General features: G+C 66.2%; 45 protein-coding genes and 2 pseudogenes. 25 read left to right on the forward strand and 22 right to left on the reverse strand.

What is annotated here, in order from left to right:
- Nucleotides 1-1,794, forward strand: a 1,794-nt coding sequence (locus VE759_RS04095) for a PE-PPE domain-containing protein (protein ID WP_324928487.1), incomplete at its 5' end; no start/stop codon positions are given.
- Between the two features lie 49 nt (nt 1,795-1,843).
- On the opposite strand, the gene VE759_RS04100 is transcribed toward VE759_RS04095, so the two are convergent.
- Entirely contained in the window at nt 1,844-2,686 is an 843-nt protein-coding gene (locus VE759_RS04100; protein WP_324928489.1) for a hypothetical protein, read from the reverse strand.
- Between the two features lie 87 nt (nt 2,687-2,773).
- Between VE759_RS04100 and VE759_RS04105 the strand changes: the two genes are divergently transcribed.
- On the forward strand, nt 2,774-3,148 hold the full coding sequence (locus VE759_RS04105) for an amino acid-binding protein (RefSeq protein ID WP_324928491.1): 375 nt from the start codon (nt 2,774-2,776) through the stop codon (nt 3,146-3,148).
- 136 nt (nt 3,149-3,284) lie between these two features.
- Here the strand turns inward: VE759_RS04105 and VE759_RS04110 are convergent, their stop codons facing one another.
- Entirely contained in the window at nt 3,285-3,788 is a 504-nt protein-coding gene (locus VE759_RS04110; RefSeq protein ID WP_324928493.1) for a YkgB family protein, read from the reverse strand.
- Between the two features lie 245 nt (nt 3,789-4,033).
- Between VE759_RS04110 and VE759_RS04115 the strand changes: the two genes are divergently transcribed.
- Nucleotides 4,034-4,528, forward strand: coding sequence for a macro domain-containing protein (locus VE759_RS04115; RefSeq protein WP_324928495.1), 495 nt, complete (start codon nt 4,034-4,036; stop codon nt 4,526-4,528).
- 76 nt (nt 4,529-4,604) lie between these two features.
- Here VE759_RS04115 and VE759_RS04120 read toward each other — a convergent pair whose 3' ends face one another.
- The 3 genes from VE759_RS04120 to VE759_RS04130 form a co-directional block, all read right to left on the reverse strand.
- Nucleotides 4,605-5,339, reverse strand: a complete 735-nt coding sequence (locus VE759_RS04120; RefSeq protein ID WP_324928497.1) for a 2OG-Fe dioxygenase family protein — start codon at nt 5,337-5,339, stop codon at nt 4,605-4,607.
- Between the two features lie 35 nt (nt 5,340-5,374).
- Entirely contained in the window at nt 5,375-8,101 is a 2,727-nt protein-coding gene (locus VE759_RS04125; RefSeq protein WP_324928559.1) for a glycoside hydrolase family 2 protein, read from the reverse strand.
- A 324-nt stretch (nt 8,102-8,425) separates the two neighbouring features.
- On the reverse strand, nt 8,426-9,166 hold the full coding sequence (locus tag VE759_RS04130; protein ID WP_324928499.1) for a glucose 1-dehydrogenase: 741 nt from the start codon (nt 9,164-9,166) through the stop codon (nt 8,426-8,428).
- Nucleotides 9,167-9,326: 160 nt separating this feature from the next.
- On the opposite strand from VE759_RS04130, the gene VE759_RS04135 reads away from it, so the two are divergent.
- A complete protein-coding gene (locus VE759_RS04135; RefSeq protein WP_324928501.1) occupies nt 9,327-10,430 on the forward strand; it encodes a diacylglycerol kinase in 1,104 nt (367 codons plus the stop codon).
- A gap of 13 nt (nt 10,431-10,443) precedes the next feature.
- Here the strand turns inward: VE759_RS04135 and VE759_RS04140 are convergent, their stop codons facing one another.
- From VE759_RS04140 to VE759_RS04160, 5 genes are read right to left on the reverse strand one after another with little or no spacing between them, the layout of a single operon-like run.
- Nucleotides 10,444-10,902 carry a hypothetical protein gene (locus VE759_RS04140; protein ID WP_324928503.1) on the reverse strand — a complete coding sequence of 153 codons (459 nt, stop codon included), beginning with the start codon at nt 10,900-10,902 and terminating at the stop codon, nt 10,444-10,446.
- Complete coding sequence (locus tag VE759_RS04145) at nt 10,899-12,158, reverse strand: DUF58 domain-containing protein (protein ID WP_324928505.1); 1,260 nt, start codon at nt 12,156-12,158, stop codon at nt 10,899-10,901. Before VE759_RS04145 ends, VE759_RS04140 begins: the two co-directional genes overlap by 4 nt.
- A 13-nt stretch (nt 12,159-12,171) precedes the next feature.
- A complete protein-coding gene (locus tag VE759_RS04150) occupies nt 12,172-13,140 on the reverse strand; it encodes a MoxR family ATPase (RefSeq protein WP_324928507.1) in 969 nt (322 codons plus the stop codon).
- A complete protein-coding gene (locus tag VE759_RS04155; protein ID WP_324928509.1) occupies nt 13,137-13,622 on the reverse strand; it encodes a hypothetical protein in 486 nt (161 codons plus the stop codon). The genes VE759_RS04150 and VE759_RS04155 overlap by 4 nt, the downstream gene beginning before the upstream one ends.
- Nucleotides 13,619-14,563, reverse strand: a complete 945-nt coding sequence (locus VE759_RS04160; protein ID WP_324928511.1) for a DUF4129 domain-containing protein — start codon at nt 14,561-14,563, stop codon at nt 13,619-13,621. The genes VE759_RS04155 and VE759_RS04160 overlap by 4 nt, the downstream gene beginning before the upstream one ends.
- Nucleotides 14,564-14,662: 99 nt before the next feature.
- Between VE759_RS04160 and VE759_RS04165 the strand changes: the two genes are divergently transcribed.
- Nucleotides 14,663-15,136, forward strand: coding sequence for a hypothetical protein (locus VE759_RS04165; protein ID WP_414687829.1), 474 nt, complete (start codon nt 14,663-14,665; stop codon nt 15,134-15,136).
- A gap of 7 nt (nt 15,137-15,143) precedes the next feature.
- Here VE759_RS04165 and VE759_RS04170 read toward each other — a convergent pair whose 3' ends face one another.
- Both VE759_RS04170 and VE759_RS04175 read right to left on the reverse strand, forming a co-directional pair.
- Nucleotides 15,144-15,728 (reverse strand): hypothetical protein, encoded by a 585-nt coding sequence (locus VE759_RS04170; RefSeq protein WP_324928513.1) that lies wholly within the window; start codon nt 15,726-15,728, stop codon nt 15,144-15,146.
- A gap of 154 nt (nt 15,729-15,882) precedes the next feature.
- Complete coding sequence (locus tag VE759_RS04175) at nt 15,883-16,119, reverse strand: CsbD family protein (RefSeq protein WP_324928515.1); 237 nt, start codon at nt 16,117-16,119, stop codon at nt 15,883-15,885.
- Nucleotides 16,120-16,474: 355 nt separating this feature from the next.
- Here VE759_RS04175 and VE759_RS04180 point away from each other — a divergent pair, with 355 nt between their 5' ends.
- Both VE759_RS04180 and VE759_RS04185 read left to right on the forward strand, forming a co-directional pair.
- The gene (locus VE759_RS04180) at nt 16,475-17,605 is read left to right on the forward strand and encodes a nitronate monooxygenase family protein (RefSeq protein ID WP_324928517.1); all 1,131 of its coding nucleotides are present in this window, start codon (nt 16,475-16,477) and stop codon (nt 17,603-17,605) included.
- A gap of 23 nt (nt 17,606-17,628) precedes the next feature.
- A complete protein-coding gene (locus VE759_RS04185) occupies nt 17,629-18,183 on the forward strand; it encodes a YceI family protein (protein ID WP_324928519.1) in 555 nt (184 codons plus the stop codon).
- 39 nt (nt 18,184-18,222) lie between these two features.
- On the opposite strand, the pseudogene VE759_RS04190 reads toward VE759_RS04185, so the two are convergent.
- Nucleotides 18,223-18,681: pseudogene (locus VE759_RS04190) on the reverse strand (GreA/GreB family elongation factor); the annotation flags it as partial.
- 189 nt (nt 18,682-18,870) lie between these two features.
- On the opposite strand from VE759_RS04190, the gene VE759_RS04195 reads away from it, so the two are divergent.
- The gene (locus VE759_RS04195) at nt 18,871-20,121 is read left to right on the forward strand and encodes a cytochrome P450 (RefSeq protein WP_324928520.1); all 1,251 of its coding nucleotides are present in this window, start codon (nt 18,871-18,873) and stop codon (nt 20,119-20,121) included.
- Here the strand turns inward: VE759_RS04195 and VE759_RS04200 are convergent.
- Complete coding sequence (locus VE759_RS04200; protein WP_324928522.1) at nt 20,118-20,426, reverse strand: hypothetical protein; 309 nt, start codon at nt 20,424-20,426, stop codon at nt 20,118-20,120. The genes VE759_RS04195 and VE759_RS04200 overlap by 4 nt on opposite strands.
- 112 nt (nt 20,427-20,538) lie before the next feature.
- Here VE759_RS04200 and VE759_RS04205 point away from each other — a divergent pair, with 112 nt between their 5' ends.
- From VE759_RS04205 to VE759_RS04215, 3 genes are all read left to right on the forward strand, one after another.
- The gene (locus VE759_RS04205) at nt 20,539-21,315 is read left to right on the forward strand and encodes a helix-turn-helix transcriptional regulator (RefSeq protein ID WP_324928523.1); all 777 of its coding nucleotides are present in this window, start codon (nt 20,539-20,541) and stop codon (nt 21,313-21,315) included.
- A gap of 126 nt (nt 21,316-21,441) precedes the next feature.
- Nucleotides 21,442-22,164 (forward strand): FadR/GntR family transcriptional regulator, encoded by a 723-nt coding sequence (locus tag VE759_RS04210; protein ID WP_324928525.1) that lies wholly within the window; start codon nt 21,442-21,444, stop codon nt 22,162-22,164.
- Nucleotides 22,161-22,829 carry a sterol desaturase family protein gene (locus tag VE759_RS04215; protein ID WP_324928527.1) on the forward strand — a complete coding sequence of 223 codons (669 nt, stop codon included), beginning with the start codon at nt 22,161-22,163 and terminating at the stop codon, nt 22,827-22,829. Before VE759_RS04210 ends, VE759_RS04215 begins: the two co-directional genes overlap by 4 nt.
- A 110-nt stretch (nt 22,830-22,939) precedes the next feature.
- Here VE759_RS04215 and VE759_RS04220 read toward each other — a convergent pair whose 3' ends face one another.
- A complete protein-coding gene (locus tag VE759_RS04220; protein WP_324928529.1) occupies nt 22,940-23,695 on the reverse strand; it encodes a L,D-transpeptidase in 756 nt (251 codons plus the stop codon).
- 216 nt (nt 23,696-23,911) lie between these two features.
- Here VE759_RS04220 and VE759_RS04225 point away from each other — a divergent pair, with 216 nt between their 5' ends.
- From VE759_RS04225 to VE759_RS04235, 3 genes are all read left to right on the forward strand, one after another.
- On the forward strand, nt 23,912-24,280 hold the full coding sequence (locus VE759_RS04225) for an FmdB family zinc ribbon protein (protein ID WP_324928531.1): 369 nt from the start codon (nt 23,912-23,914) through the stop codon (nt 24,278-24,280).
- Nucleotides 24,281-24,294: 14 nt separating this feature from the next.
- Nucleotides 24,295-25,542 (forward strand): formamidase, encoded by a 1,248-nt coding sequence (fmdA, locus tag VE759_RS04230; RefSeq protein WP_324928532.1) that lies wholly within the window; start codon nt 24,295-24,297, stop codon nt 25,540-25,542.
- A 160-nt stretch (nt 25,543-25,702) separates the two neighbouring features.
- Complete coding sequence (locus tag VE759_RS04235) at nt 25,703-26,419, forward strand: DUF4389 domain-containing protein (protein WP_324928534.1); 717 nt, start codon at nt 25,703-25,705, stop codon at nt 26,417-26,419.
- 24 nt (nt 26,420-26,443) lie between these two features.
- Here VE759_RS04235 and VE759_RS04240 read toward each other — a convergent pair whose 3' ends face one another.
- From VE759_RS04240 to VE759_RS04250, 3 genes are read right to left on the reverse strand one after another with little or no spacing between them, the layout of a single operon-like run.
- Complete coding sequence (locus VE759_RS04240; protein WP_324928535.1) at nt 26,444-27,391, reverse strand: threonine/serine dehydratase; 948 nt, start codon at nt 27,389-27,391, stop codon at nt 26,444-26,446.
- Between the two features lie 18 nt (nt 27,392-27,409).
- Nucleotides 27,410-27,976 (reverse strand): hypothetical protein, encoded by a 567-nt coding sequence (locus tag VE759_RS04245; protein WP_324928536.1) that lies wholly within the window; start codon nt 27,974-27,976, stop codon nt 27,410-27,412.
- 28 nt (nt 27,977-28,004) lie between these two features.
- Nucleotides 28,005-28,430, reverse strand: a complete 426-nt coding sequence (locus VE759_RS04250; protein WP_324928538.1) for an MmcQ/YjbR family DNA-binding protein — start codon at nt 28,428-28,430, stop codon at nt 28,005-28,007.
- Nucleotides 28,431-28,529: 99 nt separating this feature from the next.
- On the opposite strand from VE759_RS04250, the gene VE759_RS22860 reads away from it, so the two are divergent.
- Nucleotides 28,530-28,895 (forward strand): ClpX C4-type zinc finger protein, encoded by a 366-nt coding sequence (locus VE759_RS22860; protein ID WP_414687830.1) that lies wholly within the window; start codon nt 28,530-28,532, stop codon nt 28,893-28,895.
- A 25-nt stretch (nt 28,896-28,920) separates the two neighbouring features.
- Here the strand turns inward: VE759_RS22860 and VE759_RS04260 are convergent, their stop codons facing one another.
- Nucleotides 28,921-29,544: a TetR/AcrR family transcriptional regulator gene (locus VE759_RS04260; RefSeq protein WP_324928539.1), complete on the reverse strand. Its 624-nt coding sequence runs from the start codon at nt 29,542-29,544 to the stop codon at nt 28,921-28,923.
- 38 nt (nt 29,545-29,582) lie between these two features.
- Here VE759_RS04260 and VE759_RS04265 point away from each other — a divergent pair, with 38 nt between their 5' ends.
- Nucleotides 29,583-30,170, forward strand: coding sequence for a DUF2867 domain-containing protein (locus VE759_RS04265; protein WP_324928541.1), 588 nt, complete (start codon nt 29,583-29,585; stop codon nt 30,168-30,170).
- A 159-nt stretch (nt 30,171-30,329) separates the two neighbouring features.
- On the opposite strand, the gene soxR is transcribed toward VE759_RS04265, so the two are convergent.
- Nucleotides 30,330-30,812, reverse strand: coding sequence for a redox-sensitive transcriptional activator SoxR (soxR, locus tag VE759_RS04270; RefSeq protein ID WP_324928542.1), 483 nt, complete (start codon nt 30,810-30,812; stop codon nt 30,330-30,332).
- 65 nt (nt 30,813-30,877) lie between these two features.
- Between soxR and VE759_RS04275 the strand changes: the two genes are divergently transcribed.
- The 3 genes from VE759_RS04275 (at nt 30,878) to VE759_RS04285 (ending at nt 33,244) form a co-directional block, all read left to right on the forward strand.
- Nucleotides 30,878-31,591 (forward strand): SDR family oxidoreductase, encoded by a 714-nt coding sequence (locus VE759_RS04275; RefSeq protein ID WP_324928544.1) that lies wholly within the window; start codon nt 30,878-30,880, stop codon nt 31,589-31,591.
- Nucleotides 31,588-32,640 (forward strand): S-adenosylmethionine:tRNA ribosyltransferase-isomerase, encoded by a 1,053-nt coding sequence (locus VE759_RS04280; RefSeq protein WP_324928545.1) that lies wholly within the window; start codon nt 31,588-31,590, stop codon nt 32,638-32,640. Before VE759_RS04275 ends, VE759_RS04280 begins: the two co-directional genes overlap by 4 nt.
- A 136-nt stretch (nt 32,641-32,776) precedes the next feature.
- Entirely contained in the window at nt 32,777-33,244 is a 468-nt protein-coding gene (locus VE759_RS04285; RefSeq protein ID WP_324928547.1) for an Hsp20/alpha crystallin family protein, read from the forward strand.
- 86 nt (nt 33,245-33,330) lie between these two features.
- On the opposite strand, the gene VE759_RS04290 is transcribed toward VE759_RS04285, so the two are convergent.
- Complete coding sequence (locus VE759_RS04290) at nt 33,331-34,101, reverse strand: class I SAM-dependent methyltransferase (RefSeq protein ID WP_324928548.1); 771 nt, start codon at nt 34,099-34,101, stop codon at nt 33,331-33,333.
- 110 nt (nt 34,102-34,211) lie between these two features.
- Here VE759_RS04290 and VE759_RS04295 point away from each other — a divergent pair, with 110 nt between their 5' ends.
- From VE759_RS04295 to VE759_RS04305, 3 genes are all read left to right on the forward strand, one after another.
- Nucleotides 34,212-35,060 (forward strand): alpha/beta hydrolase, encoded by an 849-nt coding sequence (locus VE759_RS04295; protein ID WP_324928549.1) that lies wholly within the window; start codon nt 34,212-34,214, stop codon nt 35,058-35,060.
- 79 nt (nt 35,061-35,139) lie between these two features.
- The gene (locus VE759_RS04300) at nt 35,140-37,365 is read left to right on the forward strand and encodes an acyltransferase family protein (protein ID WP_324928551.1); all 2,226 of its coding nucleotides are present in this window, start codon (nt 35,140-35,142) and stop codon (nt 37,363-37,365) included.
- Nucleotides 37,366-37,405: 40 nt separating this feature from the next.
- A complete protein-coding gene (locus VE759_RS04305) occupies nt 37,406-37,861 on the forward strand; it encodes an SRPBCC family protein (protein WP_324928553.1) in 456 nt (151 codons plus the stop codon).
- Here VE759_RS04305 and VE759_RS04310 read toward each other — a convergent pair.
- Complete coding sequence (locus VE759_RS04310; protein WP_324928555.1) at nt 37,836-38,513, reverse strand: TetR/AcrR family transcriptional regulator; 678 nt, start codon at nt 38,511-38,513, stop codon at nt 37,836-37,838. The genes VE759_RS04305 and VE759_RS04310 overlap by 26 nt on opposite strands.
- Before the next feature lie 63 nt (nt 38,514-38,576).
- Between VE759_RS04310 and VE759_RS04315 the strand changes: the two genes are divergently transcribed.
- The 3 genes and pseudogenes from VE759_RS04315 to VE759_RS04325 form a co-directional block, all read left to right on the forward strand.
- Nucleotides 38,577-39,428, forward strand: a complete 852-nt coding sequence (locus VE759_RS04315) for an alpha/beta hydrolase (protein WP_324928556.1) — start codon at nt 38,577-38,579, stop codon at nt 39,426-39,428.
- Nucleotides 39,429-39,543: 115 nt separating this feature from the next.
- Nucleotides 39,544-41,073, forward strand: coding sequence for an MFS transporter (locus tag VE759_RS04320; protein ID WP_324928557.1), 1,530 nt, complete (start codon nt 39,544-39,546; stop codon nt 41,071-41,073).
- Between the two features lie 357 nt (nt 41,074-41,430).
- Nucleotides 41,431-41,963 (forward strand): annotated as a pseudogene (locus tag VE759_RS04325) (molecular chaperone); the annotation flags it as partial.

Here is a 41,963-nt window from a genome sequence, read left to right on the forward strand (position 1 = left end):
TTGGGGATGGTTTACGTGCGTCGCGTCGTCCACTCATTGGTCCTCGTGCTGCTCGCACTGCCGGCCACGCTTGTGCTGGCCGTCACGCACACGATGACGCCACTTGTCGCTCTGACCGCCACGGCTCTGATCATGGGTGGCACGACCCACCCCCTGAGCGGTCCGACCGATAGCCCGCAGTTCATCCACGACTACGTGAACGGTGCGAACAATAACTACATCCTGGTGTCCGGATTCTGCGGTGATACCGGATGCACGCCCACCGCCGTTTCCACCCCGGAGCAGTTCTGGCCGCAAACGGGAACCATGACGTTCGACCAGTCGGTGGGGCAAGGCGTCACCAATCTGAATTCAGCGATCGACGCACAACCCGCCGGCACTCCGATCGTCGTCTACGGATATTCGCAGAGCGCTCGAATCGCATCCATCGAGAAGGCGAATCTCGCCGCAACCAACCCCAATTTGCCGGTGAGTTTCGTGCTCGTCGGCAACCCCAACCGACCCAACGGCGGCATCCTGGAACGCTTCAACGGCACCCAGATCCCGATCTTGGGCGTGACTTTCGACGGAGCTACGCCAACCAACACCAATTTCAAAACCGTCGACGTCACACGCCAATACGACGGCTGGGCGGATTTTCCCAATAATCCGCTGAACCCGCTCGCGGACCTCAACGCCGCGATGGGCATCTATTACGTGCACGGCAACTACGGAGACGTCGGTCTGAGCAACGCGCTCTACCAGGGTCAGTATGGGGACACGAAGTATTACATGATCCCGGCTGGCCGCCTGCCGCTGCTGACGCCGTTAGCCCAAGCCGGGGTCCCGGACCCCGCGCTGGCCGTGGTGGACGCGCCACTGCGCGTTCTCGTGGAAACGGGCTACGACCGCACCATCAGCCCCGGCGCGCCGACGCCTGCCATGCTGCTCTACTTCCCCAACCCGGTCCAGACGGGCGTCAACTTCATCATCGCAATCCCGACTGGGCTGGACGATGGCGCACAGGAGGCCATCAATGTCCGCCCCTTCGGAACCACACCGGCCGGTCCTTACGGTGTCGGCGGCCCGCCGGTTAATGCCGGAACATTCGATTCCACCGGATCGCCAACCGTGGCAAGCTCTCCCACCACGGCTGGGCCGAACACCAATGTGTTGGCGGACAAAGCGCCGGCGCCGGGTGCGGCGTCCGCGCCCGAGCCCGCGGTAGGTCCCGAACGGGTGCAATCGGCTGCCCAGGTCGCCAACACACCGCCGATACCGACGGGTACGCCGGCGAAGCCATTGACCGGAAATGCGGCGCAGTTGCCGGCGGCGGCGCAACCGGGCCCATCCGCGCAGCCCCCGGCGGGAGCCCCCACCGCTACGCTGCCGTCGGCGGCCAAACCGGGCGACATCCCGGCATCGGCGCCTAAACCGGTGGAGATGCCGAGCGCGCCACTCAAACCGGCCGATCGCCCGACGGCGCTGCCCAAACCGGCTGAATTCCCAACGCTGGCACCATTCCCGACGATGGCACCCAAGCCAGTCGAGGTTCCGACGCCGCCCAAACCGGCTCAGGTCCCAACACTGCCCAAGCCCGCGGCGGCCCCGACGTTGCCCGAGGCGCCGGCGTTGCCCGAGGCGCCGAAGCTACCCGAAGCGCCCGCGTTACCGGAGGCACCGCAATTGCCGGCACCGCAATTGCCGGCACCGCCGCCATTGCCGGCGTTCCAAAACCCGCTACCGCCCATGCCGGCGCCGCCATTGCCGGCATTGCCGGCCTTGCCGTCATTCCACATTCCGTTCTTCGGCTGATCGATGCGAACACCGTTGAGCGACTGGGCGTCGCGTGCGGTGCGCCGCTCTACTTCAGCCGGGCTTTTGCCGCTTTGACCACTTCGGCGGCGTCGCGGCTGGCCTGCTTGGCGTCCTGGTAGGCATTCTCGGCGGCGCGCAGGATGCGTTCGGCTTCTTGCAGGCGCTTGCGGGCGTCGTCATGACGCAGCCGGGCGGCACCGAGGTCGGCCTGCCGGTCGGCCAGCTGATCATCGGCCTCGGACTTGGCCCGCTCGGCCGCGGCCAACGTAGCCCGCGCCTTTTCGCGTCGCTGACGTGCGGCGGTGAGCTCGCCGTCGCGGGACTCTTGGCTGGCTCGCGTCTGGCGTGTGCCGTTCTGCTTTGCTTCGGCCCTTCCCTGGCGAGGCTGCGTGAATACCTGTGCCGCGTCGCCAAATTCGCCGAAGCCCGACCAGCGTTCTGCCTTGGTAAGCCGGCCCAGCCGCGCCGACACCTCGGAGTCGGCGATCGCCGCCTGCAGTGTGTCGGTGACGTCGTCGCGCAACGGCGCCGACGGGTTCGTCACCCCGGCCTCTTGAAAAGCCGTTCGGGCCAGTTCGTTGATGAGGTGCCGTTGTTCGGTGGTCAGTGCCCGGATGCTGTCGCCGGCCATTGCGGCGTGCGCCGCGCGCAGGCGCTTACCGAGGTCGGTGAGGCGCTGCTTGGCCCGAGGGTGCGTGAGCGCAAGCCGGTTGACGATCCACGCGGCCGTCGTGGGCTTGCGCGCAGCGGAGATTCGCTTGGCGAGGTCAGTCTCGCCGCGGCGCTTAGCCGCCTCGGCGAGATCGGTGCGGAGCGCGGTGAACTCTTCGGGCCTGACCTCATAGAGTTCATCGAGCTCGTCGCGGGCCACGACACCATCATTCCGCATGGCTGCTTCTGCAGATTGGCGGAGGCAAAGCCATTAGGGTCTGTATCAGGCATGATGCATCGTCGGAGTGGCTGAAGGGAGCGCGGCATGGCGACCGATCTGACGCTCTATCTCGATGATCAGCCGGGCGAGCTGGCTCGCGTCGGTGACGTGCTCGGCAAGGCGGGCACGAACATCGCCGGCCTGTGCGCGCTCACCACCGGTGGCGGGCAAGCCGAGGTGCACATTCTCGTCCAGGATGCGACGGCGGCGTTCGAGGCGCTGCAGCGTGCCGGCATCAAGATAGCCGCGGAGCAGGAGGTGATGGTCCTCGAGATAGAGGACCGCCCCGGCGCACTCGGTGAGGTTGCGCGCAAACTGGGCACCGCCAAAGTCAACCTGACCACTGCCTACCTTGCGACAAACACCCGGCTGGTGCTCGCCGCGGACAACCTGGCAGAGGCAAAGTCCGCGCTCGGCTGATCATCCCGTTGCAGCTCAATACCGAAACGACGTGTGCTTTCAGCATTTTCGGAATCCCCACGTGGCGTTGAGAGCCGGGTCGTGTTGGGCGGAGACCACGAACCGGCTCTCGAGGCAGTGTTCGACTACTCGGATTTCAGTTGTGACTCTTCTGCGCCGCGGCGCGAATGGAGTCGGCGAGTGTCCAGAACGACAGACCCAGCAGGGGCACGTCTTTGAGAAGGAACTCGCCGGTGAGCGAGATGGCCGGGAAGCCACCGCCGGCGGGCTCGCTCACCCCAGGAGTGGTGAACAGGAAACTGATGGTGGCCAGGAACAGCACGATCGCGAGCACACTGCCGACAATCGATAGCCGCGGCGACACCGGCTTGATCGCCAGCAACACCGCCGCCGTCACTTCGACGACGCCCAACAGAGCCGAAAACGCGTACACCGGAAAGATGTGGTAAAGCCAGCCCATGAACGGGCTGTTGGCCACCAGTGGCTGTATCTGGTGGGCCTCGAAATTGGCGAACTTCAGTGCGCCGATCCAGCCGATGACGAGAACGAGACCATAGCGGCTCAGAATGCTCGCGATGGTGTCGACTGTGGCGACATTCACGAGGTCGCTGATATTCGAACGGTTTCGGTAGTTGATCATGACTGCTTCTCCTTGGACAGTTATGCCGTTTGAGTGCGGGCGGTGAACCGCCGCTGAGCACCGCAACGTCGCCGTGACCATGACGAGTCCGGCGCTCCATACCGATTCCCGATAGCGGCTATCACTCACGCCGCTGACGGCGGCGCCGACGGCGAAATCGCGGCCAAGGCACTACACCAGGTTTCACTGATACGGCAACGGCAGATCGACTCCACTGGGGGCGGCCGCGGCGAGAGGATGTGTCCATGATCGAGTTAGAGGTACTTCAGGCTGATGTGACCCGGCTCGAGGTGGATGCGATCGCCAACGCGGCCAACACCGAACTCAAGCACGGAGGCGGCGTGGCGGCCGCGATCGCCCGGGCCGGCGGTCCCGCGGTGCAGCGAGAGTCGACCCGGAAGGCCCCGATCGGCCTCGGCGACGCGGTCGAGACGACTGCCGGTGACATGCCGGCGCGCTACGTGATCCATGCCGCGACGATGGAGCTCGGCGGGCCGACCTCGGGCGAGATCATCGAGCGCGCCACCCGGTCGACCCTGCGCAGGGCCGACGAGCTCGGTTGTCGCTCCCTGGCATTGGTGGCGTTCGGCACCGGCGTCGGCGGCTTCTCACTCGAGGATGCGGCCGCGCTCATGGTTGGCGCGGTCCGAAATCACCGGGCTCGCGCGCTCGAACGAGTGATATTCGCCGTGCACGGTGACGCGGCCGAGCGGGCGTTCCGGTCTGCCACGCAGACATGACCGAAAGGTGTGCCGCGACGCACCGACGATGGTCGGCCGGGGCACGCACGCTCACCGGAGTCGTAAACGATCCTCGTCATCGCGACAGCGGAGCAAACGTGATTACCAGCACGTCCCGCCGCGCCGGCTCGGCAGGATCGAGCGGGCGGATCGGCGAGACACCGTGCAACGTGCGACGGTCGTCGCCCAACAGCAGCGTGCCCGGCTCGGACAGCGTCGTCGTCAGCAGCCGTCGACCGTCGAGGTCATACACCGCGCTTTCGCCGCCGGCGGCGTTACGCCGCCCGATCAGCAGCGACGTCACGAGCGTGACACCGTCGCGGTGCAGACCCTCGGGTGTGGGCTGTCCCGCGGCGTCGGCCGACGCGAACACCCGAAACGGCGTCACCTTGGCGCTCCACTCGGGGAGGTCGTCGAGCGCTGTCGCCACGCCGCCCAGCAGCCGCAGCAAGCCGTGCAGCAGCGGATCGGCCGCGAAGGCATCGGTGAGCGGCTCGAAGTGGCGGTCCCGTTGCAGATACAGCGGGTTGGAGTGGGCGGGCTGCACGAACGCGTGGTGCGGCATCGGCTTGGCGACTCCGTCGGCCGGTCGGAACAGCAAGTGCCCGTAGCGGCGCAACCGGCGCGTGCCCAGCTCGGCCGCATAACTGTCCGGTGCCAATTGCTCCCAGTGCGACGCGAAGCGGGTCCACGCGTCGGCGTCGGCGCCGACGCACCCGCACAGGTCGGCCGCGGGCATCAAGTAGGCGCCAGCCGAGGTGAGCTGCCGGCGGGCGGCTTGCACCGGGGGGGCGGCCGTCGTCGTTTCCATGAAATCCGTGTACCCGGAAGTCGGGGAGGCTCAACTCAGCGGGCGGTGAATTCGACGGGCGCCACCACCGGTGCCGTGTTGTATCCGGTGACTCTCACCCAGTTCGGGTCCGTGCCGGTTCTTGGCACCACAGCGTGAAGCTCGACCGTTTCGCCAGGGAATACCGTGACGTAGTTGTCGCTGTATTCGATCGGCAGGATCTCATCGCCGTCACGCGTGGGCATGACTTCGGCGCGCTCGAAGAATGCGATCTGCCGTGTCGGGTTGTGCAGACGGATGGCGACGTAGTCGTCGTCGGTCGACGCCGAAGTTCGTTGCGCACTGACTTCAAGTGGGGTTGGCGCCATGTAGTTGAGCGCAGTCATATCGGCCCAAGTGGCCTGGTCCAGCTCAAACGGAGAGTCACTGCTTGGGTCGCCGACGTCATCGGGCAGCTGCGACTGCCAATAGACGTTGTCGGCAACGGTGTTGCCGGCGCCGTCGAGCAACTGACATCGCACGAAGAAGACCGCGGAGTCGGGGGCGACCTGCGGCAAGGCCATGGCTTGAACGGCTCCGCCGGCAGCCACGGTGAGGTTGCCGGCCGCTTGGTCTAGGCGCACAGTGCCTTGCAGGTCGTAGACACGCACACGCACTCTCAAATCCTGCTGGTTGCCCGGGGTTTGGTTGACCACGGTGATCTTTGCCTGGTCGTGGTCGCCGGTCGCATAAGAGTCGAAAACCACCGACAGCGGCCGCAGGCCTTTCTTGGCCCCGTAATAGGCGCCCCCGGGTCGCAGGTAGTAATCGAAGAGATTTCCGAAGAACGACGGCCAGTGGCCGTTGAGCATCCAGTAGATCGTCATTTTGTGGTTCGCCCATCCGTTGGCGGCGAATGCCTCGAATTGGGCGCGCGTTGACTCGTAGTGCGCGAGCTGCGCCTTGCGCGCGAACTCCTCTGCGCTGTTCGACACTCCGTAGCGAAAGTCCACGGCGCGCCGAATACTGGTCAGCGCGGCGTTTTTCGGGTTCGAGCCGGCATGGAAGTACCAGGCGTCGTTGATTGGCCACAGCTTGTCCGGTGGAATGAACATCTTCAGACTGGCGAACGGCGGGATATGTTCGTTGTCCCCCTGTTCGGCAGACGACCCCCGGGCGGCCCCATAGAGCCCGCTGAACCAGTACGACGGCGGGCGCCAAGTGTAGGGCCCGGCCATCTGGATGCCGTCCCACTCGCGTCCGCCGTCCTGGTCGCTCGCGTACGACGAGACGGTGTCCACGGTGGCATTCGGCCAGTGCAATGCGGTCAGTGTCGCGTGATATGAGTCGAGCACCGACGGCGGCGGTTTTCCGTCACTGCCGTTGGCCCAAATGAACGCCGACGCGTGGGGCCGCAGCATCTCGATCTGCGAACGCAAGCTGTCCTGCGCCACGCGATGATCCTCGCCATTCCATTGCTCCCATTTCTCCCACTGGTTGCAGCACATCCAGCCGAACATCAGCGGGATGCCGAGTTCGTCGGCGCTCTCGACGAAGTCTTCGCCGGGAAACTTTCCTTCCAGTCTCAGCATGTTGAGGCCGAGATCCTTCGCATAGCCCAGGATCGCGGCTTCACGGCCGGGGTCGTGGTCGAACAGCAGGTCGGGGGCGTAGGCCGCGCCGCGCACCAGGAAGTCCTTGCCGTTGACCTTCAAATAGAAGTTCCCGCCACTGCCCAAATCCGGGAACTGTTCGTCCTGATCGCGGTATTGGGACACACTACGGATGCCGAACCGCTGATGAGCGGCGTCGGTGACTTGGTTGTATTGACGGAATTCCAGGCGAAGATCGTAGAGGTTCGGGTCGCCGAGGGTGTAGGGCCACCACAGGTCGGGGTTCGCTACCGTCAATGCCGGGTACTTTTCCGGCGCGAAGCTGACCTCGCGCTCCTCGCCGGGCAACAAAGTCACCAATTGCTCAAGACGGATGCTGGGCTTGCCGGCCCGCGTGATGGTGGCACGGAGAACGCCACGTACCTGTTGGGCGGAGTAGTTGCGAAGCTCTGAGTAGATCGTCAGTCGTGCGCTGTCGGTTCTCGGCAACGGAAGTTCAGAATTCACCGTGGCCGGACCCAGCGCGACGGCGCCCGAAACATTGAGGTAGACCGGTTTCCAGATGCCCGCATTGCGATCGGGGACATACGAGTTGCCGTTGATGGGGTCCTTGCCTGGCCCTTGGTATCCCAGATATTTCCAGTTGATCCAGTCGTACCAACTGTCGGCCAGTTCTACCCCGTCGACATCCTGCAGCGCCCGCTCCGGCGTGACCTTGACCGCCAGGGTATTGGATTCGCCGCGCTTGATCCACTGCGTGACATTGAGCTCGTGGGCACTGTACATCCCGACGACCTCGTTGTTGCCGGCGACGAGGTGACCGTTCAACCAGACTTCGGCGCGGTAGTTGATCCCGGGGAAGTCGAGCACATATGTCGAGTGTCCCCCCGGCGCGTTGAAGGTGGTCCGGTACCACCAATCCCGCTTGTAGAGATCTTGGGGCACCTGACTGAGAAGATTCGTGCCGGAGTAGAGATTTGGATACGTGCCGTCGTCCTCGAGGGTATCCAGCACGGTTGCTGGCATGCGACGGATCACATGCCAGCCAGAGTCCGTGAAGCCCGGGCGGGAAACGGCCGCCCCGTCCGCCGGCACATCCGGCGCGGCCATGAGCTTCCAACCGTCGGCCAACTCGATCTTGCCCGGCGACGGCTCGGGAAGGGCGAAAGCCGCCAGGTCTCCCGCACACAGCACTAGCAGGATCGAGATGAAGACGCGCAGGAAGGTTTTTCGACGCCTCTCAACCGATATGGTTCTACTCCCTTCGATCGATGCGGCGTTGCGTTGCCAGAAGTAGAAGCTTGGGTTAACGCACATCATCTTGACGGTGACGATCGATACGTACAACCCGGGACGCTTGCCTCCCCGCAGTCTTGCAGCGTAACGGGGTTTGGTGCGGGCCGTCAGGTGGATCGATCGGCTAATGCGACCGGTTCGGGTTCGTCACACGGTGAGCTGGTCGGGGACGCGGCGGCGCCGGGCGATCGGATCGCGTCCGATCGCTATCGGCCGGCGCTAAAGAGCCTTGTGTGGGATGCCGTTGACCACGCCGCCGTCGATGACGAATTCGGTGCCGGTCGCGTAGGAGGACTCATCGCTGGCCAGGAAGAGCACGAACGTAGAAACCTCGATGGGATCGGCGGGCCGTCCGAGCGGGATCGGCACCATGTCGTCGGGAATGTTCTGTGTCATCGGCGTGCGAATCATCCCCGGATGAATCGAGTTGACCCGGATGTTGTGCGGTGCCAGCTCGATCGCGGCCGACTTGGACAGACCGCGAACCCCCCACTTCGATGCCACGTAGCCATGCACCCACGGGGTGCCGCGCAGTCCCTCGATCGACGAGACGTTGATGATCGATCCGCCGCCCGCGGCGATCATCGGCTCGACGGCCACCTGGATGCCCAAGAATGTGCCGGTGAGATTGACCGCCAGGATCTGTTGCCACTTGGTCAGATCGAATTTCTGCAGCGGGCCGCCGTTCACGATGCCCGCGTTGTTGACCAGCACGTTGAGTTTGCCGAATTCCCCGACCGCCGTGGAAACCCCGGCCTTCCAGTGCTCGGGCTGCGTGACGTCGAGGTGGACGAAGCGAACCGCATCGCCGAGTTCATCGGCCAGCGCCTTGCCCTCGTCGTCAAGGATGTCGCCGATGACCACCTTGGCGCCCTCTTCACTGAGGAGACGGGCATGAGAAGCACCCATGCCTCTGGCGCCGCCACTGATCAGTGCAACTTTTCCGTCCACGCGTCCCATGACGGGTCAGGCTACCCCAGGCGGCCGCCGAACTAGAACCTGTTCCAATCTGGTTCCGGAATGCGCACACTACCCGGGCATCTGCTTGCTACCGTCCGAAACAATCCAGGCCCGCGCAGATTAGACGTCGTCGTGAACACACCTTGGTGAGGAGACCCACATGGCTATCCGCGTCGCGCACATCGGCACCGGCAATGTCGGTCGGCTGGCGCTGATCGAACTCGTCACCAATCCGGCGTTCGAGCTGGCCGCGGTGTGGGTGTCGTCGGAAGCCAAGGTGGGCAAGGACGCGGGCGAGCTTGCCGGGCTTGATGTTTGCACCGGAGTTGCCGCCACCAACGACCTGGACTCGGTATTGGCGACCGAACCCCAATGCGCGGTCTACTGCGCGATGGGCGACACTCGGATGCCCGAGGCCATCGAGGATGTCCGACGCATTCTGGCGGCGGGCATCAACGTCGTCGGCTCCGCCCCGGTGGTGTTGCAGTATCCGTGGCACATCATGCCCGACCAATACATCGCCGCGCTGGAGGAGGCCGCGCGGCAAGCGAACTCGAGCATGTTCATCACTGGGGTCGATCCCGGGTTCGCCACCGACCTCGTCCCGCTCGCGCTCGCCGGTACATGTCAGCGCATCGAGCAGGTGCGTTGCATGGAGATCGCCGACTACGCCACGTACGACGGTGCCACGGTCATGTTCGACGTCATGGGATTCGGCAAACCGCTCGATGTTGTCCCGATGCTGTTTCAGCCCGGGGTGCTGAGCATCGGCTGGGGCACGTCGATCCGGCAGGTTGCGACCGGCCTCGGAGTGGAACTGGACGAGATCACCGACAGCTGCGTGCGTGAACCGGCGCCCGAGGCGTTCGACATCGCGGCCGGGCATGTTCGGAAGGGCGGTGTCGCCGCGATGCGATTTGAAATCCGAGGCATGGTCAAGGGCCATCCCGCCATCGTCATCGAGCACGTCACGCGATTGCGGGCAGACCTGCGCCCGGACTGGCCGCAGCCCGCGCAACCCGGCGGCTCGTATCGCGTGGAAATAGTCGGCGAGCCGTCCTATCGGGTCGACATCTGCCCCACGAGCCGCAACGGCGACCACAACCACGCCGCCATCGTCGCCGCGGCGGGACGAATTGTGAACGCGATCCCCGCGGTCGTGGCGGCGGCCCCGGGGATCAGGACGACGCTGGACTTGCCACTGGTCACCGGAAAAGGGGTGTACGCCCCGGATTCGCGCGCTGCCGGCCCGGCGCCGGCGTGACATGCGGTTGGCGTCAGCGGGCCGGCCTGCCGCGCCAATCCACGAACGGGCGGATGGCCAACACGAAAATCGCGAACACGACCAGCGGGGCCAATAGCGGCAGCCACGGCACCTGCAGCGGAAACAGCGACGCGACCAGCCCCGCGAAGGTAAACAGCACAGCGGAGATCACCGTCGGCGGAGTCGCAGTAACCACGCCACCGGCCGCGTGCCGCAGCACCAGATGGGCAGCAGCGCACAGTCCGGAAAACGCGGCCAACGTCGGCGAGGGCTCTGAGATCACGATCGCCGTCACCGCCAGCAAGACGGCAAGGGTTGCGCCGGGCCGAAACACCGTGCCGGCCAACACGGCCACCGCGGAAAGCATTGCCACCGCGAAGGCGATCCCGTCGGCCTGGACCAAGGTGGCCGCAGCCATCAGAAACCCGAAGGCCGTAGAAAACGCGCGGGACACCGCGGCCGATGGCGTCATCGCCGTCGCCGCGCCGGACGACGGTGATCGGGCACCAGATGCATCGACTGGTCCAACGTCATATCCCCTCGCCAGGGCACCACGTCAACACCGATCGTGGCCATGTCGCGATACATGAACGACCGCTGCAGGCCCCACATCCGAGCGATGAGCGGGTCCGGTTCGTGGTCGAACGGCGAGCCTTCGAGAACGTCGACCGCGACCACGACATGGCCCCGCTTGCACAGGTCGATCAGAGCGAGTGCGAACTCGGTATCCAGCAATGTGGAAAACGCGACCACGATCGCCCCGGGCGGAACGGCCGCGCGAGGCGCCAACGTCCCCGTCGTTGTTTCGAATCCGCTGCCCGCACCGAGCACGGTATCGAGCACCCGGTAAAACTGCCGTCGCCCGATGTCGGCGCCGAACCACCGGGGCTGGCGCCCGCCGAGTGCGACGATCCCGGCGCGGTCACCGTTGCGCAGAGCGCTTTGAACCACTTGGACGGCGCCACGCACTGTCTTATCGATGGCTTGCGTCGCCGGGCCCGCCGGCTGCGGGTACCTGTCGATCAGCACCACGACATCGGCGGCGCGATCGGTCAATCGCTGCGTCACGTGCAGGCGCCGGCGACGCGCGCTCACCGGCCAGTTGACGGTGCGGAGCTGGTCGCCCGGCACGTACGGGCGGACGTCGGCGTACTCGACACCCGGACCGATGTGTCGCGTGAGATGCGTGCCGAGCCGATCCAGCAATTCGGTTCGCGGAGTCGGTGTCGATTGCGGTGGTGCCATTGGAAACACGAACACCTCGGCGGCGTCGACCGTCGCCGCGCCCGCCAGTAATCCCCCGCGCGCGATCACCTCGACGCAGGCCTGGATCGGGTAACGACCCCACCGCTGGGCCGTCACCGCAACGGTTTGCCGGTTACGGGCACTTTGATCGACCACTTCCAAGTCCATTCCCACCGGCGCCGAGACGCTGAATTCCGCACCCACATCGTCGGATTCGGCCGTCACCCACGCGGTCAGCTGGGTCCGCTCGGTCTCAAAGCATCGCTGCGAAGCGGGCTGGGCGTGCACGTGCACCCTCGGTATGGGCCGTTGCCAGCCGATCGACCACAGCACGCCCAGCAGCGGTGCCGCGAAAGCAATGAGTTGCCACCGAGATCCGATCAAGGCGGCGGCGAGGGCCGCGCCGGCACAGGTTGCGATCGCCCGCGTCAGAGGTGATGCACGCCAGCGTAATTCGGCTTCGGCGCGGCGGGTTTCGATCACGCCGCACGGCCGGTCATTGGGTCCCCCCGCGGGTGCGCGGAACCGGCAAGCGCCGCAACAGTTCCTCCACCACGTCGGAACCCTGAACCCGCCGCACCCACATCTCCGGGCGCAATGTGATCCGGTGCGCCATGGCCGGAACGGCCAGGGTCTTGACGTCCTCGGGTATCACATAGTCGCGGCCGAGCAGCAGCGCACGCGCCCGGGCGAGTTGCACCAGGTCGAGTTCGGCTCGGGGGCTGGCGCCGACCGCGACCTGCGGATGCTGACGGGTGGCGGTCGCCAGCGAGACCACGTAGTGCAGAACGTCATCGTGGACGGTGACCTGCTCGACCGATTCGCGCATCGCCAGCAGGTCGCGCGCGTCGACCACGTTGTTCACCGTCGGCTCCACCGAGCCCCGTTCGAGTCGGCGGCGCAGCATCGAAGTTTCCTCTCGCTGCGAGAGGTAGCGGAGCTCGAGCCTTACCGTGAACCGGTCCAGCTGCGCTTCCGGTAGTGGATAGGTGCCCTCATACTCGATCGGGTTGTCGGTGGCCAGAACGATGAAAGGCTCTGGCAGCCGGTGCGTTTCAGCATCGATACTCACCTGCCCCTCGGCCATCGCCTCGAGCAAGGCCGCCTGAGTCTTTGGCGGTGTCCGGTTGATCTCATCGGCCAGTAGCAGATTCGTGAAGATCGGTCCGGGGCGGAACTCGAAATGACCGGACTGCATGTCGTAGACGGTGCAGCCGAGTAGGTCCGCGGGCAGCAGATCGGGCGTGAACTGAACGCGCGTGAACCGGAGCCCTAACGCGGCGGCGAAGGATCGCGCAATCAGCGTCTTGCCGAGGCCGGGGAGATCCTCGATGAGCACATGCCCGCGGGCCAGCACGACGGTGAGGATCAGCATCAGCGCGTTGCGCTTGCCCACCACCACACGCTGGATCTCGTCGAGCACCGCCTCGGCGTGGGCGGTGGCCGTCGTGGCCGGCATCGTCATACCTGCTCCAACCGCCGCAGAATGTCGTCAAGCGCCGCGCGGCCGGGGCCCGGCTCGCTGTCGCCGGTGCGCGAGACGTTCTCCGGATCCACCCAAGCCCACAGCTGCGGTCCGAATAGCATCCGCCCGCCCGCCTGGAAAGCCCCGGGGTTCTTGGCTTGCTTTTGGCCGGTTGCCATTTCGAACTGTCGGGCAAGCATCGGCCGCAGATGCCGGTCCCAGTCGGCGCGGGTGGATTCCGACCGACGGATTTGCGTCTCGGTGCGAGACACCCAGCGGCGCAAGGACTCGCCGGCATCGTTGATGGCCGCCTCCTTCGGGGCAGGATCGATTTCGCGGGTGAGATAGCCGCGGATGCTGAGCAGCACCAGCGCCAGCGCGGCACCCGAGGTCCAGAGCACAAGCCGGCGGTCGGGCAGCAGCAACGCAATCACTTCTGCGATAAGGACCAGGCAAAATCCCGCGGCGACAAGCTTTCTCATGCAACGCTCCGAAGCTCGGCAAGAACGAGCTCAAGCGCGCGGACAGCCGACTCGCGATGATGCTCGTTCATCACATGAGGACTGAATCGTGCCTCGGCGAACAGATCCACCAGCTGCGTTGCGCTATCGGCATGCAGAGCATGGTGATCAACGGCTCGGGCCAGCACCTCCGTCGGTGTGTCGAAGTCCCGCGGAGCGGCGTCGGGAACATCCTCAAGTGCATGTTCCATCGCGGCGTAACAGGCGATGATCGCTTGCCGCGGTTCGCGGCTGAGATCCCCGATTTCTGCTAGACCGAGCTCGGCTGCTCGGGCGAGCGGGTGCGGCTCCGGGTCGGAGCCGGCGGGTTCGGCGCGATCATCGGCGATTACGGGTGTTCTCGCGAGGCGCCGCTGCCTGCGCGAGGCGATAACCGCTCCGGCGACGACCAGCAAAAGGAAGATCACCGTCGTCGCGGCGAGGTATCCGAAGAGGGTGTCGCCTTCCCCGGGCCGTGCGGGCGGCTCTGGCGGCGCGGTGCCGTCGTGAGGTGTCGGGGTGCTCGCCCCTGTTGCACTTGTCGGCTGATCGATTCCGTGCTGCGGACCGAATCGGGACAGCAGCATCAGAATCAGCAGCCAGACGATCAGCACGCCGAGCCCAATCAGCAACGAGCGCCACGTCGGTCGCGCCCCGCCGGTGCGGAACCATTCGGACCGGCCGGCGACGCCGGCCGCCACCGCACCCCGTGCGCGCAGCCGCACAATGATCGCGATCGCGACAACGGCCACCGAGACACTGAGCAGTGCCACAACGAAGAACGTGGCCGCCGGATTGCTAGTGGCGTGTTCGCGAGGCGAGTGTTCCCGGCCGGGAAGATAGCCGCGAAGAGCCGCCGCGGCGACGACCAAGAGCACGATCGGGGCGGCCACCCGCCCCGTCGATTTGTCGATAACCGCCATCGCACACCACTCGACTGATTGCTTGCTGACCCGTCAGCCGGCAAGCGGGCTTGCCCCATACTGGCACGCTGCCGTCGGCCGTCATGACGTAATGGTGCGATGAGCGTCGTGACACCGCTGCTGCCCGCCTGCGGCGGATTCCTGCTGGCCGTGTTGTGGATGGACCTCATCTTCGACACCGAGGTTCTCGCTCACCGCAATTCCGGTGACGAACTACCCGAATCGGTGCTCAATTCCATCGCAGGCTATTACCACCGCGCGACTACCGCCTCGCGGCCGATGAGCCATCTGGTCGCGCTCGTCATGCTGATCCTATTGGGCGCGTTGGCATTGCGCACCATCAACGGTCGTGACCCCGGCTGGCTCATCGTCGTCTCGGCAGCGCTCGCCGGCGTGCCGATCCTGCTCGCGCTGGTCCGCACGGTTCCCAACGCGGTCCGACTGGGCACCCGCGGAGGCAACGTGGTCGAACAGACGCGGCTCGCCCGCTCAATTTGCCGCGATCACCTGCTGTGCTTCGCCAGCATGTTCGCCTTCGTCGTGCTGACGGTCGCACCGATTGCGGTGGCTTAGCCCCCGGTCAGGGCAGCGCGCTGAGCGGAAACAGACTACCCAGCGCGTTCTGACCCGGCACCGCGCCCGCGCCGGGCAGCGCCACCGCTGGGGCGGTAGCCGCCGCCGGCTTGGTGCCCAGATTCGGCACCGCGACGCCACCCGGCAGCAGCGAAGCCAGGGCGGGCAGCGACAGCTGGTTGGGCAGCGGCACCGGAAGGCCTGGCACCGCCGGCAGATTCAGCTGTGCCGCCGGCGTGGTGGCGCCGGTGGCCGCCGCCGTGGCGCCGGTGGCCGCCGCCTGCGCGGGAGCCGCGGCCGCCCCGGGCTGCGGAACGGTGATCTGCGCGCTGGCCAGCGGCGGGGGTGTCGGCGGGGTCGCCGGAGCGCCGGTCAGCACGGACGCCGCGTTCTGCAGCACCTGCGGAGCGCTCTGTAACGCCTGCGGAGCACTGGCCGGTGAGGTCGCGATCTGCTGCACCAGACCCGGGATAGTCGGGGTGGTCGGCGCCGCCGGCTCGGCCGCCGCGGTGGCGCTCATCGCGAGAAGCGCCGAGCACAGGCCCGCGGCCGCACCCGCGGCGATGGCAATGCGTTTTCCGGTTCGTGACATGGTTCTCCCAATCCCGTTGACGACAGGTCTGGGCCGAACCTACGGCGTTACTAAAGTTACTCAAGTGACGCCTGTGGCGTTTTATTGAACCGATGCCAATGAGAGGCGCTCCGGTTACCGGGGGCATGCGCCGGCGTGCCGACTACTGCTTGGCTTATTGCTCGGCGCGCTCGCGTTCTTCGGCGGCCTTCGCCTTCGCGCGCGCCGTCTGTGCGGCGGCTTCCCGCTTGGCCGCCTCACGTTGAGCCTGGCCCTTGTCCTGCTGGGTGCGGCCCTCCTGGCTGATGTCGCCGCGACCAAGAACCGTTCCGATCAGCTCCTTGGCCTTTCCCAGCACGCCTTCCACGATTCCTTTGACTGCGAGTATCGGACCACTGACATAGTTGGCCACGTTCTCTCCCTCACTTTCTGCTACTTTCCGCTACTTTCTGCTTGGGTCCCGCACCCGGTGTGTTACCCGCAGCGACCGCTCGCCAAAAGTCCCCGCTTTCTCCCGTGGCGAACAGGCGCGAGGGCCCGCATCGCCGGCGCTGATCGGGTGACCCCAACGACGGTGTCGAGATGGGCTGCACGCCAATGGCCTTCGACATCGCCGGGCACTGCTCGGCGGTGCGCTTCGGCGTCTGGTTGTGCTGGTAGGCCGTCGGGGCCCAGGGTTGGCCGGCAACGAGCCCTCGTGGCGAGGACGTCGCGGCGGGGTACTAAACTAGAACATGTTTCAGTTCGGCTACCGCCAAGGAGCAGGCATGCATACCGCCATCTGCGACGAGCTCGGCATCGAGTTTCCGATTTTCGCCTTCACCCACTGCCGCGACGTGGTGGTCGCGGTGAGCAAGGCCGGCGGCTTCGGAGTGCTGGGCGCGGTCGGCTTCACGCCCGAGCAGCTCGAGGTCGAACTGAACTGGATCGACGAGCACATCGGCGAGCATCCGTACGGCGTGGACATCGTGATCCCGAATAAGTACGAGGGCATGGATTCCAACATGTCCGCCGAGGAGCTGACGAAGACGCTGCAGTCGATGGTGCCGAAGGAGCATCTCGACTTCGCCCGCAAGATTCTCGCCGACCACGGTGTGCCGGTCGACGACAGCGATGCGAACGCGCTGCAGCTGCTCGGCTGGACGGAGGCGACCGCCACCCCGCAGGTCGAGGTGGCGCTGAAGCATCCGAAGGTCAAGCTCATCGCGAACGCGCTCGGCACCCCGCCCGCGGAGATGATCAAACACATCCACCAGTCCGGCCTGCGGGTGGCCGCGTTGTGTGGCTCGCCGTCGCAGGCGCGCAAGCACGCCGACGCGGGCGTCGACATCATCATCGCCCAGGGCGGCGAGGGCGGTGGCCACTGCGGCGAGGTCGGCTCGATCGTGCTCTGGCCGCAGGTCGTGAAGGAGGTCGCGCCCCGACCCGTGCTGGCGGCCGGCGGAATCGGAAGCGGCTACCAGATCGCGGCGGCGCTGGCGATGGGTGCACAGGGCGCGTGGACCGGCTCGCAATGGTTGATGGTCGAAGAAGCCGAGAACACTCCCGTCCAGCAGGCGACCTACGCCAAGTCGACAAGCCGCGACACCGTGCGCAGCCGATCGTTCACCGGCAAGCCGTGCCGGATGCTGCGCAACGACTGGACGGACGCCTGGCAGAAGCCCGGCAATCCCGAACCCCTCGGCATGCCTCTGCAGTACATGGTCTCGGGAATGGCGGTCGCGGCCACGCACAAATATCCCGACCAGACCATCGACGTCGCATTCAACCCGATCGGTCAGGTCGTGGGGCAACTAACCAAGGTGGAAAAGACGTCCGCGGTCATCGAGCGGTGGGTGCAGGAGTACCTCGAGGCGACGAACACACTGAACGAGTTGAACGAAGCCGCCACCGTCTGACCCTTCGGAATAGTGTCGGTCGGGTGACTGGCACCGTTTGGACGCTGGACGCCTCCCATGGTGAGCTGCTCATCCGGACCGGGGTCACCGGAAGAGCCGCGACGATGGGTCACCGCTTGACCATTGCGATGAACTCATGGCAGGCGACGGTGCGGTGGATCGGCAACGCACCGACCGCGGTGGAGCTGACGGTGCGGGTGGATTCGCTTGAGGTGCTGCGGGGCGAGGGTGGAGTAACGCCGCTTTCGGGACCCGAGAAGGCGTTGGTGCGAACGAACGCACTGAAGTCGCTCGACGCCGCCCGGTTCCCGCAGATTCGGTTCCGCGCCGACGAGATCGACCAGATCGAGGACGGTTATCGCCTCACCGGCGCGCTGGAGATTCGCGGTAAGGCTCGCGAGCGTGTCGTCGACGTGCGCGTGGAGGATCTTGGCGACTCCTGGCGGCTATCCGGCGAGGCTCAGGTCAGTCAATCCCAGTTCGGCATCAAGCCCTATTCGATGCTCTTTGGCGCGATGAAGGTCGTTGACGACGTGACGGTGTCGCTTACCGCCGAGTGGGCCAAGGACGGCCCGTAAGCCGTCGCCGTTAAACGAAATCTGTTGCGACATAAAAGACTAAGCCGGGAATTTGACGGCGACCAGCTCGACTCGTTGTTGCCCCTGCGGGGTCTCATAGGTGACGGTGTCGCCGGCGGCGTGCCCGGCAAGCGCCCGGCCCAGTGGACTGCCGGCGGTCAACGTGTCGACCTCTTGACCGGGCGGCAGCTCCTCCACGACAGCAATCACCCGCATGGTCGCGACCCGATTGTCAGGAAACTTCAGGGTCACCTCCGTGCCGTCCGGCAGACCTGCGGCTGCGGCGGGGGATGGCTCCGCGCCGAGCAGCAGCCCCTCAAGCTCGGTGATCCGATCGTCGATGGCAGCTACCTGGTCGGCGAGCTGTATCTCGTCGGCGGCGTCACCACGGTCGCCGACGGTGTCCTCGTCACTTTGCAGCGCGGCGCGCAACCGGCCGCGGCGTTGTCGCAGTTCGGCCAACTGCGCGGCGATGCGCTCGCGCCCCTCATCCGAAAGTGGCGTCGCTCCCCCTTTCCGTGCCCTATCCCTGCAACCCGGTCTTCAAATAGTAGGGGCACCCTCGGGGGCGCTGCGAGAGGGCGAGGTTGAAACACGTTTCATTTCCGCTTTTGGGTTCCGCGACAGTCCATCAGTGGTGTAGCAATGCCTCAAGGACTAGAACACGTCGCGTTGAGGAGGCCATCGATGCCAACTCCGAATCTGCCCCCTGGGTTCGATTTCACCGATCCCGACATCTACGCCGAACGGCTGCCGATCGAGGAGCTGGCCGAGATGCGCAAGGTGGCGCCGATCTGGTGGAACGAGCAGCCGATCGGCCGGGGCGGCTTCGACGACGGCGGCTTCTGGGTGATAACCAAGCACAAGGACGTCAAGGAGGTGTCGCTGCGCAGCGAGGTCTTCTCCAGCCTGAAGAAGACCGCACTCCCGCGCTACAAGGACGGCAGCGTGGGCGAGCAGATCGAGCGGGGCAAGTTCGTCCTCCTCAACATGGACGCACCGCACCACTCCGACTTGCGCAAGATCATCTCGCGAGCCTTCACACCGCGGGCGATCGAGCGACTACGCGAGGACCTCAACCAGCGTGCACACAACATTGTCAAGGCCGCCGCGGCCGAGGGCTCCGGCGATTTCGTCGAGCAGGTGTCTTGCGAATTGCCGCTGCAGGCGATCGCCGGGCTGATGGGTGTGCCGCAGGAGGACCGGATGAAGCTGTTCCACTGGTCGAACCAGATGGTGGGCGACATGGATCCGGAATTCGCCAACAACGACGCGATCACCGCTTCGGTGGAACTGATCATGTACGGCATGCGGCTGGCCGCGGAACGGGCCAACGTGCCCGGCGAGGACCTCGTCACCAAGCTGGTCCAGGCTGACGTCGAGGGGCACAAGCTGTCCGACGACGAGCTCGGCTTCTTCGTGATTCTGCTGGCGGTCGCGGGCAACGAGACGACGCGAAACTCGATCACCCAGGGCATGATGGCGTTCACCGATTTCCCCGACCAGTGGGAGCTGTTCAAGAAGGAGCGTCCGGCGACGGCGGCCGATGAGATTGTCCGCTGGGCCACGCCGGTCACGTCCTTCCAGCGCACCGCGCTCGAGGACACCGAGCTGTCCGGGGTAGAGATCAAGAAGGGCCAGCGCGTGGTGATGTTCTATCGCTCGGCAAATTTCGACGAAGAGGTCTTCGACGACCCGTTCACCTTCAATATCCTGCGTGATCCCAACCCGCACGTCGGATTCGGCGGCTCCGGGGCGCATTACTGCATCGGCGCGAACCTGGCCAAGATGACGATCGACTTGCTGTTCAACGCGGTTGCCGACCACATGCCTGACCTCAAGCCGATCGCCAAACCCGAGCGGCTACGGTCGGGCTGGCTCAACGGCATCAAGCACTGGCAGGTGGACTACACCGGCAAGTGCCCGGTCACGCGCTAGGCCGTACGTGTGGTCGGATAGTCGATGATCGAGCGCCAGTAGGCCTCCGGTATCTCGGTGTTGGATCGCAACACCATGGCCAGGCCGGTGGCCATCGCGATGCCCAGCAGGCCCAGCCACAAGCCGGCAAGTCCGATGAGTACCCACAGCACCGCGGTGACCGCCGGCCAGGGCGAGAGCAGGACAAGCACCGGTGCGAAAAAGAATCCGGTTCCGATGTACCACGCCGACCCGACACGGTCGGAGATCAGCACCAACCGCAACCACCGAGGGATCGCGGCGTCGGCGCGCGAATTCTCCCGCATGATCGGTTCCCTCCTCGGTAGCTGACACCGTCCACGTTGCCGTCCACACGTAAGTGGCGCAATTACCTCCGACGTAGTGGAAGCCGCCCGGCGGCTTCGCGAGACTGGTGCGATGACGACCGCGCCGGCGCAGGCCCCGCCCTTCGGCTCATTGATGCGTGAGTGGCGCCGGCGGCGCCGTGTCAGCCAACTCGAGCTGGCGATCGAAGCGGACGTGTCGGCACGGCATGTCAGCTTCATCGAGACTGGACGTTCTGTCCCGAGCCGAACAATGGTCTTGCGCCTGGCCGACGCCCTCGACGTGCCGCTGCGTGAGCGGAACCAGCTGCTGATCGCGGCTGGTCTCGCGCCGGTGTATGCCGAACGCGCGCTGGATGATCCGGACATGGCGGCGGTGCGCGCGGGTGTCGAACGGGTTCTCAACGCATATGACCCGTACCCGTGCATCGCGGTCGATCGCGACTGGAACATCGTGCAATCGAACGCCGGCACGGCGGTGATGCTCGACGGCGTCGGCGTCCACCTGCTCGAGCGACCCAATGCGCTGCGGATCGCACTGCATCCCGACGGCCTGGCCCCGCGCATTCGCAACCTCGCTCAATGGCGGCACCACCTGATCGGTCGGCTACGGCGCGAGGCCGCGGTCAGTGGCTCACGCGAACTGGCGGAACTGCTGGCCGAAATCGAGTCATATCCCGGCGGTTCCGAGGAGACTCGGCATCTGGGCCGGGTTGTCGTTCCGCTTGAGCTGTTTACGCCGCAGGGACGACTTCTGTCGTTCCTGAGCACCGTTACGACGTTCGGCACCGCCCTCGACCTCACCGCGGCAGAGCTGAGCCTCGAGGCCTTTTTGCCCGCAGACGAGGCCACCGCGGCGGCGCTGAGATGACCGACGAAATGTTTGACGTCGGCCAAGACGCGACCTGATTGGCGAATACCGGTCGCGGGTCCTGTGAGTGGTCCGCATTGGTCTGACCACTTGACGTCTGGCCAACTGACCGACACCATGGGAGCGATGGCGCTGCAACCTGTGAACCGCCGCTCGGTGCCCGAAGATGTCTTCGACCAAATCGTGTCCGACGTGCTCAGCGGCGAGATGCAACCCGGCCACACCTTGCCGAGCGAGCGACGCCTCGCGGAGGTGCTAGGGGTATCCCGGCCCGCGGTCCGCGAAGCCCTCAAGCGTGTGTCAGCCGCCGGCCTCGTGGAGGTCCGCCAGGGTGACGCGACCACGGTGCGCGACTTTCGCCGCCATGCCGGCCTTGACCTGCTCCCCCGCTTGCTGTTGCGTGCCGGCGAGCTCGACCTCACCGTCGTCCGAAGCATCCTCGAGGCCCGGTTGCACAACGGTCCGAAGGTCGCCGAGCTGGCCGCCGAACGACATCGGCCGGAGCTGACCGGATTACTGGACGAGGCGGTGCGCCGGCTGCACGCCGAGGATGACCCCATCGAGCGGCAACAGCATGCGCTGACGTTCTGGGATCATGTCGTCGACGGCGCGGATTCCATCGTATTTCGGTTGATGTACAACACACTTCGCGCCGCATACGAGCCGGCGTTGACCGCGTTAGCTACCGTGATGGCCGCTGAGGTCGGTCGGCCGGAGGCTTACCGCACCCTCGCCGATGCGATCTGCGCAGGCGACCCGGCGCGGGCGAGACACGCCGCGCACGACCTACTCGAGCCCGCGACCACGGCGCTGGTCGGCGCGCTGACGAGCATGGAGGAGCCACGTTGACGATCTCTGAAGCACGCACCGGTCGCAAGGGGTTCGGCCTCGTCGACGCCCGGCGCGAATTCTGGAAACACCCTTCGCCGCGGATGATCGGCGCCGTGCTGGTCGCCGCACTGATGGCACGAATCGTGGTGGGCGATTGGCAGCTCACCGATGCACTGGTGCCCGTGGTGATGCTCGCAGCCTTTCCGTATTTCGAGTGGACGATCCACGTGTTCATCCTGCACTGGCGGCCGAAGCGCGTCGGGGGGCTGACCGTTGATCCGCTGCTCGCCCGCAAGCATCGCGAACACCATGGCGATCCGCGCAACGTGCCGCTGATATTCATACCGTGGAAGGCGCTGCTCTGGATACTCCCGCTCGCCGTAGCGATTGCGCTTCTCGCGTTTCCGCGACTCGGTCTCGGCCTGACCTACCTGCTGTTCACTACCATGTTGGGCCTTGGCTACGAGTGGTGTCACTACCTCATCCACAGCGACTACAAGCCGAAAACGGCTGTCTATCGCGCGGTTTGGCGAAACCATCGGCAACATCACTACAAGAACGAGCATTACTGGTTCACCGTCACAAGCTCAGGCACCGCGGATCGGGTGCTGCGGACGTATCCGGATCCGGCAACGGTCCGTACCTCACCGACCGCGAAGAACCTGCACGCCGTACACGCGTGACAACCAGACCGTCTTTCTCAACACGGCGATGTCGGGCCCAACGGCGCGTGGCAAGGTCGACGCTTCATCACACGAGCTCGCAAGCCGGCGGACGCTGAACGGATAAACCGTTATGCCTGCACGGTGATCGGATCGCCGATATGGACGGTGTTGAAGTACCACTGTGCATTGTCGGGGCTCAGGTTGATGCATCCGTGGCTGACATTCGAATTGCCCTGTGACGCCACCGACCAAGGAGCCGAATGCACATAAACGCCACCCGAGGTCACCCGGACTGCGTAGTACACCGTGAGCCGATATCCCTCCGGATCACTCAGCGGGATGCCGATGGTGCGCGAATCCATGATGACGCTCTGCTCCTTCGAGAGGGCGCTGAACGAGCCGACCGGCGTCGGATGCTTGGGCTTACCCATCGACGCCGGCATCTGCCGCACCACCTTGTCGTCGATGCTGACGGTGAAGGTGTGATTGGAGATGGAGGCGACGCCCACTACGGCGGAGCCGGCTTGGAAGTCCGTTTTGATGCCGCCGGCCATCAGCCTCACCGTGCTGTGGGCCGGCCAAAACTTGTCGGGAACCCATTGGACGACATTGTCGCTGAGCCATTCGAACCGCCCCGTCATGTCCTTGGGCGAGGTGACTTTGATCGTCTGTTCTGCGGCCGCGTGGTTGGCGATCGGCTTGGCGAAGGTCACAACAATCGGGGCCCCGACACCCACGACGTCGCCGGGCCGCGGTTGGACCGAGGTGACCGGGAACATCGCGGTCGATGACGTGACCGCGGCCACGCTGGCATTGCCGGGCGCGGTGATGACCATCGCCACGGCCGAGGCCACGACCAGCACAAATCGAACAGCTCTGCGCACGAACCACACCCCTTCGAGATGCTGCGATCAGCTAAGTTACATTCTATTTCGTAAAGGAAGCTGTGGACGTTAAGTCGCCGGTCGCCTTTCGCGTCATCGAAAACTATTCCGGCGTCCCTTTCCCCGGCGTGTCTGACAGTCGCCTGCGTGCTTCTGGGCGTGTAGATGGCTTATCGATGTCCATTGGCTGAACGCCGCGCGGACCGCGTCGCTACTATGGCCGAAAGTCATCTGCGATGCGGCGGTGGCTTTTCAGAGGCTTGTCAGAGGCTTTTCACAGACTGTCGGCGGAGGTGCGCGTTGCCGAGATACGGCTTCTCATGCGGGCGGTGCGGCGGGTTCGACGTTGTCCAACCGATGGTCAAGGCCAGCGCGCATGCGGTCTGCCCCGGCTGCGGTGAAACTGCTCGCCGAGTCTACGGCTCACCCGCGGTGAGATCGCTGGACGATGGGCTGCGTCGAGCGCTGAACGCCAGTGACTGCAGCGCCGATGCGCCTCAACTCGTTTCGTCGGTGCCCGGCGATCCGCGCAGAGCCGCCCGGATCACCACCGATCCCCGGCACGCCCGGTTGCCCCGACCCTGATCCCGGAGGTTGTCGTGCCCGACGTTGTTTTCTCAGTCGATCAGTCCCGCTCCATGCGTGATCAGGCGGTGCCCGGCCACAACCGGTGGCACCCAGACATCCCGCCGGCCGTCAACGTTCGCCCCGGCCAATCGATCCGCGTCGAATGTCGCGAGTGGACCGACGGCCAGATCGGCAACAACGATTCGGCAAACGATGTGCGGGATGTCGATCTCACCCACGCGCACATGCTTTCTGGGCCGATTTATGTCGAGGGCGCCGAACCCGGCGATCTGCTCGTCGTCGACATCCTGGATCTCGGACCGGTGCCGCAAGAAGTCGGCGACGCCCCCGGCCAGGGCTGGGGCTACACCGGGGTATTCGCGAAGGCAAACGGCGGCGGCTTCCTGACCGACCATTTCCCCGACGCGTACAAGGCCATCTGGGACTTCGCGGGCCAAAAGTGCACGTCCCGGCACATTCCCGGGGTCGAGTTCACCGGCATCACCCATCCCGGGTTGTTCGGCACCGCGCCGTCGACCGAACTGCTCACGCGTTGGAACGCACGCGAGCAGGCGCTGATCGACACCGATCCCGAACGGGTCCCGGCGTTGGCGTTGCCGCCTCTCGAAGAGAACACGCTGGGCGGCACGGCGACTGGCGACACACTGGCCTCGATCGCCCACGACGGCGCTCGCACCGTTCCCGCTCGCGAGAACGGCGGCAATCACGACATCAAGAACTTCACCCGTGGGTCGCGGGTGTTCTATCCCGTGCACGTGCCGGGTGCGCTCTTCTCCGGCGGTGACCTCCACTTCAGCCAGGGCGACGGCGAAATCACTTTCTGTGGTGCGATCGAAATGGGCGGCTTCATCGACTTCCACATCGATCTGATCAAGGGCGGTATGGAGACCTACGGGGTGACGACAAACCCCATCTTGATGCCCGGCAACGTCGAGCCGCGCTACTCGGAATTTCTCACCTTCATCGGCATCGGTGTGGACCACGGGAGCGACAGGCAGCTCTACAACGACGCCACCATGGCCTATCGCAACGCGTGCCTCAATGCGGTCGCCTATCTGGAGAAGTTCGGCTATTCCGGCGCGCAGGCCTACCTGCTGCTGGGTGCGGCACCCATCGAGGGCAGGGTCAGCGGGGTGGTCGACATTCCCAACGCGTGCTGTTCGCTGTATCTGCCGACCGCCATATTCGATTTCGATATCCGCCCGACGGCGTCCGGGCCGCTCAGAGCCGACAGGGGAAGTTGCGCCGTGTCATCGTGAGGTGGGCCGACACCACGACCGCTTGAAATCAGGGGTGGGCCAGCAACTTTCGCACTCTCGAGAAGAGTCGTCGCGCGCTTGGTAATGATTGATGATTCCGTGAAACAATCGAGGAATCAGCGCCTAGTCGATCTATCCGAAGTGCCCGAAAGGAGCCTCGATGGTGCAGCCGGAAAACACCGTTTACCCGGTTCGGGTCCGTGGTGACCTGGACCCCGGCCTTTCCCGCTGGCAGTGGCTGGTCAAGTGGATACTCGCGATTCCGCACTACATCGTGCTGGTCTTCTTGCACATCGCCTATGCGGTCGTCACAGTGATCGCGTTTTTCGCGATCCTGTTCACCGCCAAGTATCCCCGCGGTCTGTTCAACTTCAGCGTCGGGGTGCTGCGCTGGCGGTGGCGGGTGGCCTTCTATGCGCTGTCGGTCCTCGGCACCGACAAGTACCCACCGTTCAGTCTGCAGCCCAAACCCGGGTACCCGGCCGACCTGGAGGTCGACTACCCGGAGCGGCTGCACCGTGGTCTGGTGCTGATCAAGTGGTGGCTGCTGGCCATCCCGCATTACCTGATCCTGATGGCGATGTTCTACGGCGGTATGCGCATCATGGGTGACATGGGCGATGACGATAACCAGTGGGGTGACGCCTATATCGCGGTGCCGCTGGCCGGCATCCTGCTGCTGATCGCGGTAATCGCCCTGCTCTTCACGGCCCGCTACCCAAAGGGCCTGTACGACTTTGTCCTTGGCATCAACCGCTGGGGTTTGCGGGTGCGGGCGTACGCCTCGTTGATGCGCGACGAGTATCCGCCGTTCCGCCTCGATATGGGGCCGCGTGAACCCGAGGCCGCAGTAGCGACCGCGCCCGAATCCGCTTAATTCGCGGTGCGCCCGAGCGACACGTCAGCCGGATAGAATCTCCTGCAGCAGTGAAGATTCGATATTGCCGCCGGAGAGGATGATGACAGTTCTGCCCGCCGGCGTTGAGCGCTGGCGGTAGGCGGCCAACGCGACAGCACCACTCGGCTCACTGACCAAGTGAGCCTTGTACGCCAATTCGCTTACGGCCGAGCGAATCTCGGTCTCGGACACCGTGATCACGCCGTCCAGCACCTGCTGCAAGTGCGCAAATGTCAATTCGGACGGCTGTGACCGTAGACCGTCGGCGATTGTTCGGTTGCGAACCTCGACGGGCCAATCCGCCCGGTGCCCCGTCCGAAGGCCCTCGGCCGTGTCGGCCGCGAGTTCGGGCTCGACACCAAAAACATTGGCGTTCGGGCAGAGCGCCTTGACGGCGACGCCGATCCCCGACGCCAGGCCACCGCCGCTGACCGGGATCAGCACGCACTCGACTTCGGGCAAGTCGTCGGCAATCTCCAGGCCGATCGTGCCCTGTCCGGCGATCACGTCGGGGTGGTCGAACGGCGGCACCAGCACGGCACCGGTGTCGTCCACGACGGCGGCCGCCACGTTCTCGCGCTGCCCCGGTTCGCACAGCACGACCTCGGCGCCGTGCTCGCGGGTGGCTTGCACTTTGCCGGCCGGCGTTTCCTGCGGCATCACGATGTGGGCCGGGATGCCGAACGCCGCCGACGCGTACGCCACCGCTTGCGCGTGGTTTCCGCTCGAATAGGTAACGACACCGCGCGCGCGGACCGCGGCGTCGAGCCGGCCGATCGCATTGAAGGCCCCACGGACCTTGAATGCGCCGACCGGCTGCAAGTTCTCCGGCTTGATCCACAGCGGACGGTGGCCATCAGCCCAGCCCGCCGGGACAAGCGGAGTCCGTACCACGGCGATGCGGATCCGATCCGCCGCCGCGCGAATGTCATCGATAGTCACCAGCCGCACGACGCCAAGTTTGCCCGTCTATGGGGCTTGCAGCGTGATGTCGGTCCACGCCGGGTCGTCATTGCGGTGGTTGCTCATGTTGCGGCACTCGCCGTAGAGCTTGACGATTCCGACGTTCAGGTAGTCGCTGCTCCGATAGAAGATCGCGGTGACGCCGTCTTTGCTGAGCGTCTTGCCGAAGGCGTACTGGTTCGGTGGCAGGCCTTCGCTCCAGCCGCGGGCCGCCAGCGTGTCGGCAATCCTCTGGAAGTAGCCGACCGCGTCTCCGGGTAGCTCGAAGGTCATGTTGGCGGCGCCCTGGTACGGAGGGTCGGATTCGTTCTTGCACGACAGAAAGGTGTAACCGCCGCTCGCCCTGCGCAATTGAGTGATCGCGACGATTTGTCTTGCCGACTCGACAACTTGAGCCCGGGCCTGGTCATCGGTGAGCGGATGCGCGGGATGGTTTATCGTGTCGCTGGGCGACCTCAATGCGTGGGTCAGCACGAGGGCACCACCGAGGACCAGCGACACCATCAGTGCGCCGACGAGAAGGCGCACCGCCGGTGATGAGCGGACCCGGCCGCCACGGTTGCTTTCGGTCATCAACGATGCAGTGTGGCCATTCTAATTTCTAATCGCGGCCCATCTGCGGCTGTGCGGCAAGCCAGGCTTCGCCACGGCGCTTGGATGCCCGCGACAGCCACGCATCCTGGATCAGTTCGGCCAGTTCGGCCCTGCCCACCGCGCCCAGTTGCGAGGCTCGGACCAGCACCGACAGGTGGCCGTCGAAATGGTCGGTGGTGAAGAACGGCGTGGCCGGATCCTGGACGAGGGCCAGCTTTTCGCTCTCGGACTCCACCCAGATCACGATCACATCCGAGTACGGCTCGCCGGCCACCGGGTCCCTGGCATCCGGCCGGGGGGTGCGGAAGAACACAAACGACTTGCCGCCGACCTGATAGATGGCATTTCCTTTGGGGCCTTCGATTCGATTCACGTGCGGCATTGACGCCGCGATCTCATGCACGTCGCTGACCCGTGCGGGTCGATCAACCATGACGCGACCGTACCGGTTTCCCGGCATCACGATGCAGGCTTGTCAGGCCTGCCCTGACGCATTATTTTCGTCAGGCGAAGCCTTACGGACAGGAGTGCGATGAGTGGCGCCGGCCCAGCCGCAAAGATCTGGTGCTCGTTCTGCGGCAAGCCGAACACCGAGGTCGACAAGCTCCTGGCCGGCCCGGGCGTGCACATCTGCAACGAGTGCGTCTCGACGGCCGACGCGATCATCGAGGAGTACCGCGGCAAGCCCCACGAGCTTCGATTCCCGGTCTGGGAGTCGATGAGCGACGCGCAGATGCTCGACCATGTTCCGCGCATCGCCACGGTGGCACGGCAGATCGAAACGGACCTGCGCTCGTGGGTCCAAGAACTTCGGCGTCGCGGCGTGACCTGGTCGAGAATTGGTGAGGCCCTTGGCATTACGCGGCAGTCTGCCTGGGAGCGGTTTTCCGGCGAATAGTGAGACCTGCCGCGCGGCCCCGAAGCTAGGCCACCGGCGGCAGCCCCAAAACGCCCCGGACCATGCGTTCTGCGAGCGCGACATCGTGGGGGGCGCCGGCCAGCTGGATGGCAAGGCCCTCCAAAGCGCTGATCGCTCCGAGGGCCAGCGTACGGGCCGGAGGGCCGGGAGGAATGGAACCGGCGCGCCGTCCTGACGCGATCAGCGCGCTGAACCGCTCGGCCAGGCTTTTGCCGATTTCCTTCACCGCCCGACCGACGGGATGGTCACGACCGTCGAATTCGACGCGCAGCGCCATCATCACCCGCGCGACGTCGCGACGACAGAACACTACGTGGCCGCGCGCAAGTGCGATGAGCACGTCGACCGGGTCGGCCTGGCGCTGGGCGACCTGCCACACCTCGTGCTCCCAGGTGGCGGCCACCCATTCCACGACGGCCAACGCGAGGTCCTCTTTGCCATGGAAAAGGTGATAAAGGGCGCCCCGGGTGTATCCGGCGTCGTTGGCAACCTGTTCCAGAACGAGATTGCCGTAGCCGTAACGGGAAAAGCCCCTGGCCGCCGCTTCGAGCAGTGCGGCGCGGGTGTGCGCCCTGCGCTCGGCTTGAGTTCTCCGGCGGGCCGTGGAGCCCGACCTAGATACGTACATGTACGTATGTTACTCTGCGGAAGCAAGGAGGTTGACCGATGAGGCTTGCGGACACTGAGCACACCTCCAGGCCGTGGCGGATCCACGAAATCACCCCTGACTTCAGGCTGCTCGACGTGTGGGCGCTGCCGACGCCCGGAGGCCCCGACGACTTCCCGCGGCTGCTGGGGTTGTGGTCGTCGTATGACCCGAGTAGGGGCTCGTCCTTGGTCGTGCGCGCACTGTTCGCGATCCGCGCAAAGCTCGGCGAGCTGCTCGGCTGGGACCGCCTGGACACCACCCGGGGTCACGTGAACCCGACTCTGCGTGACCGGTTGCCGGACGATCTGCGCTCCGGGCCATCGGGCCCGGAGCGCATCTCGCCGTTCAAATCGCTGTACCAGACCGACAACGAGTGGGCGGCGGAAATCGTGAACCGCACCGTTCACGGCGTCATCCATCTGGGCTGGGTGCCTGATCCGGCGGGCGAGTACCGCGGGCAGCTGGCCGTCTTGGTCAAACCCAACGGCCTTTTGGGCACGGGCTACCTGACGGCGATCGCGCCGTTTCGGCATCTGATCGTCTATCCGCGCATGCTGCGTGAGGTCGGGCGGAATTGGCGCGCCCATGCGGAAAATCGCCGCTAAGGCACGGCGCTACGCCGTCACCGAGCCGCGCCGCGCGCCGCGCTGACGACGTCGCTGTACTACGAACGGCCAAGGTTGGCCCGCATCATCTGGGCGATCGTCGGCCCGCTGCACCGGCGCAACGCCCCATATCTGTTGGAGCGCGCGAGCCGGCCAGCGTCACCGCGACGCCACCGGTCGGGGGATCGCCTGTCGCCGCAGTGATGTCGGCAAGTAGACCGCGCCCGGGCCGGCGAGCGCGGCGCTGTCGGCGGGGTTGGAGATCGCGCACCGCTTCAGCGACAGGCAGCCGCAACCGATGCAGGAATTCAAGTTGTCGCGAAGCGCCACCAGCCCGGCGATCTGATCGTCCAGGCGTGCTCGCCACTCTTTGGACAGGCGGGACCAGTCGGCCCGGGTCGGCGTCCGGTTCCCGGGCAGTGTGTCGAGTGCGGCCGCAATCTCGTCAAGACTCAACCCGACGTTGCGGGCCGCGCGGATGAACGCGAGCCGCCGCAACATGTTTCGTTCGAACCGGCGCTGGCCGCCGGACGTCCGCGATGCGGTGATCAGTCCGTTGTGCTCGTAGAACCGGATCGCCGACGGTGCGAAGCCGCTTCGGGTCGCAACCTCACTGACCGTGAGCAGGTCGGCACTGTCCACGCGTCACACCTCTCTTCGCTTCTGGACTTGACTTAAAGTCAACTTTAACTACCAGTATGCCTGGTATGACTCAAGCGCAGCATCCCGTCGCAATCGTCACCGGTGGCTCACGCGGGTTCGGCCGGGCATTGACCTCGGCCCTGCTGGACCGCGGCTGGACCGTCGTCACCGACGCCCGACGCACAGCCGACTTGTACGAAGCGGCCGACACACTGAATTCGCCGCGACTGATTCCCATCGCCGGGGACGTGACCGAGCCGACCCATCGGGCCGCATTGATCGTCGCGGCCATCGATGCGGGGCGGTTGCGCCTGCTGGTGAACAACGCCAGCAGGCTCGGTCCGAGCCCGCAGCCTGCCCTTGCGGATTACCTGGCCGCCGACCTGCGGGCGGTGTATGACACCAACGTCTTCGCACCTCTGGCATTGATCCAGGCCGCGCTGCCGGCGCTGACCGACAACCACGGTGCGATCGTCAACGTGACGTCCGATGCCGCGGTGGAGGCGTATGCGGGGTGGGGTGGCTACGGCTCGTCGAAGGCCGCACTGGACCACATCTCGGCGATCCTGGCGGCAGAGATCCGCGTCGTGCCGGTCTATGCCTTCGATCCGGGCGACATGCGCACCGAGATGCACCAGGCCGCGTTCCCCGGCGAGGACATCTCCGATCGCGCGGAGCCCGAATCGGTGGTGCCGGCGTTCTTGCGGCTGATGGATGCCAGGCCGGCGCCGGGGCGCTACCGGGCCAGCGACCTGCACGCGATCGGGGCGAGTGGATGACCCTGGCCATCCCGCGCACCCGCTTCAATCGCTCCGCCGGTTCGGATGCAACCGAACCGCCCGAGGCACACGGCATACCGCGCGATGGTGTCAAACTGCTTGTCGCACACCAGAACAGCGTCGCGCACGCGCGGTTCTACGACCTCGGCAACTACCTGCGCCCTGGTGACCTGTTGGTGGTGAACAACTCGGCCACGCTGCCGGCCGCCGTCGACGGCCGCCGCGGCGGCCAACCGATCACCATCCATTTCTCGACGGCGCTCGGCGACCACGCCTGGGTGGTGGAATTTCGGCCGGCCACGAACGCGACCGGACACCTTCCCGATATCCGGCCGGGTGAACGCATCGTCCTACCAGACGGGGCGGCCGTGGTGGTCGACGCGGCCTATCCCGAACCGGGCGTGGCGGGCAGCCGGTTATGGCTGTCGCGGCTGGCGATCGAGGGCGACGTCACGGCTTACCTGGCCCGGTATGGCCGGCCCATTCGCTATGCGTACGTGCCACGGCCGTGGCCACTGCGCGCTTATCAGACGGTGTTCGCCCGCCGACCCGGCAGCGCCGAAATGCCCAGCGCTGCACGGCCATTCAGCGCTGAGCTGGTGACGTCGCTGGTCGCGTCCGGCGTCGCCATCGCACCGGTCACACTGCACGCCGGGGTCTCCTCCGCAGAGCCCGGAGAGCCACCGGTGCCCGAGCCTTTCCATGTGCCGCCCACTACCGCGCGGCTGGTGAACCTGACACGCACGACCGGAGGACGAGTGATCGCGGTGGGTACGACGGCGACGCGAGCCCTGGAGTCGGCGGCGACGGTCGAGGGGGCGGCTCACCCAGCGGACGGCTGGACGGACATCGTCATCGGGCCCGACCGGCCGGTGCGCGTGGTCGACGGGCTGATCACGGGTTGGCACGCCGCCGGCGCGTCCCACCTGTTGCTGCTCGAGGCGGTCGCCGGCATCGATCTCGTCGCCGCGGCTTATCGCGAGGCGGTCAAGCACCGCTACCTCTGGCACGAATTCGGTGACAGCGCGTTGCTGCTGTCGGGACGCTGAGTTCGCTCGGGCGACGGTCTTGTCCTGCACGTGTGAAATCCCGTGGTCGGAATGGTCTCGGCAGTACGAGGCAACCGAACGAGTCATGGAGCACTGTTGGGGTCGACAACCCGACGAGTGTAGGGAGGACTGGAAAATGACTCTGCCGGTGCGACGTTCCGGAGGTCAGTCCGGCGTATGGCGGCCATTCCGCGGCTTCGAGGACCTGTATTCCGAATTCGACCGACTTGTTCAGTCCATGGTCGGTGGCGCGACTGGTGACGGCGCATGGTTGCCCGCGGCCGACATCTCCGAGACGGACGAGGCCTACGTCATCGAGGTTGAGGTGCCGGGCGTAAAGGGCGAGGACATCAACGTCGAGCTGGACGGAAACGAGCTCGTGGTGAACGGCGAGGTGAAGGAGCGCACGCGGGAAGGTCTGCTGCGTCGCCGCACCCGACGGATCGGCAACTTCGAATTCCGCGCGACGCTGCCTGGTGACCTCCGCGCCGACGACGTTGAGGCTTCGCTGGCCAATGGCGTCCTGACGGTGCGGGTGCCCAAGGCGCAAAGCACCAAGCACAGCAAGATCGAGGTCACCGAGTCGTCCAACGGCTCGAGCTGACGCCGGTCGGGAAACCCGGTTCTCCCCCAGCTCCGCGGTGATCGGGGGCCGGGGGCCCGAACATGCCGCGGCGCGTCGCAAACCCGCTATTTGTGCAGCTCGGCTCGCATCTGGGTGAACCGGAACAGCCCGGGTTTGCCGACCACGTCCTCATAGGCGCGCACCTGCTCGTCGATGAACCGCATGCGATCCTGCGGCTGCAAGCGGTCGGTCCACGCTGCCGAGCCCACTGCGCACCAGCTTTCGAACTGCTCTCGCGAGCCGAAATCCCACTGGCGGTCGATGACCGTGAGCGCCGCCACGGTCAGTCCCGCCGAGGCGGCCAGTTGGGCGTACCCGGCCGGATCAACATGGACGTAGGGCGCGGCGAACCCGTCAAACCACTTCGCCCAATGCTGACTTCGAGTCAGGGTCATCGCGATCGATTCCAGGCTAGTCCGCTCGCCGGCACAGACCACCTGTATCAACACCCGCGCGCCCCGATGCACCACCGACGCGATCTGCGCCAACGCTTGCTGCTGTTCGGGCACCCAGTGCAGCGCGTTGAACGAGACAACGACATCGAACTGTTCACCGAACGGCAACCTTCGCGCATCGGCGCGCACGAACGCCGGCCCGGACCCGGCGCGAGCCGGAATCGCATGCGCCGCAGCGATCATCCCGCGCGACGGATCCATGCCCACCACGTAACCGCGGGCCACCTTGCTAGCGATCGCGTGCGTGACATATCCGTCGCCGCATCCGATGTCCAGCACACGTTCGTTCCCGTCGAACGCGAGGCTTGCTATCGCGTCTTCGGCCATCGTGCGCTGCAAACTACTCACCCGCGCGTAAACCCGGCCATCCCAATCGGTCACAATGCTTAGTTAACTCCCCTTTTCGTCGAGATTGATCGTTACCGCTTCGAAATGGCCACCACGGCGCGCCTTTTCGGGCAAACCACGCCGACACAACCACCATGGCTCGCATGCCACTGCTGAGCCGCCGCGTCATGCTTCGTTACGGTGCCGGCGCGGCCGCTGGAACCGCGGCTTCCTACGCGTTGAGTGCATTGCTCGAGCCCGGGACGCCCGCGGCCGAGCCTGACCGCCCGTCGGGCGCCGCCCCGTCGTATCTGACCGGATCGTTTGTCTCGGCCGCTCGTGGCGGCGTCGAAACCAGCTGGGCGATCGCGCGGCCGCTGGCAGCCACCCAGGCGCTGCGGCCGGTGATCGCGTTGCACGGCAGGGGCGGCAACGCCGGTGGCGTGATGACCATGGGTGTGCAGGACGGTCTGGCGCAGGCGATGAAAATCGGCTGGCCGCCGTTTGCGGTCGTCAGCGTCGACGGCGGCGGCAACAGCTACTGGCATCGGCGGTCATCGGGCGAGGATGCCGGCGCGATGGTGCTGACCGAGCTGCTGCCGATGCTGACCAGCCACGGCCTGGACACCTCGCGGGTGGCGTTCCTGGGCTGGTCAATGGGCGGTTACGGCGCACTGCGGCTGGGCGCCTCGCTCGGTCCGGCGCGCACCGCCGCAATCTGCGCGGTCAGCCCGGCGTTGTGGACGTCGTACGCGTCCGCCGACGCCGGCGCGTTCGACGGCCCCGACGACTGGGCACACAACACGGTGTTCGGCCTGCCGGCACTGTCGCAGATTCCGCTGCGGATCGACTGCGGCACCGGCGACCGGTTCGCGGACACGACACGACAATTCATCAGCCAACTCCGCAGGCCCCCGGCGGGCGGCTTCTGGCCGGGCGGGCACAACGTGTCATTCTGGACCAGTCTCATGGCCGCCGACCTCACCTGGATAGCGTCACAGCTGACGGCATAGCCGGCGGCCTGCGTCTTACCTGTACGTTGACCCCCAATACCGAGTGCTGGGCGCAAGTCGTGAGAAGATCGCTGCTCGAGTGAACACAATCACCACGCCAGAACGACGCCGACCCCGACGGAGCCGCCCTGAGCGCGCCGGGCGCGCTCGGCACGCCAAATCGAGTCCGCGGCGGCGACCATCGCGGCGAACGGAATTCCGCCCCGACATCGAGGGCCTGCGCGCGGTCGCGGTGCTGGCGGTGGTGTTGTTCCACGCGGGCGTGCCTGGCGTCGGCGGCGGGTATGTCGGCGTCGACGTCTTCTTCGTCATCTCCGGCTTCCTCATCACCGGGCTGCTCTGGCGTGAGGTGTCCACGACCGGCGGTGTCGCCCTGGCGAAGTTCTACGGCGCGCGAGCCCGCCGGCTGCTTCCGGCCGGCTGCACTGTGCTGGTCGCGACAGCAATCGGCGCGGCGGCGCTATTGCCGCCGGTCCAGGCCCGCGAGGTGCTCGGCGACGGCATCGCCAGCGCCCTGTATGTGGGCAATTACCGGTTCGCGGTCCAAGGCACCGACTACCTGAACGCCGGCGCGCCGCCGTCGCCGTTCCAGCACTACTGGTCGCTCGGCGTCGAGGAGCAGTTCTATCTGTTGTGGCCGGCGCTGATCATCGGCACCGCGTGGCTGGTCCGGCGGTGGCGCCGCGGCCGCTCGGAGACCGTGCCGTCGGGGCTGCCTTACCTGCTCGTGCTCGCGCTCGTGGCCGCCGCATCTTTCGCGGTGTCGTTGGCGTGGACCCACGCGCTGCCGTCGTGGGCATTCTTCTCACTGCCGAGTCGGGCGTGGGAGTTGGCCGCCGGTGGGCTGGTGGCGTTGTCGGCCGTCGCATGGCGCCGGCTGCCGGTGCCCGCGGCCGCGATTGTCGGCGCGGCCGGGCTGACGCTGATCATCGTGGCCTGCACTCAGCTCGGCGAAAAGACGCCCTATCCCGGGACGGCCGGCCTGCTGCCGGTGCTGGGCACCGCGCTGGTGATCGGGGCGGGCTGCGCCGCACCGGATTACGGCGTCGGGCGTTTTCTGTCGGTGCCGGTCATGCGGGCGATCGGCCGGGTGTCCTACTCCTGGTACCTGTGGCACTGGCCGGTGCTGCTGCTCGCGCCGCCGCTGCTCGGTCACCCGCTCGGACTGGCAGAGCGGCTGGCGGCGGCCGCCGCCTCACTCGGGCTGGCCGTGCTCACGCTGGTTTTCATCGAAAACCCGGGCCGGTTCGCGCCGCCGCTGCGGCGCTCGGCGGCCGGCAGCCTCGCGCTCGGCGGCGCCGTCACCGCCGTGGCCGTCAGCGTCGGTCTGGTCCTTCTGCTCATGGTGCCTGCGCCGGTCGGCCATGGTGCGCCGGCGGCGGCGTTGCGGGTCGACGCGGCGGCGCCACAACCGACCACGGACGCCGACCCGCACGATGCGGCGGTGCAGCAGCTGATTGCTCAGGTGCGCGGCGCGGTCGCCGCGTCGGCCGATCTGGGCGCCGTCCCGTCCAACCTTTCGCCGTCGCTCGCCGATGCGCCCGGGGACAAGCCGTCGGTGTTCCTCAACGGCTGCGTGCGGTCGTGGCGGGAGGTCGGGCAGGACGAGTGCGCGTCGGGTGACACCGCCTCGGCCACGACGGTCGCGCTGGTCGGCGACTCACACGCGGCAATGTGGCACCCGGCGTTCAAGCAGATCGCCGAGCAGCGGCACTGGCGCCTGGAGACGCTGGGCAAGGTCACCTGCCCGCTGTCGGACCTCAGCCCGATCACCAGCCCCTACTTGGGCCGCGAATACACCGAGTGCGAGCAGTGGCGCGGCGAAATCCTGGGCCGGCTGCAGGCCGAGCGGCCGCGGCTGATCGTGTTGAGCATGTCCCGGCGATACGGCGCCGACTTCGGGTTCACCTCCTACGACCCGGCTTGGATCGACAGCCTCACGCGGCTGGTGGCGAGGCTGCGGAGCAGCACCGGCGCACCGGTCCTGGTGCTGGGCCCGATACCGGACCCGCACTCCACGGTGCCGACCTGCGTGTCCGGCCATCTCGACGACGCCATGGCGTGTGCACCGGCGAGGTCGGTTGCGGTAAACGACGGCGGCATCGCGGCCGAGGCGGCGGCGACGGCTGCCGGCGGTGGGCAGTACGCCGATGTCACCGACCTGTTCTGCACCGTCGACCGCTGCCCGGTCATCGTCGGCAACGATCTGGTGTTCCGCGACGACAACCACGTCACGATCGAGTACGCGCAGGTGCTCGCGCCGGTCATCGCCGCGCTGGCCGACAGGACCCTGGCCCGCGCATGAGTGGCCGAATCGACGGTTTCCACGGTCCTAAGATCGGCCCATGCACGGAGAGGTGACGGTCCACATGGCGGCGCCGGCAGCCAAGATCTGGGAACTGATCGCCGACGTGCGCAACACCGGCAGGTTCTCGCCGGAAACCTTTGAGGCCGAGTGGCTCGACGGCGCCACCGGTGCCGCGGTTGGTGCCCGGTTCCGCGGCCACGTCCGGCGTAACGAGATCGGCCCGGTGTATTGGACGACGTGTCGGGTCACCGACTGCGAACCGGGTCGGGAGTTCGGCTTCGACGTGATGATCGGCGACCGGGTCGGCAACCACTGGCACTACCGGTTGACGCCTTGCGACGGGGGCACCGACGTGACGGAGTCGTTCCGGCTCAATGATTCTCCCGGGCTGAAGATTTACTGGACGCTGCTCGGCTGGCTGCGCGGACCGCGCAATTTGCGCGACATGAGAAGAACGCTCGAGCGGATCAAGGACGTCGCCGAGAACTCTTGAGCGACACACTCTTCGCAGCGATGCCGCTGATCACCCTGTCGCATACCGCGGCCATGTCGGCGCGCGCCTGATCGGCATTGCCGGCCCGCGAAATGTAGAGCGCCGCCTCGTCCAGCGCGCCGAGCAGCACGTGGGCGGTCGGGCGTAACGGCTGGTCTGCTATCGCGTTCTCGGCGATCGCATGCGCCAGCATGGCCTCGATGACGCCGAGCCCATACTTCGTCCCGACGGCGCGCCATCGATCCCAGCCCAGCACCGCCGGCGCGTCGATCAGCACGATCTGCTGCACGTCCGGCGCCGAGCAGCGATCCAGGAACAGCCGCGCGCCGACCCGCATGGCCTCCAGCGGGTTGGGCGGCCGGGCGACCATGATCTGCTGCGAGATGTCGGCAACCAGATCCCGCTCGACGTCTTCGTACACCGCGGCGAACAGCGCCGCCTTGTCGTCGAACTGGTGGTAAAGGGCTCCCCTTGTCACGCCCGCTGCTTCGACGATGGCCTGTGTCGATACCTCGGCAAAGCCTTTGTCGGCGAACAGCTTTCGTGCCGCGTGGATCAGCACGCCGCGCGTTGCCGCGCTCCGCTGCGCCTGGGTGCGACGGGAGCTGCGTGCCGCCCGGCGAGCGGCCGAACGATCACGGTTGACTTTCATACAGCCTGCACGTAAGTTTCATACAGCGAGTTTGTAAGTTCGGACCTGGAAAGGATAGCGAACATGCCACAGGTCGCGCTGGAACAGGCAACGATCGACTACCGCGTGTTGGGCCCCGAGGACTCGGCTCATCCTCCCGTGCTGTTCGTGCACGGCATCCTCGTCGACCACCGACTGTGGATTGATGTCGCCGAAAGGCTTGCGCGCGAGGGCTTTCGGTGCATTCTGCCGAACTGGCCACTGGGCTCGCACACGATTCCGGTCAACAACGGCGCCGACCTGTCGCCCCGCGGGCTTGCCACGCTGATCCGCGACTTCATCGTCGCGCTCGGTCTCACCGACGTGACCCTGGTCGGCAACGACACCGGCGGCGGCCTGTGTCAGTTCGTCATCGACGCCCATTCCGACCACATCGGCCGTCTGGTGCTCACCAACTGCGACGCGTTCGACAAGTTCCCGCCGTTTCCGTTCAACGTCGTCTTCGCGCTGTTACGCGGGCCGGTCACCATCAAGACCCTGTTCTGGCAGATGGGGCTGCGCCCGCTGCGGCACTCCCCGCTCGGCTTCGGCCTGCTGATGAACAATCCCGACCCGCAGCTCACGGCCGGGTGGCTGGAGCCGTGCCGCAACGACTCGCGCATCTGCCGCGATCTCGCCACCCTGCTGCGGCAGGTGGCGGCGACGGACCTGACCGACGTGGCGACGCGATTGGGCAACTTCACCAAGCCCGTCACGCTGGCGTGGGGACAGCGCGACCGCTGCTTCACGCCGGCGCTGGGTAGACGGCTGGCCGAGCGGTTCCCGCACTCGACGTTGATAGAGGTGCCCGACGCGCGCACCTTCGTCGCCCTCGACAATCCTGGCGCGGTGGTGGACGCGATCGCCGCGGTCGGCGCCGACAAGCCGCCTTCCTGATCGCCCCCGATAGCCCAGACGGTAGTCGTTGGCCCATCCGGGTTTAATCCGCCGCCGCGGGTAAACCCCTAATCAACTGCCGGCACGCCCGGCGGAGTGAGGGCAGGAGGCGACCATGAACGCGGGCGTCCAAACGGGCACGGTCACCACACAAGTGCCGGCACGGTTGGATCGACTGCCCTGGTCGCGGTTTCACTGGCGCGTGGTCGTCGGGCTCGGGGGTGTCTGGATCCTGGACGGGCTCGAGGTCACGATGGTCGGCAATGTGGCAGCGCGCCTCACCGAAAAGGGCAGCGGCATCGAGCTCACCGCCGGCGAGATCGGCGTCGCGGCCGCGGTCTACATCACCGGTGCGTGCCTGGGCGCGCTGTTTTTCGGGCAGTTGACCGACCGGTTCGGTCGCAAGAGGCTATTCATGGTCACGCTGGTGCTCTACCTCATGGCCACCGTGGCGACGGCCTTCGCGTTCGCGCCGTGGTACTTCTTCGTCACGAGGTTCTGCACCGGGGCGGGTATCGGCGGCGAATACGCCGCGATCAACTCCGCAATCGACGAACTCATCCCGGCCCGGGTGCGCGGACGGGTCGACCTGGCGATCAACGGGTCGTACTGGCTCGGCGCCGCCGGGGGCGCCGCGGGCGCGCTGTTGCTGCTCGACAAGTCGATACTCCCAATGAATTTGGGGTGGCGCCTCGCGTTCGGTATCGGTGCGGTGTTCGGTCTGGTGGTGTTGCTGGTGCGGCGCAACATTCCGGAAAGCCCGCGATGGCTGTTCATCCATGGGCAAGAGCAAGAGGCCGAGCGGATCGTCACCGAGATCGAGCAGGAAGTCGAGCGGGAAACGCACCAAACCCTTTCGGCGGCAGAGGGATCGATCACGGTGCGCCAGCGCAAGTCCATCTCGTTTCGTGAGATCGCCAAGGTCGCCTTCACGCTCTACCCCAAGCGTGCGATCCTCGGCCTTGCGCTCTTCATCGGTCAGGCGTTCATGTACAACGCGTTCACGTTCAACCTCGGCACGCTGTTGAGCAGCTTCTACGGGGTCGCGTCCGGTGTCGTGCCGGTGTTCTTCATCGTGTGGGCGTTGAGCAATTTCGCCGGACCGCTGGTGCTCGGGCGGCTGTTCGACACCGTCGGGCGCAAACCCATGATCGCGCTGTCGTACCTGGGTTCTGCCGCGATCGCCGCCGCACTGGCCTGGATCTTCGTGTCCGAGGCCGGTGGCGTGTGGACGTTCATCGTCGTGCTCGCGGGGTGCTTCTTCCTGGCGTCTTCCGGCGCGAGCGCCGCCTACCTGACCGTCAGCGAGATCTTCCCGATGGAGACACGGGCGTTGGCAATCGCATTCTTCTACGCCGTGGGAACGGCCATCGGCGGCATCACGGGCCCACTGCTGTTCGGCCAACTCATCAACTCCGGCGACCGCGGTCTGGTCGCCGTCTCGTTCTTGATCGGCGCCGCGGTCATGGCCATCGCGGGCATCGTGGAAGTGGTGTTGGGTGTCAAGGCCGAAGGAAAGCGGCTGGAAGACCTGGCGTTGCCGCTGACCGCCGCCGATGCGGCGCAGGATGCGACGGAAACGCCGGCGGCGAACCAAGTTGCCCGCAAGGACCGCCATCGCGTGGGCCCGCCCGACCGATGTTGAGATGCCGAGTCTTCGGCCACCGGACCGCGTTCTACGCCGACGGGCGCACCCTGCGGTGGGAATGTGACCGCGGTTGCGGCCGGGGCACCGGCTCAAAGCAGTACCCAACCGCCGAGGAGGCGCGCCGTTACGCCGCCGCGTTCAACCGCCGCGACACCGCAGATCTCGGGAAGCGGGCACCGCTGATCGGTCTGCTGCCGCTTCGGTTATGGCGCAGACTCCGTGGCCACTAACCCTTTTCGAGGTGCATTGCCTGGTGCGCGCTTGAGATTTCGCATCGGGGTGTCGGAGCGGAATTCGCAGGCATTCGGGCTATCGTGAGCACCGCCGACTGCCGTCAATGCAAGGTATGCGTATATGAGCGACCCGCTTGGGTTGTCGATCGGGACGACCAACCTGGTCGCCGCGCGAGTCGGCCACCCGCCGGTGACGCGCCGCGCCGAGTTGACGCTGTTTTCGCACCGCGCGCCTGAGGTGGGGCTGCCTTCGGAGAATCCCGATCTCACCGAGCCGGGCACGGTGCTCAGCGGGTTCGTGGAGCGCATCGGCGACCCGGTACCGCTGGTGGCCGAGGACGGGTCGACCCACCGCGCGGACTGGCTCGTGGTCGAGGCCCTGGATGCGATGGTCTACACCGTCAACGGCCAGGCTCCGCCGACGCAGATCCGGATAGCCGTGCCGGCGCATTGGGGCCATGCCGTGCTGGATACGGTGCGGGCAACGTTGCGGACCAACGCGACCCTGTCGCCCAACGGCGTGACAGCTCCGCTGGTGTCGGATGCCGTCGCGGCATTGACGGCCTTGGCCGTCGATCCGGGGTTGCCGACGAGTGGTGTGGTGGCACTCGTCGATTTCGGCGGCAGCGGCACGAGCATCACGCTCGTTGACGC

Source organism: Mycobacterium sp., from assembly GCF_035640695.1.
In the GTDB taxonomy this organism is placed as follows: domain Bacteria; phylum Actinomycetota; class Actinomycetes; order Mycobacteriales; family Mycobacteriaceae; genus Mycobacterium.

What these genes read in the sequence shown, in the direction of transcription:
- VE759_RS04295 (WP_324928549.1), top strand. Translation starts at nt 34,212, where the DNA reads ATGCCACTGCTGAGCCGCCGCGTCATGCTTCGTTACGGTGCCGGCGCG.
- VE759_RS04280 (WP_324928545.1), top strand. Translation starts at nt 31,588, where the DNA reads ATGACCCTGGCCATCCCGCGCACCCGCTTCAATCGCTCCGCCGGTTCG.
- VE759_RS04315 (WP_324928556.1), top strand. Translation starts at nt 38,577, where the DNA reads ATGCCACAGGTCGCGCTGGAACAGGCAACGATCGACTACCGCGTGTTG.
- VE759_RS22860 (WP_414687830.1), top strand. Translation starts at nt 28,530, where the DNA reads ATGAGTGGCGCCGGCCCAGCCGCAAAGATCTGGTGCTCGTTCTGCGGC.
- VE759_RS04250 (WP_324928538.1), bottom strand. Translation starts at nt 28,430, where the DNA reads ATGGTTGATCGACCCGCACGGGTCAGCGACGTGCATGAGATCGCGGCG.
- VE759_RS04165 (WP_414687829.1), top strand. Translation starts at nt 14,663, where the DNA reads ATGAGCGTCGTGACACCGCTGCTGCCCGCCTGCGGCGGATTCCTGCTG.
- VE759_RS04285 (WP_324928547.1), top strand. Translation starts at nt 32,777, where the DNA reads ATGACTCTGCCGGTGCGACGTTCCGGAGGTCAGTCCGGCGTATGGCGG.
- VE759_RS04245 (WP_324928536.1), bottom strand. Translation starts at nt 27,976, where the DNA reads ATGACCGAAAGCAACCGTGGCGGCCGGGTCCGCTCATCACCGGCGGTG.
- VE759_RS04100 (WP_324928489.1), bottom strand. Translation starts at nt 2,686, where the DNA reads ATGCGGAATGATGGTGTCGTGGCCCGCGACGAGCTCGATGAACTCTAT.
- VE759_RS04160 (WP_324928511.1), bottom strand. Translation starts at nt 14,563, where the DNA reads ATGGCGGTTATCGACAAATCGACGGGGCGGGTGGCCGCCCCGATCGTG.
- VE759_RS04275 (WP_324928544.1), top strand. Translation starts at nt 30,878, where the DNA reads ATGACTCAAGCGCAGCATCCCGTCGCAATCGTCACCGGTGGCTCACGC.
- VE759_RS04310 (WP_324928555.1), bottom strand. Translation starts at nt 38,513, where the DNA reads ATGAAAGTCAACCGTGATCGTTCGGCCGCTCGCCGGGCGGCACGCAGC.
- VE759_RS04205 (WP_324928523.1), top strand. Translation starts at nt 20,539, where the DNA reads ATGACGACCGCGCCGGCGCAGGCCCCGCCCTTCGGCTCATTGATGCGT.
- VE759_RS04150 (WP_324928507.1), bottom strand. Translation starts at nt 13,140, where the DNA reads ATGACGATGCCGGCCACGACGGCCACCGCCCACGCCGAGGCGGTGCTC.
- VE759_RS04170 (WP_324928513.1), bottom strand. Translation starts at nt 15,728, where the DNA reads ATGTCACGAACCGGAAAACGCATTGCCATCGCCGCGGGTGCGGCCGCG.
- VE759_RS04135 (WP_324928501.1), top strand. Translation starts at nt 9,327, where the DNA reads ATGGCTATCCGCGTCGCGCACATCGGCACCGGCAATGTCGGTCGGCTG.
- VE759_RS04200 (WP_324928522.1), bottom strand. Translation starts at nt 20,426, where the DNA reads ATGCGGGAGAATTCGCGCGCCGACGCCGCGATCCCTCGGTGGTTGCGG.
- VE759_RS04320 (WP_324928557.1), top strand. Translation starts at nt 39,544, where the DNA reads ATGAACGCGGGCGTCCAAACGGGCACGGTCACCACACAAGTGCCGGCA.
- VE759_RS04180 (WP_324928517.1), top strand. Translation starts at nt 16,475, where the DNA reads ATGCATACCGCCATCTGCGACGAGCTCGGCATCGAGTTTCCGATTTTC.
- VE759_RS04120 (WP_324928497.1), bottom strand. Translation starts at nt 5,339, where the DNA reads ATGGAAACGACGACGGCCGCCCCCCCGGTGCAAGCCGCCCGCCGGCAG.
- VE759_RS04140 (WP_324928503.1), bottom strand. Translation starts at nt 10,902, where the DNA reads ATGACGCCATCGGCCGCGGTGTCCCGCGCGTTTTCTACGGCCTTCGGG.
- VE759_RS04235 (WP_324928534.1), top strand. Translation starts at nt 25,703, where the DNA reads ATGGTGCAGCCGGAAAACACCGTTTACCCGGTTCGGGTCCGTGGTGAC.
- VE759_RS04110 (WP_324928493.1), bottom strand. Translation starts at nt 3,788, where the DNA reads ATGATCAACTACCGAAACCGTTCGAATATCAGCGACCTCGTGAATGTC.
- VE759_RS04260 (WP_324928539.1), bottom strand. Translation starts at nt 29,544, where the DNA reads ATGTACGTATCTAGGTCGGGCTCCACGGCCCGCCGGAGAACTCAAGCC.
- VE759_RS04305 (WP_324928553.1), top strand. Translation starts at nt 37,406, where the DNA reads ATGCACGGAGAGGTGACGGTCCACATGGCGGCGCCGGCAGCCAAGATC.
- VE759_RS04225 (WP_324928531.1), top strand. Translation starts at nt 23,912, where the DNA reads ATGGCCGAAAGTCATCTGCGATGCGGCGGTGGCTTTTCAGAGGCTTGT.
- VE759_RS04105 (WP_324928491.1), top strand. Translation starts at nt 2,774, where the DNA reads ATGGCGACCGATCTGACGCTCTATCTCGATGATCAGCCGGGCGAGCTG.
- VE759_RS04130 (WP_324928499.1), bottom strand. Translation starts at nt 9,166, where the DNA reads ATGGGACGCGTGGACGGAAAAGTTGCACTGATCAGTGGCGGCGCCAGA.
- VE759_RS04195 (WP_324928520.1), top strand. Translation starts at nt 18,871, where the DNA reads ATGCCAACTCCGAATCTGCCCCCTGGGTTCGATTTCACCGATCCCGAC.
- VE759_RS04265 (WP_324928541.1), top strand. Translation starts at nt 29,583, where the DNA reads ATGAGGCTTGCGGACACTGAGCACACCTCCAGGCCGTGGCGGATCCAC.
- VE759_RS04155 (WP_324928509.1), bottom strand. Translation starts at nt 13,622, where the DNA reads ATGAGAAAGCTTGTCGCCGCGGGATTTTGCCTGGTCCTTATCGCAGAA.
- VE759_RS04115 (WP_324928495.1), top strand. Translation starts at nt 4,034, where the DNA reads ATGATCGAGTTAGAGGTACTTCAGGCTGATGTGACCCGGCTCGAGGTG.
- VE759_RS04210 (WP_324928525.1), top strand. Translation starts at nt 21,442, where the DNA reads ATGGCGCTGCAACCTGTGAACCGCCGCTCGGTGCCCGAAGATGTCTTC.